We start from the raw sequence: 57,671 nt of genomic DNA on the forward strand, positions 1-57,671 counted from the left end.
TTCGCCACAACCTTGGTCTCGACGCGAGGGGGGTCGACGCGAAGGGGTCGACGCGAGGGGGCGACGCGAAGGGGGCGGCGGGGCGGCGCGAAGGGGGTCGGGGCGCAGGAGCGCTCTAGCGCGCGTCTGCTAACACTTCCAGCGCGGCGTTGTATCCGGGAATGAAGGAAATCGCCGGTCCTCCATGACATCCCGCACTCCCGAGATACAGGCCTTCGACGGGTAAGGGATCGCCCCGGTATCCGCGTGGCCCCGGTCTGTTGACGCCGATCTGGTCCGCGTGCACCAGCCCGAAGCAGTAGTCGCCGCCCGGCGCCCCGAACATGGTGCCCATGTGGCGGGGCGTGAATGTGGTGTGCCGCAGCACCGTGTCCTTGAAATCCGGTGCCAGCCGGGAGATCTTGTCCATCACCCGCTCCCCCATCTCTACCTTCATCTCGCCATACCGGGCATGCCCCGTCTCCACGGGGAACCACAAGGCGAACGCCGAGGCCGCGTGCTTACCCTCGGGCGCCAGCTGCGGGTCATGCAGGGACGGAATCTGGAACACCACCGCGGGATCGGCGGGCACCACACCCCGGCGACAGTCTTCCCACTGCGCCTGCAACTCCTCGGGCGTGCTGTACATCCCGACCGTCGATTGCATCTCCGGATCGTTCAGGTCCTGGTACGGCGCCGCGAACTCCGGCAGCGCGTCGAGAGCGAAGTGCATCTGCAGGTAGCTGCCGCGGTGATCGACCCGCGCGAATCGGTCCCGCTGATCGGGTGGAACAACCGATGAGTCCAACATCTCGACCATGGTGATATCCGGTGCGACGCACGAAATAACGACGGGTGCGGTGATTGTCGAGCCATCTTCCAAACCGACGCCGCTCACCCGGCCGTCGGATGTCAGGATTTGAGTCACCTTGCTGCGCAGCCGCACTTCACCGCCATGCCGAATCAAGAGCTCATGCAGATGCGACGTCAGCGCACCGATACCGCCTCGGAGCTTCTTCATCTGCAAGGCGGTCGCATCCGGCATCGCCAACCCGAAGGCCAGCGCGGCAGCGCTACCGGGGGTTTCCGGACCGCGGTAGGTCATGTTGAGCGCCAAAAACGCCAGCATTCCGCGCAGCACGCCATGTTTTTCTTTATCAGGAAAGTAGCGGTCCAGCACATCGGTGACCGATCCGAAAAGCATGTCGTTGATGCTTGCCCTCTCGAATTCGTTTGTCGCACAGGCGTACATCTCATCGAATGTTTTCGGCGGCTGCCCCACCTCAAATCGCCCCAACGCCCTCGTGGGCGCCTGGCTCCACGCCATGATCCCCGCCATGCCGTTGACCGCCTCGGCTCCGTGTACCTCGTTGAGATGGGTCAACAGCTTCATCGGATCGCTGTAGTAGACAAGCGGCTCGTCGCCAATCCCCCTGAGCGCCACGGACACAACATCGAGGTCGACGGTCGGCAGCGTGTCCAGCCCGAGATCGCGACTCAAGACGGCAGATGTCGGAAACTGGACGGATCCGGCGATCTCGAATCGGTAGCCGTCGAACAGCTCCACCGTCGACGCCATACCGCCGGCGTACAACTTCGCGTCGAGGCACAGGGTGTGCAGTCCCGACTGTTGCAGCTTCGCCGCTGCGGTGAGTCCGTTGTGCCCCGCGCCGATCACGATCGCCTCGAAGTCCGCCATGCCTCACGCTGACATGGCGCCAAAGTTTTGTCAATAGTGACAAAACTTAGTTTCAGGAAGCGTCGCCGATTCCCGCCTTCAGGAAGTCCAGCGCGGTACGACTGAGCCGCGCAAGCTCCTCGGGCGAGCGATTCTCGCCCAGCATCCACGCGTCCATGGCGCCGAAGACTGCCGCCGCAATGCTGCGCGCCGTCACGGTATTACGCAGGCGCACATCAGGATTGGTGTCGCCGTCACCGTCGCGAACGAGATGCTCCTCGATCGCCTCGGCGAACTCGGCCTCAACCTGCCGGATATGCCGCACGATGCGCGCGCGGTCGAGCTCCTGGTTACGCAGCGTCGCGATCTTGATCACCGCGTCGACGTCATAGGGCGCACTGAAGATCGCCGACTCCACCGATTCGAGGATGGGCTCGCCGGGAATCCTGGCGTCCAGCGCGCTGCGAAACCATTCCAAACCGAGGTCATAATCCGGGAAGAGCAGGTCATGCTTGGACTCGAAGTGACGATAGAAGGTACGTAACGAGACTCCGGCATCCGCGGCGATCTGCTCGACCGAGGTGTCCTCCACGCCCTGACCGAGAAAGCGCACGATCGCCGCCTGCCGAAGGGCAGCACGGGTCCGCTCACTGCGGACGGTCTGGGCCGGTCTGACCATGCTCGAAAGGTACCGCAAGGATCAATCAAGGCAAGTTATGTCACTATTGACAAAACTTCAGAGCGCTGTCAGGCTCCGGACATGGTGTCGCTCATCGTGCACGCGATCCTCGGAATCGCCGTCATCGCGCTCATCGTCGCCTCGAATCGACCGATATTCGCCCGAACCGCAACGGGTCCCGCGTTATCGCTGCTCGAAATCGTGTACTACGCCGTCGGCATTGCCTCGATCGCACTGGGCTGGTACTTCAACATCCGGTACGTCGCCGAGTACCACGTGTCCAACCCCATCACCGGGTGGATCGACTACATCAAGCTGATGTTCGTCAATCCCGCGGCGGGCTCGGCCAGCCAGGACTACACGATCGGCAATGTCATTCTGCTACCGCTGATGACGATCATCGACGGGTACCGCCGCGGCATCCGGCGCCCATGGCTTTACTTCGTCTCGAGCCTCTTCACAAGTTTTGCGTTCGCATGGGCCTTTTACCTGGTAACCGTCGAGCGCCAGCGCAGACACGAGAAGGCCTTGGCGGTGGCCGCGTAACCCGTTCGGGTTACATGCCTTTGGCGCGCCGCCCCAATTCGCGTGTGATCTCGCGGGTGGCGTCCCGCTTGGCCAGATCCTGACGCTTGTCGTGCGCCTGCTTACCGCGCGCCAACGCCAGCTCCACCTTGACCTTGCCGTCCAGGAAGTACAGCGACAACGGCACCAGTGTCAGGTTGCCATCGCGAACCTTGCCGACCAGCTGATCAATCTGCGCTCTGTGCAGCAACAGCTTCCGGTTCCGCAGCGGTGCGTGGTTGGTCCAGGTTCCGTGGTCGTACTGCGGGATATGCAACGCGCGCAGCCAGACCTCGCCGTCATCGATGGTGGCGAAGGCGTCTACCAGAGAGGCCTTGCCCTCGCGAAGGGTCTTGACCTCGGTGCCCACCAGCTGCACCCCGGCCTCGTAGACGTCGAGGATCGAATAGTTGTGCCGCGCCTTGCGATTGGACGCGATGATCTGGCGCCCGTCGGTCGGTTTCTTACTCATCGCCAGGACCTATCTACGCACGTACAGACGCAAGGTCACATAGGCGGTCACTCCGGCCAGCAGAATGCCCAGCGCCGCCATCTGAATCGACGCGAGGAACACATCTCCATAGGTGATCGGGGCAATCAGGTTGGCCTGAATGAACTGTTCCAACGCGCCGTTGAGGATGGTCACCCGCGCCACGATCAGACCGATCACCGCCAGCGCGACACCGGCAAGCGCCGCGATCACCGCCTCCAACAGGAACGGCAGTTGCGTGTACCAACGGGTGGCACCCACCAGACGCATGATGCCCACCTCGGTGCGCCGGGTGTATGCGGCGACCTGAACCATGTTGGCGATCAACAGAACCGCACCGACAGCCTGGACCAACGCGATCATGAACGCCGCGTCACGCAGGCTGTTCAGCACCGCGAACAAGCGGTCGATCAGATCTTTCTGGTTGAGCACACCCTTCACACCGGGCTTGCCGACGAAAGACTCGTCGAAATCTGCGTGCGTCTCCGGGTTCTTGAGCTTGACGATGAACGAGGCCGGGAACGCATCCTTGCTCACGTCCTTCATCAGGTCCCGGAACTGCGGCAGCCGCTTCTCCGCGTCCGCGTACGCGTCCTCGCGATTCACGAAGCGCACCGACTTGATATCGGAACGCTTCTCGATCTCATCGCGCAGACCCTTGCAGATATCGCTGCTGCAGTCGGGGTCGCTGGCCGACAGGTCCTCGGTGAGGAAGATCTGCGTCTCCACGCGGTCCAGGTAGATGGCCTTAGAGTTCTTGGCCAGCGATATCACCAGCAGACCACCACCGAACAATCCGATCGCGATCGCGGTGGTGATGATCATCGCCACCGTCATGGTCACATTGCGACGCAGGCCGGTGAGGACCTCGTTGAACAGGAATCCAAATCGCATGTTCTATTCCACTTACCTATCTACCCCGTAGACACCGCGCTGCTCGTCGCGGATCAGCTTGCCGAGCTCCAACTCGATGACGCGCTGGCGCATCGAGTCGACGATGTGATGGTCATGTGTCGCCATCAACACGGTGGTGCCGGTGCGGTTGATCCGCTCCAACAGCGCCATGATGTCCTCACTGGTCTCGGGGTCCAGGTTTCCGGTCGGCTCATCAGCCAGCAGCACCAGCGGACGGTTGACGAACGCGCGCGCGATACCGACACGCTGCTGTTCGCCACCGGACAACTCCGAGGGCAGCCGGCTGGCCTTACCGGTCAGGTTCACCATCTCCAGTACCTCGGGCACGATGCGGTTGATGATGTCGGTCTGCTTGCCGATCACCTCAAGCGCGAAGGCCACGTTCTCGTAGACCGTCTTCTGCTGTAACAGCCGGAAGTCCTGGAAAACACAGCCAATCGTCTGCCGAAGGTGCGGGATTTCGCGGCCGCGCAGCTTGTTGACGTGGAACTTGGAAACCTGGATGTCGCCCTTGGTGGGCAGCTCCTCGCCCAGCAGCAGCCGCATGAATGTCGACTTGCCCGAACCCGAAGGTCCGATGAGGAACACAAACTCACCCTTGTCGATCTCGAGGCTCACGTTGTCCAATGCGGGCCGAGCTGACGATTTGTAGAGCTTGGTTACCTTTTCGAGGCTGATCACGGCACGCCAGTCTAGCCGGGAAACCCGTGATGACCGTGAGGGCGCACTACGGCGCGGGGCTTGGAGGCGTCGCGGGAGGTGCACCCGGCGGCGGCGGAAGCTGCGGCGGGACCAGCCAGGGGGGCAACCATCCGGGTGGCGGAGGTGGGGTTGTCGTCGGGGGTGTCGGCGGCGTTCCGCTGGGTGTCAGCGTCGGAAATGTCGTGACGATGGTGTTCGTGGGCTCCGTCGTCGTGGTCGTGGTGGGCGCCGTAGTGGTCGTCGGACGCCTCGTGGTGCTAGGTACCGGTCGCGGCGTGGTCGTCGTGACGCTGGGCTTGGGCACCCAGGTGTATCCCGGCGGCGGCTGCGGAGGCGCCGGCTCGGGCTTGTTGATCTCGTAGAGCCAGCTCGCCGCGACGAACGCAAGAATGAGCATGGCGGTCGAGGTGCGGATCCTGACCTTTGCCCGAATCTTGGCCGCCGAGGACAGAAGCTTCTCCCAGAGCGGTTCCTGGCGAGGTTCACTCATTTGAGATCCTCGTCCTTCACGATCGGTTGGGGTTTGGTGTCAACGCCCTCGTCGCGGCCCTCCTCGCGCTTGGTGTCACGTTTGAGCTCTCCGGAGCTCGAGGACGACATGGTGCGCACCACCGGGCGGCTGTCTCCCACCAACGCCACTCCGGCCTTGGCCAGCGCCGCGATGACCTTGGCGCGCAGCCGCCGGCCCACCTCGAACTGCTTACCGGGCAGCGACCGCGCCACCATGCGCACGTTGACCCGGTCCACCTCGATGCTCTCCACACCCATCAGCGACGGGGCGTCGAGCAGCAGCTGCGACAGATCACGGTCCACCAGCGCCTGCTGGCAGACGTCGTACAACACATCGTTGACCCGGGCCAGGTCCACACTCGTGGGCACCGGGATATCGACGACCGCGCGGGCCCAGTCCTTCGACAAGTTGACCGCCTTGACGATCAACCCATTCGGAATGGTGATGACCTCGCCCTCACTGGAACGCAACTTGGTCACCCGCAGGGTGACCTCCTCGACGGTCCCCCGGGATTCGGTGGTCTGTCCCTGCACGTAGAGCTCCACCAGATCACCGAAGCCGTACTGCTTTTCGGTGATGAGAAAGAAACCACTCAACAGGTCCTGGACGACGCGCTGGGCGCCGAAACCGAGCGCGCCACCGAGCACCGCGGCGGGACCTGCGAGCCCGCCTATCGAAATGCCCAACACCCCAACGACGTGCACGGTGGTGACGACAACGACCAGCACCACGACGATCCAGGAGACGACGGAGGCGAGTGCCTGGCGATGCTTACTGGCCTCGGAGCGCACCAGCGCATCGCTCTGCGTAAACGAACGGTCCAGCCGGCGAGTGATCTTGTGCGCGCCCCAGTTGATGAAGCGCACGAGGATCATCGCACCCAGGACGGCGATGACGATCTGCAGACCGCTGTCGAGTAGCCAGCGACCAACCTCGCTGGACCACAGGGTGTTCCAGCGCTCGTGAAGGCGAAGGCTCGCCGCGTTGAACTCGGTGGCGCTAGTCATCGCGCCTATTGCGCCACCGAATTCCCGCCTCGATGAATCCGTCGATGTCCCCGTCCAGTACCGCCGCGGGATTACCTACCTCGTACTCGGTACGGAGGTCCTTGACCATCTGATACGGCTGCAGCACGTAGGAGCGCATCTGGGTGCCCCATGAACTGCCGCCATCACCCTTGAGCGCATCCATCTCGGCGCGCTCCTCCTGCCGCTTACGCTCCAGCAGCCTGGCCTGCAGCACGCGCATCGCCGCGACCTTGTTCTGCAGCTGCGACTTCTCGTTCTGGCAGGTGACGACGATCCCCGTCGGGATGTGAGTCAAACGCACCGCCGAGTCGGTGGTGTTCACCGACTGACCACCCGGGCCGCTCGATCGGTACACGTCGACGCGCAGATCGCCTTCGGGAATGTCGATGTGATCGGTCGTCTCCACCACCGGCAGCACCTCGACATCAGCGAACGAAGTCTGCCGCCGGCTCTGGTTGTCGAACGGGCTGATTCGCACCAACCGGTGCGTGCCCTGCTCGACCGACAGCGTGCCGTAGGCGAAGGGTGCGTGCACTGCGAAGGTCGCGCTCTTGATACCCGCCTCTTCGGCGTAGGAGGTGTCGAAAACCTCGACGGGATATTTGTGCGCCTCGGCCCAGCGGATGTACATGCGCATCAGCATTTCGGCCCAGTCCGCGGCGTCCACACCGCCGGCACCGGACCGGATGGTGACCACGGCTTCGCGTTCGTCGTACTCGCCCGACAACAGCGTCCGGACCTCCATGGCCTCGATGTCCTCGCGCAATTTGGCACGGTCGGCGTCGGCCTCTGCCACCACCGAGGGGTCATCGCCTTCCTCGGCGAGCTCGTAGAGCACCGGCAGATCGTCGAGACGCTGCCGCAGTGCTTCCACACGACGCAGCTCACCTTGTGCGTGCGAGAGCTGGCTGGTCACCTGCTGGGCGCGCGCCTGGTCATCCCACAGGTTGGGGTCGGCGGCGGCTTCTTCGAGTGTCTTGATCCGGGCACGCAGACCGTCGACGTCGAGCACCCGCTCCACCGTGGTGAGGGTCGTGTCGAGGTCAGCGATGTCGGCTTGGCAGTCCAGATCCACAACTGTTCAGGCTACCGGGCTGACGGAGCGCAATATTCCGACCCGATGTCTAGGTGCTGGCGCCCTGCCTGCCGTGGGTGACCGACGTGATGTGGTCGGCGCTGTAGCGCAGACGATTGCCCGCGTCGATGACCTCGGCTTCGGTGAGGCTGTCGGGTGTTCCCAGCACGCTGAGCATCACGGCAACCTCTCCCTCGGCGTTGAACACAGGCGCCCCCAGGAACCCGATCCGGCGTGGCTCACTGAAGTCGATCGGCTCGCCCATGCGGGCCAACAGAGCAGCGAGCACCGACTGAATGATGTCGCGCTTCTCGCCAACGGTGCCGTGGCGAGCTGCCTCGCCGAACTGCATGTAGAACTTGTCGACACGATCGCTGTGCACGGACGCGAAATATCCCTGCGCACGAATGCCGGCCAGCATGGCCTGCATCCCGTCCCAGAGTTCATCGGTAATCACCGGAGTAGCGCGAAGCAGCCATTGCCGCACGTCCGCATCGCACGCCCACGCCATGAACACCAGGCCCGCCGGCGCGCTGAGCCGAATGCGTTGCCCCACCTGGTAGCTGCCACCGCTGGGTGAGCGACCGTACGACGCGATCACCGCGACGTCCTCCCCCGCGATCATCGACCCCGTACATGCCGTGCCGAAAGCGGTGGCGAGTTGTTTCACCTCGGCGTCCACGACGTCGGCGATCTCAAATCGCATCCGGGCGGCATGACCGGTAATCAGTAGGGAGGGACCGATCGAATACGTCTTGTGGCGGGGATGGCGAACGATGTATCCGGCCTCGGTGAGCGCCTGAAGTATCGCGAGCGTCGATGCCGGGTTGACGCCTATTGCCTCGGCGATCTCGGTCATCGACAGCGGCTGAACGGGCCGCGCTGCCAGGTAATCGAGAACCTGGGTTGCGCGCACGACCGCGGGTGCGGACTTCGTCATTTCCACCCCGATCCGACTATCCGGCTGTTACTATTCCGTCGAATTTGATATATCGAATTTCAACAAGAAATGCAATACTCAACTACTTAGCTACCCGGGGGACTCGAACGACATGTACTCCTTCGGGCGGCAGCTGGCCGCGCTACCAAGATCACGGTACGGGCCATGGGCCGTTATCGCGGCCGGAGAGACCGAAACGGCGACCGCATTCGCGCGCCATATCGCCGCGAACGGCATCAACGTGGTGCTCGCGGCGCACAGCGGACGGGCCGACGCCTACACACTGGCCGTGACCTCGGGCGTGAGCGTGCGAACCGCATCGCCCGACGTCTTCACCGGCGAGCTCGCCGCGGCGACCGACGATATCGACGTAGGCCTGCTGGTATGCATCACCGACGAAGACAGCGGCAGCAGCCGCTTCGGCGAACCGGTACTGAACCGAATGCGCACGCTCTACCTCACCCATCGATTTGGCCACCGCATCGCCGATCGCAGCCGGGGCGGTATCATCATGGTGAGATCGCTGGCAACACAAAGGGTTTCACACCACACTCAACCCCGCAGCGCCGATTCGATGTTCACGGCGGGCATTCGCGATGACCTGGACAAGCAGGGCGTCGAGGTGGCCCTACTTGATGATTACGTGCCACACCGGCCCGCGATGGATGCCGACGACCTGGCGCTGATGGCATTGGCCCGCCTAGGACGGCGGCGCCACCGGCACTGCACCCACCAACGTGACCAGACCGACCGGCGCACGGCACGCGACGCCAACTGACCCACCGACGGTTGTGCACGTGCTGTTCAAATCCCCGTCCCTCCCTATCCAAACTGACGCACTGGTAAGTTCCTGACCGTGAGTCAGGATACGAACATCGCCCCCAAGACCGAGCTGCTTCACCCCACCCAGGACGACTTCGCCGAATTCGACGGTGAAACACGCCGGCTCCTGAAGGCCACCGTCGACTGGTTCGAGAATCGCGGCAAGACGCGCCTGCTCAAGGACTATGTCGACAAGGTCTTCTACCAGGACTTCCTGGACTTCGCGGCGAGCGAGAAGCTGTTCGCAACCTTCCTCACCCCGGCCGCCGACGGCGCCGGGAACGCCGACAAGCGCTGGGACACCGCCCGGGTGGCCAAGCTGTCGGAGATCCTCGGCTTCTACGGCCTGAACTACTGGTACCCGTGGCAGGTGACCGTGCTCGGGCTCGGGCCGGTGTGGCAGAGCACCAACACCGACCCGCGCAAGCGCGCTGCCGACCTGCTCGACGGTGGGGCCGTCGCGGCCTTCGGCCTGTCCGAGCAGGCCCACGGCGCCGATATCTACTCCACCGACCTGGTGCTCACTCCGGTCGAAGGTGGCGGATACAAGGCATCGGGCCGCAAGTACTACATCGGCAATGGCAACTGCGCCCGCATCGTGTCAGTGTTCGGCCGGGTCGAAGGCCGCGACGGACTGGACCAGTACGTCTTCTTCCTCGCCGACAGCGAGCACCCCAACTACACGGTGATCAAGAACGTCGTGCCGTCGCAGATGTACGTCGCAGAGTTCGAACTCGACGAGTACCCGGTCAGCGAGGACGACATCCTGCACGTCGGCGCCGACGCCTTCAGCGCCGCGCTCAACACCGTCAACATCGGCAAGTTCAACTTGTGCTTCGGCGGCATCGGCCTGTCGACTCACGCCCTGTACGAGTCGGTCACCCACGCACACAACCGCATTCTGTACGGCAGCCCGGTCACCAAGTTCGACCACGTGCGCCGCGAGTTCGTCGACGCCTACGCCCGGTTGATGGGTATGAAGCTGTTCAGCGAGCGCGCCGTGGATTACTTCCGCACCGCCAGCCCCGAGGACCGGCGCTACCTGCTGTTCAACCCGGTCACCAAGATGAAGGCCACCACCGAGGCCGAGAAGGTGCTGGCGTTGCTGGGGGATGTCATGTCGGCCAAGGCATTCGAGGCAGAGACCTACACCACCGCGGCACGTATCGACGTGGCCGGCCTGCCCAAGCTCGAGGGCACGGTGGCCGTCAACCTGGCTCTGATCCTCAAGTTCATGCCCGCCTACCTGCACCATTCCCAGGATCTCGCGGTTCCCGGAGTGCAGCTGGAAGCCCGCGACGACGAGTTCCTGTTCAACCAGGGCCCGGCCAGTGGCCTGGGCAAGGTCCAGTTCCACGATTGGCGCAAGCCGTTCGCGGAGAACGCCGGCATCCCGAATGTCGCGGCCTTCACCGAGCGCGCCGAGGCGCTGGCCACCTTGGTGGCCGCGGAGAAGGACGCCATCAAGAGCGCCGGACTGGATCTGCAGCTCAGCATCGGCGAGCTGTTCACCCTGGTGGTCTACGGCGGTCTGATCCTGGAACAGGCCAAGCTGCGAGGTGCCGACGAGCAGCTCATCGACCAGATCTTCGAGATCCTCAACCGGGATTTCTCGCAGTACGCGGTCGATCTGATCGGCAAGCGCGAGGCCACCGCGTCCCAACGGCAGTGGGCCAAGGACGTGATTTCAGAACCGGTATTCAATTCCGAACGCTTCGACGCGATCTGGAATCGGGTCGAGGCGCTGTCCGGCGTGTACGAAATGCGGGCCTAGTCCGCAGGTCTACCCGCGCACCCTCGTAACCGTCGCTAGCATCGGTGGGGTAACCCGTCCGCACAGGACCGCGGCCAGCCCCCCTGTCGGCCAGCCCATAGCCGACGACAGCCGCTGCCCCCTGGCGGGCAGATAAGGATGGACGAGGGTGCGCGCCGTTCACGTCGCCATCGTCGGTGCGGGGCCCTCGGGCTTCTTTGCCGCCGGATCGCTGCTCAAACACCCCGATTTCGACGTGCATGTTGACATGCTCGAAATGCTGCCCACCCCTTGGGGTTTGGTCCGGTCTGGGGTTGCACCGGATCACCCCAAGATCAAATCGGTCAGTGCGGTATTCGAGAAGACGGCAACGCACCCGCGCTTCCGGTTCTTCGGCAATATCGAAGTGGGAGAACAGATCACCGCCGAGGAGCTGGCGTCGCGCTATGACGCGGTGATCTACGCGGTGGGAGCCCAGTCCGACAAGCCCCTGGGCATCCCGGGCGATCAACTGCCGGGCTGCATCGCGGCCGTCGACGTGGTGGGTTGGTACAACGCCAACCCCACGTACCAGAAGGTGTCGGTCGACCTGTCGGGCGCACGCGCAGTGGTCGTCGGCAATGGCAACGTGGCGCTCGACGTCGCACGCATTCTGGGCATGGATCCGGAGTCGCTGCACACCACGGACATCGCCGATCGCGCCCTGGATTCGTTGGACCACAACGCGATCCGTGAGGTTGTGATCATCGGCCGGCGCGGGCCGCTGCAGGCCACCTTCACCCCACTGGAGCTGCGCGAGATGGGCGATCTGCCCGGTGTCGACGTCGTGGTGGACCCTGACGACCTGGCCGACATCACCGACGAGCAGTTGGCAGCCGCACCCAAGCCCACCCGCACCAACATCGACACCTTGCGCAAGTTCTCGGAACGACCGCACACCGAAGGCCATCGCAGAGTGGTGTTCCGGTTTCGCACCTCCCCCATCGAGCTGCACGGCGATACCGAGGTCGAATCAATCACTGTGGGCCACAACGAATTAGTAGATGAAGACGGGTACGTCGCGGCCCGCGACACGGGCGAACGCGAGACGCTGCCCACCCACCTGGTGGTGCGTGCCATCGGGTATCGCGGAGTTCCGGTGCCGGGATTGCCCTTCGATTCCCGGCGTGGGGTCATCCTCAACAACGCGGGACGCATCGAGGGCCGCGAGAACGAGTATGTGGTCGGCTGGATCAAACGCGGCCCGGTCGGCGTCATCGGAACCAACAAGAGCGACTCACAGGAGACGGTCGACACGCTGCTCGCGGATCTGACGACCGCCGACCTGGGCGCCGCACCCGATACCAAAGCCCTGGAGGAATGGCTTTTGGGGCACGAACCACACATCGTGTCCCAGTCTGATTGGCTGACCATCGATTCGCATGAGCGCGCAACCGGCGAGCCACAGGGCCGCCCCCGGGTGAAGCTCGAGACGGTGCCCGATCTGCTCGCCGCAACCGGACGACACGGCGAGCCATGACAGTGGTCTTCGCCCAAGAGGCTCATCCGTGACCGTCCACATCGTGGTGTCACAGGTCATGCCCGCCAGCTGCGAGCGGACGTTCGACCTGCTCCACGATTACGGCCGGCGACTGGAATGGGACACCCTGCTACGCCGCGCGTCGGTGGAGGGCGGCAAGGCCGATGTCGGCAAGGTGGCTGTCTGTACCGCGCGCTGGATCCTGGGCGGCTACTCGTTTCGCACCCGATACGTCACGTTCAAACCACCGCATCTGGCGGCCATCAAGCTCGAATCCACGCCGCCCTTCTTCAGCAAGTGGGCCGCCTCGCTCCGTCATGAACCAATCGAGAGCGACGATACCGATCTCGCCGCCGAGCACCGCGAGGATATGTCGCTGGCGACATACACCATGACCTTCACCTGCAGACCGGCGATCATCGAGCCCATCGCGGAGCGAATGTTCAAGCGTGAGACCGAGAATCGCCTCGCCGCGTTGGCGAACTTCTTGCAGCAGACCGCGTAGCTACAGCGGCGGAGGCTCGTAGTAGCGCGGCGGCGGTTCATGCTTCTTGGCCGGATCCTCCGTTGACGACGGACCCCCGAAAGCTGCCGGAGGTGGCGGCGGCGTTGCAGGCGGCGGTGGAGGGGGTACCTGATCGATGTTTTCGATCGATGGCGGGCCGCTCGGGTATTGCTGCGCAGTGGTGGCCCCCGGCGGCGGCGCTAACAACACATCCCAACGCTCGGGATTCTTCGGTGAGTACAGCACCGGAATCAGATCGCCGATGCGCGGCCAATCGTTGACGTCACGCACGATCTGCCGATAGGTGATGTATTCGGCGACCGTCGGACCATTGAGCGCACCGGTGATCGTAACCAGCTGCTCACCCGTCACTCCCTCGGGACGAGGGCTCACACCCGTCACCAACAGCGTCCCTTGCGCCGCGTTCGTACCGGATTGCGCCTGCCTGCCGCGCCGCATCTGCATGATGACGAAAGCCAGCGAGCCGCCGATGAGCAGTAGCACCACGAATTCCCACACACGTCCATGGTAGGACTGCAGGCATGACGCCCACCGTCTCCTTGCGCGAAGATCGTCGGCTGGCACTCGAATTGGCCGATGCTGCCGATGAAATCACCACGTCGCGGTTCGGTGCGCTCGATCTTCGGGTGGACACCAAGCCCGACCTGACGCCGGTAACCGACGCAGACACCTCGGTGGAGTCCGTCCTGCGCTCTCTGCTGCATCGATCACGTCCAGCGGACTCGGTGCTGGGCGAGGAATACGGCGGAGAGGCCGCCTTCAGCGGTCGGCAGTGGGTCATCGATCCCATCGACGGCACCAAGAACTTCGCACGTGGCGTCCCCATCTGGGCCACGCTCATCGCGTTGCTTGAAGACGGCGTCCCCGTCGTCGGAGTGATCAGTGCCCCGGCGCTGTCCCGCCGGTGGTGGGCGGCCGCCGGGCTCGGCGCGCACCGCCGGGTCGGCTCCGGCGAGGACGAGCTGATCCATGTTTCCGGGGTCGACCAGCTGGCGTCTGCCAGTCTGTCGTTCTCCAGCCTGTCGGGCTGGGCCGACCGCGGTACGCGCGATCGATTCATCGACTTCACCGACGCGGTGTGGCGGGTCCGGGGATACGGCGACTTCTTCTCGTACTGCCTGGTGGCCGAGGGAGCGGTCGACATCGCGGCCGAACCCGAGGTCTCGTTGTGGGACCTGGCCGCGCTGGACATCCTGGTGCGCGAGGCCGGCGGCACCTTCACGAATCTGGCCGGCGAGCCTGGCCCACATGGCGGTAGTGCCGTCGCAAGCAACGCATTGCTGCACGAGGAAGTACTGCGCGCCCTGTCCTAAGGGCCCAGCTTCTCGCACTCCCAGCGCCGCTTGAGAGCGGCAGAGCCCGCGTGCCGCGGGGTCCATCGGTGTGACATGCACCTCGTTTTGTGCGGACCTTACCGCTTAGTAAGATACGGTTCTTACTTCGGAGTAAGGTAACGATCAGTTACTCCGGCAGAACCCCACTTTGACCCCAGAAACGGCTGGTGACATGACCAACACGTTGACCCCGCGCGACGAGAAGAAGGCCGCCAAGAGCAAGAGCCTGGCGAAACACGAGACCGGCGTCGGCCTCCAGAAGCACAAGCGCGGCGCGATCGACATCCTCATCGCGGTGCTGACCCCGATCGCGGGTTCGGAGCTGCTGGACAAGTACAACCTGCGCGGAGCCTTCAACAAGGGCATCTTCGAGACCACGAAGGGCTTGTTCACCACGCTCGGCGTTGCCAACCGCACCTTCAAGAAGGTGACCGGCAGCAAGGGCGCCCCCAAGCGCCTCGACAAGGCGAACGCCGACTACTTCGACCTCACTCCCGAGGACGAGCAGAAGATGATCGCCGACACGGTGAAGGAATTCGCCGTCGAGGTCATCCGCCCGGCCGCCTACGAGTCGGACAAGAACAAGACCTACCCCGCCGATCTGCTGAGCAAGGTCGCCGAGCTGGGCGTCACCGCCATCAACATCCCCGAGGATTTCGACGGCATCGCCTCGCAGCGCTCGACCGTCACCAACTCCCTTGTCGCCGAAGCTCTCTCATACGGTGACCTGGGCCTGGCACTGCCGATCCTGGCGCCGTCAGGTGTGGCTTCCGCACTGACCAACTGGGGCAGCGCCGACCAGCAGGCCACCTACCTCAAGGAGTTCGCGGGCGAGAACGTGCCGCAGGCCTCTGTCGTCATCGCCGAGCCGCAGGCACTGTTCGATCCGTTCAGCCTGAAGACCACGGCCACCCGCACCCCCAGCGGTTTCCGCCTCAACGGCGTCAAGTCGCTGGTTCCCGCTGCCGCACAGGCCGAGCTGTTCATCGTGGCCGCCAACTACAACGGCCGCCCGTCGCTGTTCATCGTCGAGTCCGGCACCGAGGGCATCACGGTCGAGGAAGACCCGAGCATGGGTATCCGCGGCGCGGCCCTGGGCCGGCTGAACCTGAACAACGTCGCGGTTCCCGCCGCCGGCCTGCTGGGCGAGGACGGAGCCGGAGAGTCCGACTACTCGGAGGCCGTCGCACTGGCCCGTCTCGGCTGGGCATCCCTGGCGGTCGGCACCGGCCAGGCCGTGCTCGACTACGTGATCCCCTACGTCAAGCAGCGCGAGGCATTCGGCGAGCCCATCGCCCGCCGCCAGGCCGTTGCCTTCATGTGCGCCAACATCGCCATCGAGCTCGACGGTCTTCGTCTGGTAACGCTGCGCGGTGCCTCGCGCGCCGAGCAGGGCCTGCCGTTCATCCGCGAGGCCGCCCTGGCCCGCAAGCTGGCCACCGACAAGGGCATGCAGATCGGCCTCGACGGCGTGCAGCTGCTCGGCGGCCACGGCTTCACCAAGGAGCACCCGGTGGAGCGCTGGTACCGCAACCTGCGTGCCATCGGTGTCGCCGAAGGCGTCGTAGTCCTCTAAGCCCCGAACCTCTACTAAACGAAAGTCTTTCCATGGCAATCAATTTGGAACTCCCCAAGAAGTTGCAGGCGGTTCAGGAGAAGGGGCACCAGGGCGCTGCCGAGCTGGTACGGCCGATCTCCCGCAAGTACGACCTGGCCGAGCACACCTACCCCGTCGAGCTGGACACCCTGGAGACGCTGTTCGCCGGCGTCACCGCTGCGGGCACGTTCGCCTTCGCCGGTGCCGAGGCCTTCCGCGCCGAGGAGAACACCGAGAAGCAGAACGTCAACGGCGCCAACATGTCCGCGCTGCTGAATGCCCTCGAGATGAGCTGGGGCGACTGCGGTCTGCTGCTGACCATCCCCTTCCAGGGGCTGGGCAACGCCGCGGTGTCGAGCGTGACGACCAAGGAAGACGCCGACAAGTTCGGCAAGGTGTGGGCCGCCATGGCCATCACCGAGCCCGGCTTCGGTTCGGACTCTGCCGCGGTCACCACCACCGCCAAGCTCGATGGTGACGAGTACGTCATCAACGGCGAGAAGATCTTCGTCACCGCCGGTTCGCGTGCCACCCACATCGTGGTGTGGGCCACCCTGGACAAGACCAAGGGCCGTCCGGCCATCAAGTCTTTCCTGGTTCCGCGTGAGCACCCGGGCGTGACGATCGAGCGTCTCGAGGAGAAGCTCGGTATCAAGGCATCCGACACCGCGGTCATCCGCTTCGACAATGCACGGATCCCCAAGGACTACATCCTGTCCGATCCGGAGATCAACACCGAAAAGGGTTTCGGCGGTGTGATGAGCACCTTCGACAACACCCGCCCGATCGTCGCGGCCATGGCCGTCGGAGTCTCGCGGGCCTCGCTCGAGGAACTGCGCAAGATTCTTGAAGACGCCGGCATCGAGATCTCCTACGACCGGCCTGCTCACGCTCAGCACGCGGCCGCGGCCGAGTTCCTGCGCATGGAAGCCGACTGGGAGTCGTCGTACCTGCTGACCCTGCGTAGCGCATGGCAGGCCGACAACAACATCCCCAACTCGATGGAAGCGTCGATGGCCAAGGCCAAGGCCGGTCGGGTCGGTAGCGATGTGACCCTCAAGGCTGTCGAAATGGCTGGCACCACTGGCTATTCCGAGCGCACCCTGTTGGAGAAGTGGGGCCGCGACTCGAAGATCCTGGACATCTTCGAGGGCACCCAGCAGATCCAGCAGCTGGTGGTGGCCCGCCGCCTGCTGGGGCTGAGCTCCGCAGAACTCAAGTGATGCACTGATCAAGATCCATTGCGGCCCTTTCGGGAATCCCCCGGAGGGGCCGCAGTGGTTCCCGACGAGCGTTCTGTGAGCCAGCTGAGCGAAGTCTGGCAAAGACAGCTAAGCTCCCGTTTTTATCGGCGCGATACATCATCTTGTGGAGGACATATGTGGGTTCGGTCAGGTCTGCTTGCCCTGGTGAGCTGTTCCATCATTCCGTTCGGCGCGGGCCTCCCGGTGGCCAGCGCGGACGAATCGACCTGCGCCGCGATCAACCAGATGTCCAAGGCCGTCGATGACCCGGCCAACAACGGCCCGATCGTCACCGAGGCCCTGATGTACCTGCGCGGCGACAACCCCGCCTACTCCGGCCTGGACCGTCAGGTCGATGCCATTGGGCAGGCCCGCGACATGTGGGGACGGGTCAACGACGGCGTGCGCGCCAACCTGGACGGCATCACCGAACCCGGGCCCCGCCAGCAGCTCACCGCCTACGCCGACGGCCTGAGCGGCGCCTACGACCTCTCCGGAACGTGGCTGGTGGCCGCCCCCGAGGTGCGCTCCTCCCCCGAGATCATCGACCGTGGCGCTGCGGTGGGGGGCCTACTGTTCGACGGCGTCAACAACTTCCACGTGCTGTCCAACATCTGCAACGGGGGCGCGCACTAGGCGTGCGACTCGACCCAGCCGACGCACGGAGCCGTTTCCGGACGGCGACGGTGGCGAGGCTGGCGACGGTGCACGCATCGACTGTGCCGCACCTGGTTCCGGTGACCTTCGCGGTCGCCGATGATGTCATCTGCTGGGCGGTTGATCACAAGCCGAAGTCACGCAACGATTTACAGCGACTGCGCAACATCGCCGCGAATCCAGCCGCCAGCTTCCTGGTGGACCACTACGACGAGGATTGGTCGGCGTTGTGGTGGGCGCGCGCCGATGGCATAGCCCGGACACTCGACAAGCCCGATCCGGCCTGGATCAGCCTGCTGGCGAACAAGTATCGGCAGTATCGAGAAACTCCGCCAGCCGGCCCCATGGTGCTGACCGAAGTTTCCCGGTGGAGCGGGTGGACCGCCTCCCCCGTTCAGGCGTGACTACTCCGGCCTGATCCCATCGCGCGCGCAGTCCGCGAGCAACAGTCTCTTGATGACCTTGCCGGTGGACGTACGCGGCAGTGCGTTGACGAAGTACACGTCGCGGGGCACATGGAACTTGCTGAGCCGATTCTTGATGAAGGCGCGCACCATGTCCCCGTCGAGACCGGCGTCCTTGTGTAGCACGACGAACGCCGACAGCCGCTGACCGAAGCTGTCATCGGAGGTCCCGACAACGGCAACATCGGCAACCTGCGGCAAGAAGGCCAACGCGTCTTCCACCGGCCGGGGAAACACGTTTTCACCGCCGGAGATGATCATCTCGTCGTCGCGCCCATCGATGTACAGACGACCATCGGCATCCAGGTGACCCAGATCGCCGGTGTCCAGCAGACCGTTGACCGAGGCCGGAGACGGATCGGCGACGTACCCGTCGAACAACATCTCATTGCCGACGAAGATTCGTCCCGTCACGCCGCGCGGCACCGGGCGCCGGTCGGCATCGAGAATCGCGATGGTGGTGCCCAACGGCGGCCGCCCCACGGTGGTGGGAGCGATCGCAAGATCCGCGGGGTCGGCAATGGTGGCCCAGGACACTTCGGTGGACCCATAGAAGTTGTAGAGCACTTCACCAAACGCCTCGGTAAACCGTTGCACCAGTGAGGCATTCAGAGGCGACCCGCTGCAGGCAACCAATCGCAGGCTCGAAGTGTCGTACTTCTGGCGCACCGTGGCGGGCAGATCGACGATGCGCTGCAACATCACGGGGACGGCAATCAGCGTGGTCACCTTACGGGTGGCGATGGCCCGCAGGCATTCTTCCGGATCGAACTTCTCCTGCAGGATCACCGTCGCCCGCAGCGGGGTGCTGATCTGCAGGCAGCCCAGTCCCCAGGCATGGAAGACAGGCGCCGAGATGAGCATGGTCTCGTTCATCTTCATCGGCATCCGCGAAAGCATCGCGGCAATGACGGCGAACCCACGCGGCGTCGGCCGCAACGCTCCCTTGGGGGTTCCCGACGTTCCGGAGGTTTGCACCACCTGGTGGCCGGGACGGGTGGGCGGCAACACTCCCGGCTTGTCGGCGACAACGAAGTCATCGAGCCCGCGGCGGCCATTGATGGCACTGCGCCGGCCCGTGCTGACGAGCTCGACCTCCCAGGGCACGTACCTGACGAGTTCATCCAGATCGTCGTCGACGAACACCTTGGTGAGATTGTTCCGCGCCACAGCAATCTGGATCTGGGTTGCTGCCAATGCGTTGTTGAGAAGCATCACGTCCACACCGAGCATGCCGAAGGCAATGAGGCACTCGACCATGGCAATGTTGTTGCGAGCCAGCAGGCCAATCTTGGACGTTTCATTGATACCGTCGCGCATCAGACCGGTGGCCATCGCCTCGGCGCGCCGGTCGAGTTGCTCAAAGGTCAGCTGTCCGGCGTCATCGGCGATCGCGAGCTGCTTGGGGGCACGGGCCGCCGCGGCCGCGTATCCGCCCTGAAGAGTGAATCCCCACCGCGCCAGTGAACCCAACTGGCGAAGTCCGCGGTCGGGGCGCGGGATACGCACCACGCCGACCCCCACCATCAGCCGGGCGATGCTGAGTTGAATATTTCCGTTATCACCCATGTTGGACACGGTGGAAGTCGACGCGCCGGACAGATAGTCGTCGATTTTGTCCAGCCCATCCATCAACCACTGGTTTACCGCCACGCTCGGCTTCTTGATGCCGGGTGGTAAGACGGAGGCCGCCCGCAACACCGTGATGCGTACCCGGGTCTGCGCCGAACGTTCCTCGAACAACCGGACCGAGATCAGTCCGTCGTTATCGACTCCCTCGATAGCCAGGCTTTCCTTGGTGTTGCTGAGAATCAGCCGAACGCGCGCCGTGGTCTTGGCCGACAGCACCAGGTATTCGGGATCGGGCCCTGTTTCGGTGTTCTCGATCAAGGTCTCGCAGGAACCGACGCCGGTAAAGAACATCGGGTACATGTCGGGTGAGCTGATCAGTTCCCACACCAGCCCGCGCGGGTGACTGAGCAACTTGTCGCAACTAATTACATCAGCGACCATAATAGTAGTCCTACCTGGGGTTTTCGGTCATGCACCGCGCGAGCGTACCCGATGACGCGGATCACTGCCCAGGAACAGATGTGGTTCCTGTCACTGCCGTGACCAGATTGCCCAGTGCAGCGCGGGGCGATTGCCCGCAACCCCAGCCGGACATATCCGCGGCCAGGCAAACACTGCGTGAAGGCCCTACCTAGATGTGGGGAGCCTCGCGGATCTTGCTGCTGTCGTTCCCCAGCGTCTTGCAGTACATCGTGACCGAGGTACGTGTCGCGGAGATCTCCAGATTCGAGGCATCACGCCCACGCTGATCCTTGAGCATCTTGCTCACCGCGTCGTTCTGCTTCTGCTCCTCGGCGGCGATGAAGTCCTTGCATGGGGTATCCCCACCCTGATTGATGACACCCGAGCATCCCGCGAGCAGCGCGACTGCCACGAAACCGGTTCCAGCCAAGACCTTCACAGCGCTCATGCCGTGACAGTAACTCATCACCGAACCCAGCTCCGGCAAGATGTACCTTGAGCCGGAGATAGGGAGGGTCATGTTCCATCTGTTCAACGAGCGCTCGCGACAGGTCATCGTGATCGCACAGGAGGAAGCACGCGAACGCCAGCACAACTATCTCGGAGCAGAACACCTCCTGCTGGGTCTACTCGGCGAAGGCACCGGCCTGGGCGCCCGGCTGCTCGCTACCGCCGGAGTCCGTTTTGAGAACGGGTCACGGGTCATTCAGCAGCTCGTGCCGTTGGGCCAGGAGCCGCCAACCGAGAAGATGGCGTTTACTCCGGGCGCCCAGCAGACACTTGAGCTGGCGATGACCGCGTCCACAAGCAGGCGGCACACGGAAATCTGCACGGGGCACCTACTTTTGGGGCTCGTGGACGCGGCCGACCCCCTCATCATCCAAATCTGGGAGAAGCTCAACGTGGACGTTCTGGACCTCTGGGATAACGTCCGGGCCCATCTGGACGAGAACCTCGGCGACTAGGACGCGGTTAGGCGTACGCAGGTCGTGACTGCGCGGCGATGCTCTTCTCCCCCGCGCTCGCGGCCCGCCGCAGAGCCCCGTACTCGCCGAAATATCCGGCCACACTGCCCACCGCCGGCAGCATTCCCAGATAACGGAAAATCGGCTTGGGCTGCGGCCGTTTTTCCAGCTCATCGCCGATGGCCCGCAGGATGCCCGCGAGGTGCCACAGGGTGCGGGCCAGGGCGAACGGCGACCAGCTCCGCGGCGTCTCCGGGTCCTGATCGTCGGCGCCGGCCAGCGCCGCATCGCTGAGGGTGCGATTGCACAGCACCTTCGCCAGCAGCCGGACTTGCTCCTGGTGATCACCGATACCAAGCTCGCGGGCGATGGCCACCAGGACAATGGCCTGGTTGGAGAATCCCAGCAGGTCCTGTACGGGCAGCCGTGCCGCGAGTGCACCGAAAATCCCTGGGAACGCGACAAATACGGTATTGACGGCGCCCACGCGCTGCACCCACCAGTGCACCTTTCCGCGCGTGTCCAGCTGCTCCCAGGCGCGGGTGCCCGGGGTTGTGGCCGTGTTCAGAGCGCAGGCCAGGGCATCAAGCGCCTTGTCGACGACTCCGTCGCCTTCGCCCAGCTCGTAGGTGCGTTCCTTGAGTCCAAAGGGATCGGACTGCGCCAGCACGGTCAGGACGGGGTTGATCACCCGGACAGCGCGGCTCAATGCGTCGGCGATATCGGCATCGGAGAGCACGGCATTTGGTAACGCGATGAGACCCATATGCCCATCATCTCGCGGCCGGAGTCCAGGCGCGCGACGGGGATCGATTCCTCTGAATTCAGACCGTCAAATCGCCACGGCGTGAACGTGATCGGGCGTACTGTGCCCTCAGCACAACAAGATAAGGACGGGCAATGAAGCTCATGGTCTCGACCCCAGAGAGCGACGAGGGCTGATCCGTGGCACTCGCAGCAACTCTGATCACCGTCTGCACCACTGCGGTCGGTGCGACAGCATTCGGCGCTTCGCTCGCCATCACTCCGCAGCCCCCGGACACTGTTCTCTACGTCATCAGTTCAGATCGCCCGTTAACGGCGATTACCTGGCGAGACAGCCTCGGGCATATGCGTGAGCAGCCCGTCGACGGCTCTCAGCGCACCTGGACCTGGACCTTTACCAGCGATATCACCGATCCCCCGTACTTCGTCAGCGCCCAGTCCGCAGGGGCCGAAGCGACATGCCGCTTGATCGTCAACGGCAAGGTCAAGGTCGAAAACACCGCCGCGGCGCAGGACTCAACCGCCACCTGCCACGGATAGCGCTCGCCACGGGGTCAGCGATGCTTCGCGACCGTCAGCAACACCGCCGAGTCCACGGCGTTCCATGTCTCGGCGGGTCGGCCCGTCAACCCTCCCTCAACCCTTCTTCAGCTCCTCGGCGAACATCACGAGGATGCCGCTGGGACCGCGAAGGTACGTGAGCTTGTAGACGTCCTCGTAGGTGGCGACACCGCGTAACGGATGGCAGCCGTGCCTGGCGGCTATCTCGATGGCCTCATCGATGTCGTCGACCGAGAACGCGACGCGATGCATGCCAATGTCATTGGGACGAGTGGGGTTCGACGCTATTGCTTCGGGGTGGATGTACTCGAAGAGTTCGATCCGACCATGGCCGTCTGGCGTCTGAAGCATCGCGATGTTCGCGTGATTGCCGTCCAGACCGACGGCCGTGTCAGTCCACTCGCCGCTGACGGTGGCGCGACCGAGGACTGTGAGACCGAGGTCGGTGAAAAACGCGATAGCGGCTTCGAGATCCTCAACGGCGATGCCGACGTTTTCGAGCTTGATGGCCATCGCAGGGATGCTACCGAGCCGGGCAGCGAGAGTGGCCGAACATCTCGGAGTAAAAATGACGCAGGCCAGAGACTGAGTCTCTGGCCTGCGTACCTAGTAGCGGGGACAGGATTTGAACCTGCGACCTCTGGGTTATGAGCCCAGCGAGCTACCGAGCTGCTCCACCCCGCGGTGGTGAACACAAGGTTACCGGGCGCAGTGCGTGGCACCAAATCGTTTACCTGGCCTGCAGTTACGCACCCACGAACGCCTCGGCCGAGTGTCGACTTTCCGGACTTCTATCTCGGACTTTGGCCCGAAAAGTCGACATTCGACGGAAATTACTTGGCCTGTGTGAACTTCGTCATCGCATCGTCAAGGCTCTTCAGCGCCTGCCCATACCGGGCGAAGTCGCCACTCTTCTGGGCATCCTTCACCTCGCCGATGGCCCGCTGAACCTCCTGCAGCGCGGCGGTCTTCGCCGAGGACAGTTCCGAGGACCCCGCCGGCGGCACGGCAGCCGGGGGAACGATCGGAACGTTCTGACCGCTGGGCGGCGGCGGGTTCACATTTCCGGGTTCGGCCGCCGGGGCGGTTGCCGTCGCACCGGCACCGGGCCCGAACACCATGTCCAGAGCATCCCTGACCGTGGTCGCGTAGCCGACCTTGCCGTTGTAGAACATGCCCACACGGATCAGGCGCGGATACGAGGACTGATCACCCTGGCCCGGCGAGGCATACAGCGGCTCGACGAACAACAATCCGCCGTTGGCCACCGGCAGTGTCAGCAGGTTGCCCCACCGCAGGATGTTCTGGTTCTTGATGATGCCGACATGCGAAGACACCTGGTTGTCGGTGGTGATCGCATTGTTCACCAGCTTGGGGCCCTGCACCGTTCCGGGAACCGTCAGAACGGTGATCTTCCCGTAGGTTTCGGGATCGGAGCTGGCACTGACATAGGCGGCCAGGAAGTCACGCTGGAAACGATTCAGCGCACTGGTCAATTGGAATGACGCCGAATTGTCGTTCTTCGTAATATCTTTCGCGACGATGTAATACGGCGGCTGCGAACCGGTGGACGCGTTCGGGTCATCGGGCACCTGCCAGAAATCACTGGTGGAGAAGAAGGTCACCGGATCGTTGACGTGGTAACGCGCCAACAGCGTCCGCTGCACCTTGAAAAGATCCTCCGGGTAGCGCAGGTGGCGCGCGAGGTCCGGCGAGATGTCGCTCTTCGGCTTAACCGTTCCGGGGAAGATCTTCATCCATGCCTTGAGCACGGGATCCTTCTCGTCCTGCTGATACAGGGTGACGGTGCCGTCGTACGCATCCACCGTCGCCTTGACCGAGTTCCGGATGTACGACACCTGCTGGTTGGGCAGCGCTCCCCCGGTCTTGCCGACCTGGCTGTCAAAGGTGGCCTCCGACAACGACGTCTGCTGCGAGTACGGGTAGTTGTCCAGCGTGGTGTAGCCGTCGACGATCCAGACCATGCGCTTGTCGACGATCGCCGGGTAGGTCCCGCTGTCGACCGTCAGCCACGGCGCCACCGCTTCCACCCGCCGGCTTGGGTCCCGATTGAACAGGATCTTGCTGTTGTCCCCGATCACGTTGGAGAACAGGAAGTTCCGTTCGGCGTACTTCAGGCCAAAGACCGTCCGCGCCAGCGCACCGCCAACCGGCACGCCGCCGGTACCGGTGTAGGTGCTGTTCTTGGTTCCGGAGTTGTTCTCGTAGTCGTACTCACGATCGTCACCGTTCTTGCCGACGATCGCATAGTCGTTGGTGTCGCTGGCGATAATCGGGCCGTAGTAGACGCGCGGCTGAGCCAGCGCCGCCGGGCCGTCGGAAAGGACCTTGCCGTTGTCATCGACGGCATTCACCAGGAATTCCGGGTACCCGCCGTTCTCGTCCGGCTTATCGGCCACTCCGCGCACGGTGTTGGCCGGTGCGGCGATGAATCCGTTGCCGTGGGTGTAGACGGTGTGCCGGTTGATCCAGTCGCGCTGGTTATCACGAAGCTTGGCCGGATCGAGCTCACGTGCGGCAACGACATAGTCGCGCAGCGAGCCGCTCCTGTCCTGATACCGATCGATCGACAACGAATCGGGGAAGGCGTAGAAGTTCTTGCCCTGCTGCAATTGAGTGAAGGCCGGGCTCACGATGTTGGGATCCAAAACGCGGATATTGGCGATCGTGGAACGATCGGCCGCAACCTGTTTGGCCAGTTGCTCACTGCCGGTGGGCGCCGATGCGGTACCGCTGTAGTCCCGGTAGGTCACGACGTCGTCGGTCAGTCCGTAGGCGTCGCGCGTCGCCTTGATACTGCGCGCGATGTACTCGCTTTCCTTCTGCGCGGCATTGGGTTTGACGCTGAACTGCTCCACGATGAGCGGCCAGCCGGCGCCGACCACCAACGAGGACAGCAGCAGCAGCGCCAGGCCGATCGCGGGAATCCGCAGATCCTTGAGCACCAGCGCCGAGAACACCGCGACCGCGCAGATCACCGCGATGGCCAGCAGGATGAGCTTGGCCGGCAGCACCGCGTTGATATCGGTGTAACCGGCGCCGGTGAACGGCTTACCGGCCCGCGTGTGCGAAAGCAGTTCGTACCGATCGAGCCAGTAGGCGGCAACCTTGAGCAGCACCAGAATTCCGGCAAGAGTCACCAGCTGGATGCGTGCCGGGCGCGACAGCGTGCCCGAACGACCGGACAGCCGAATGCCACCAAAGATGTAGTGCACCAAGGCGTTGACGATGAGCGCGACGAAGACCGCGATGAACAGGTACGTCAGCACGAATCGATAGAACGGCAGCTCGAAGGCAAAAAACCCGAGATCCAGGCCGAACTGTGGATCCTTGATACCGAAGTCCCCGCCCTCCAGGAACAGCTGCACGGGCATCCAATAGCTTTGGGCCACAATGCCGGCCAGCACGCCGATAAGCACCGGAACACCGATGACGAAAAGCCGCACCCGCGACAGGATCAGAGCACGGTACTGCGCCAGCGCGTCACCCGGCCCCTTGGTGGGCACGAACACGGGCCGCGCCCGGTATGCCAATCCGAAGCCCGCGAAAACCACAGCACCGACCAAGATTCCGACGATCAGGAACAAGGCCAGCCGGGTCAGCAGCACGGTCGTGAATACGCCACGGAATCCGAGCTCACCGAACCACAGCCAATTGATGTAGGTGTCGACCAGGCGTGGGCCGATCAACAACAACACCACGATCACCAACGCCGCGGCGACCAGTCGCCGGCTCCGTCGGGTCAATCGTGGCAGAGCCCCATTCGGCCGCATTCCCACGTCGCTACGCTCCTCGTCGAGTGTTCAAGCACGGCTCAATTTTCGCGCTTCGATTCTCAGCCCCACTGTAGCCGCAGAACAGCGGGCATCGGCCAGCATCGAGGGTGGTGAGGCTCGCTAACAACTAGGCGCTTGACCACCGCGATCAAGGGCGTTGAGCCCGTCAACCGCTTCGGCCAAGGTGCCGACCTTGACCATGGTGAGCCCCTGGCCACCGTCCGTCTTGGCCTCGGCGCAGTTGGCCGCCGGCACCAAGAACACCGTTGCTCCAGCGTCTTTGGCTGCCTGCATCTTGTGCGTGATTCCACCGATGGGCCCCACCTTGCCCTCGGCGTCGATGGTTCCCGTTCCGGCAACGAACTTTCCACCGTCGAGTTCACCGGGCGTCAGCTTGTCGATCACCGCGAGGCTGAACATCAGCCCGGCCGACGGCCCACCGATATTGGCCAGGTTGAAATCAATGGTGAACGGCGCCCACGGTGCCTGCACAACTCCGACCCCCAGGAACCCGTAGTCACGATCCGCGTTCTTGCCGAGCGTGATCTTCACCGATTCGGTCTTACTGCTGCCCTCGGGGTTCTTGCGCTTGTAGTCCAGCGTCACCACCTCACCGGGCTTGGTCGCCTTGAGCGCTCCGGTGAACTCCTCCAGGTTGGCGACCGGTCGCCCGTTCACCGCGGTGATCGCGTCGTTCTCCTGCAGCTTGCCCTTGGACGGTCCGTCATCGCTGATGGTCAGGACGGTGACCGCCGTCGGGTACTTGAGATATCCGAGCGCCGCGAATTCAGCACTTTCTTCGGACTTCTTGAACTCGAGGTCGTTTTCCTTGTCCACCTGGTCCTTGGACCGATTAGGCGGGTACACCGCGTCCCGCGGAACTAGCTGCTCGCGCCCGCTCGCCCACAACCGCAGCGCGTCGGCCAATGTCAGTCCGTCGCGCTGGGAGACCGTCGTCATGTTGAGGTGGCCCGACACCGGGTCGACCTTGGTGCCCTTGATGTCGACGACCTCCTTGCCCTCGACCTGACCGAGGGTGTTGAAGGTCGGGCCCGGTCCCAGGGAGACGAACGGCACGGTGATCACCGACATCAACAACGCGAAGGCGATGATCGGGACCAGCGCGACCAGCAGCGTCGCTACGCGGCGATTCATGCCTGCACCCTATGGCAAGCCCTGCTCGGGACCCCGTCGGTAGTCTCACGGTGGAGGTCCGATGAACGATCATGCCCCCGTCCTGCTGTATGACGGCGTATGCGCACTGTGCAACGGGGCGGTGAAGAAGATCCTGCGGGACGACAAGGTCGGAACGATGCGCTTCGCGGCGCTCGACAGTGAATACGGCAAGCAGGTGGTCGCGCGGCACCCCGAACTCGTCGGTGTCGACTCCTTCGTGATCGTCGACAACCCGGGCGATCCTGCCGAACGAATTCATATCCGGTCCGACGGAGTGGTGCGCATCATCGACTATCTCGGCGGCACCCGACGAGCCTCCCTCATCGCACTGGTTCCGCGCCCCATCCGCGATGCGCTCTACCGGCTGGTCGCCCGAACCCGATACCGGGTGTTCGGGAGGTACGACACCTGCCCGGTGCCGCCTCCGGAGGTCCGGGCGCGCTTCCTGGCCTGATCCCATGCCAAAACGGGTGCGTTCACTGACAGCGTGATCCGGCCATGTCTACCAGCGGTACCGTGGAGATATGGCCGACCTCCCCTTTGGATTCGCTGCTGGCGACGACCCCGACCGTGAGCCGGGCGACGGCGCGCGGCCGGGCCCTGGCTCGGGACCGTCGGGCGCGGACCCGTTCGGCTTCGGATCTGGTGGATTCAATCCCGCCGACCTCGGGCAGATCTTCACCCAGCTGGGCCAGATGTTCAGCGGGGCTGCCGCCGGTGCGGCCAGTGGTCAGTCCGCGGGCGCGGTCAACTACGACATCGCCCGGCAACTCGCTTCAAGCTCAATCGGTTTCGTCGCGCCTATCACCGAGGGCACCCAATCGGCGATCACCGATGCGGTGCATCTGGCCGACACCTGGCTCGACGGAGCCACCGCCCTACCCGCCGGGGCCACCCGAACCGCAGCCTGGACCGCGACCGACTGGGTGGACAACACCCTGGAAAACTGGAAGCGGCTCGTCGACCCTGTCGCCGAACAGATTTCAGGCATGTGGGCGGCGAACCTGCCCGAAGAGGCCCAGGGCATGGCCGGGCCGCTGCTGGGCATGATGACCCAGATGGGCGGCATGGCCTTCGGATCGCAGCTGGGCCAGGCGCTCGGACAGCTGTCCCGAGAGGTGCTGACCTCCACCGATATCGGATTGCCGTTGGGCCCCAAGGGCACCGCGGCTCTGCTTCCGGTCGCCATCGAGGCGTTCTCCGAGGGCCTTGAACAGTCCAAGAGCGAGATCATGACCTTCCTGGCCGCCCGGGAAGCCGCGCACCACCGGTTGTTCAGCGGCGTGGGCTGGCTGACCATCCGGCTGATGGACACCCTCGAGCAGTACGCCAAGGGCATCTCGATCGACATGAGCGCCATCGAAGAAGCCGCACGCGGCTTCAACCCCGCTTCGCTGGGCGATCCGTCCGATATGGAACAGATTCTGTCCCAAGGCATTTTCGAGCCGAAGACCACGCCGCAACAGGAGCAGGCCCTGGAACGCCTGGAAACCCTGCTGGCGCTGATCGAGGGATGGGTGCAGACCGTGGTGACCGACGCGCTCGGCGAGCGCATCCCCGCGACCGCGGCCCTCAGCGAGACCTTGCGGCGCCGCCGCGCCACGGGCGGCCCGGCCGAGCAGACCTTCGGCACCCTGGTGGGCCTGGAGCTGCGGCCGCGCAAGCTGCGCGAAGCCGCAGATCTGTGGCGCAGGCTCACCGACGCCGTGGGCGTGGACAAGCGCGACGCGATCTGGGCACACCCCGATCTGATTCCCGATGCCAGCGATCTGGACAACCCAGCCGCCTTTATCGATCGCATCGTCGGCGGAGACACCGACGCCATCGACGACCCGATCGCGCAGATCGAGAAGCTCGATCCGGGCACATCCGAATAAAACCGGAGAAATCTGCGGCTCACACATTCGGCGCTGGTCAGGGGTCGAATAAGGCTGTGGATAAACGGCTTTCAGCCGCCCGGCGCGCACCCCGGATATGCCACAGTGGGCCATGTCCAGCGAGCCGACCTTCACCCTCGATCCGGCACGCCCGGTGCTGCCGAGGCCGGATGACGGAGTTCAGATCGGGTGGATGCCGCGTCATGCGGTGATCGTGCGCCCCTCATCCACCGCGCCGGCCGCGGCGGTACGCCAGCTGCTGCACTCCCTGAACGACGAACTCACCTGGAGTCAGATCCTTGGCCTTCAGTGCGTCAAGGACTTTCATGACGCTGAGGACATTCGGGCGCTGCTCGAGGAATTGGTCGACACCGGCGCCGTCATCCGGCGCACCCGATCCGTCACGGCCGCTTCGCCGGTGATCCGGCTCGTGGGCCGCGGCCCGCTGTCCGACACCCTCGCCGAGGCGCTCCGGCACACCTCGGCGCGTATCCAGCGCGCAACCCAGTCGGCACACGGAAAGTCTTGGCAACACGTAGATTTGGCGATACTCGCCGATGACCTGATTGCCGACACCCGGCTACTTCGGGCACTGGCCGATGCCGAGGTGCCGCATCTGTCCGTCCGGGCGCGCGACGGCACCGGTCTGATTGGGCCCATGGTTTTACCTGGTATCACCAGTTGCCTGCAATGCGCCGACCGCCATCGGCGTGATCGCGACGAACAGTGGCCCGCGGTGGCCGCTCAACTCACCGGAACCGTGGGTGTCGCCGCGCCGGCCACGGTGCTGGGCACCGCGGCGGTGGCGCTGGCGCAGATAGACAGAGTGCTGTCGGCGATTCGCGGACAGGCGCCGGGACCACTGGTGACGCTCAACGCGACACTCGAGCTCGACCTGGCCACTCACGCGTTGACGGCCCGGCATTGGACCGCACATCCGTTGTGCCCGTGCGGCGCCTATTTCGCTGGAAATTGACGAAGACCCACTTTTTGTTAACTTCATCACGACCGGGCATGATGTGCACATGGCAGAGATCCGTCGTGGCCGCGCCGCACGCGCCGCAAAACTCGCATCGCTTCCGGCCGGAATCGCGGGCCGTGCCGCGCTCGGTGTGGGTAAACGGATCGCCGGGAAATCCAAAGACGAAGTGAATGCCGAACTCGTCGAGAAGGCTGCCGAGCAGCTGTTCCAGGTTCTCGGCGAGCTCAAGGGCGCGGCCATGAAGATCGGCCAGATGCTCTCGGTGATGGAGGCCGCGATTCCCCCCGAATTCGGGGAGCCGTACCGCGAGGCGCTGACCAAGCTGCAAAGCGATGCGCCGCCGCTGCCCGCCGATAAGGTCCACCGCGTCCTGGACGCACAGCTGGGCACCAAGTGGCGCGAACGTTTCCAATCCTTCGACGACAAGCCCGTCGCCTCGGCCAGCATCGGCCAGGTACACAAGGCCGTCTGGAAGGACGGCCGGACCGTCGCGGTCAAAGTGCAGTACCCGGGCGCCGACGAGGCTGTCCGCTCGGACCTGAAAACCATTCAGCGTCTGTCTTCGTTGTTCAAGCAGGTGGCTCCGGGCGCCGATATCAAGGCCATCGTCGACGAACTCATCGAGCGCACCGAGGAAGAACTCGACTACCGCATCGAGGCCACCAACCAGCGCACCTTCGTCAAGGCTTTCAAGGACGACCCCGAGTTCTACGTCCCCTCGGTCGTGGCCTCGTCCCCCAAGGTGATCATCACCGAGTGGATGCAGGGCCGGAAGCTCTCCGAAATCATCGCCAAGGGCACCGAAGAGGAACGCAGCAAGTGCGCGCATTTCCTCCTCGAATTCAGCATCAGCTCGCCGTATCGGTGTGGCCTGCTGCACGCAGACACCCACCCCGGGAACTTCATGCTGCTCGAAGACGGCCGGTTCGGAATCATGGACTTCGGCGCCTGCGCCGCGCACGAGGGTGGTCTGCCCGCGGGCTTCGGTCCAATCCTGCGCCTGGCCCGAGACGAGAAGTGGGAAGAGCTCACCGAGGTACTCCGTTCGGAGGGGTTCATTCCGCCGAGCGCAACCTCCGTGTCTCACGAAGAGGTCAACTCCTACCTTGAGCCGTACATCGAACCGCTCAACCACGAGACCTTCCACTTCAGCCGCAAGTGGCTGCAGCGGCTCACCGCCAAGGCCACCGATTTCCGCAGCCAGGAGTTCCTCGAGTCGTTCAAGACCAGCCGGCAGATGAACTTGCCGCCGAATTACCTGATGTTCTTCCGGGTTCTCGGCGGTCTGATCGGTATCGCCGCACAGCTCGATGCCCCGGTCGACTACGCCGCCATCATCGACAAGTGGGTTCCAGGGTTCCACGAGGACAGCAAGGCTCCGGCCGCCACGTAAGTGACACGGAAAACCTGCGTTGTCAGACTCTCGCCGCCCCCGGCATGATGTAACGCATGGCTGAGATCCGTCGTGGCCGCGCCGCGCGCGCTGCAAAACTGGCATCCCTACCGGCAGGCATCGCCGGTCGAGCCGCGCTGGGCGTCGGAAAACGTTTGACCGGCAAGTCCAAGGACGAAGTCAACGCCGAGATGATGGAGAAGGCGGCCGAACAGCTGTTCCAGGTTCTCGGCGAGCTCAAGGGCGCGGCCATGAAACTCGGGCAGGCCCTTTCCGTTTTCGAGGCCGCCATCCCGCCGGCCTTTGCCGAACCCTTCCGCGAGGCGCTGACCAAGCTGCAAAGCGATGCCCCGCCGCTGCCCGCCGACAAGGTCCACCGGGTCCTAGACGCACAGCTGGGCACCAAGTGGCGTGAACGTTTCCAGTCCTTCGACGACAAGCCCGTCGCCTCGGCCAGCATCGGCCAGGTACACAAGGCTGTCTGGAGCGACGGGCGCGTTGTCGCGGTGAAGGTGCAGTACCCCGGTGCCGACGAGGCCGTGCGCTCAGATCTGAAAACCATGCAACGGTTGTCCTCGCTGTTCAAACAGATCGTGCCCGGAGCAGACGTCAAAAGCATCATCGACGAACTGATCGAGCGCACCGAGGAAGAACTCGACTACCGCATCGAGGCCACCAATCAGCGGGCCTTCGCGAAGGCCTTCAAAGGCGACCCCGAGTTCTATGTGTCACCGGTCGTGGCCTCGGCACCCAAGGTCGTTATCAGCGAATGGATGCAGGGCCGCAAGCTCTCCGAAATCATCAGCAGCGGAACCGAAGACGAACGCAACGAGTGCGGCCGCCTGCTGCTGAAATTCACAGTCAGCTCCCCGTACCGATGTGGACTGCTGCACGCTGACACCCATCCCGGAAACTTCATGCTGCTGCCCGACGGGCGCCTCGGCGTCATGGACTTCGGCGCCGTCGCCACCCATGAGGGCGGGTTCCCTCCGAACCTGGGCCCCATCTGGCGTCTGGAGCGCGACGGGATCTGGGATGAGCTCATCCCTCTCATGCGCGCGGAGGGATTCATTCCGCCGCGCACCGAGGTCTCGCCGGAGGAGATCGACGAGTATCTCAAGCCGTTCATCGATCCGCTCAAGTCCGACGAGTTCCACTTCAGCCGCAAGTGGATGCAGCGGGTCGCCGCCAAATCCAGTGACCTGCGTGGGGCACAGTTCCAGACCGGCCGGCATCTGGATCTGCCGCCCGTCTATCTCATGATGTTCCGCGTTCTCGGCAGTCTGTCGGGCATTTTGGCCCAGCTCGACGCGACGGTCCCGTACGCGCAGATCATCGGCGACTGGGTTCCCGGATTCCGCGAGGATGAGCCCGTTGCTGCCAGCTAGGCAGCAGCGGCGGCGCGTGCTAACGCCGCATCCTGCTCGGGTGATCCACCCGAAGCCCCGAGCCCGCCGATCAACACGCCGTTCTCATCGAACAGGGGCAACCCGCCACCGACAAGGAGCAACCCACCAGTGTGGATGTGATCGAAGTGCAGTGTTGGCTGGCCGAGTTGCAGTGGTGCAGCCAGACCCTCGGTAGGCGCTTGGAACATCACAGACGTGCGGGCCTTGGCGATGGCCAGCTCGTTAGAAGCTAACCAGGCACCATCCATGCGAACGAAGGCGACCAGATTCGCACCCCTATCCAGCACCGCGAAAACCGCTTTCATACCGGCATTCTCGGCTGCATCAAGGCCCCGGGATATCAGCCGGTTTGCGTGCTCCAGAGTGATGTCAGGCATTCTGCGTCCACTCCGTGTTCTGCCACCCCTTGGCGACTTCGACCGTGGCCAAAGGGCGCATCGTGCGGTAGAGGTGCTCATCGGCCGGGATGATCTCGACCATCGCATCGATCATTTCCTGCGGATCAAACTGATCATCGAGGGTTGAACCGAAGTCGGGCATGGGGACCACGGCGCGATCAGCGTCATACCACTGCACGTGGCTCTCGGCGCCAGTGTCATTGAAACCCGTACCGAACAATCCGGGGTTCACGGTGGCGACCTTGACGCCATGCGGCTCCAGCTCTGCCTTCATGGAACCGGCAATCGCCTCAATGGCGTGCTTAGTGGCGCAGTACACCCCCACGAACGGGATGACCAAGATTCCGCCCATCGATGACGTCCACACCACCTTGCCTGACTTACGCGCGACCATCTTCGGCACGATCCCCTGCGCCAGCTGCAGATGCCCGAAGACGTTGATATCGAACGATTCACGAACTCGCGCCAACGGGATATCGATGACCGAGCCGCTCTCCATCACCCCGGCATTGAGTACCAAGACATCGGGGTCATAGCTGGCGGCGTGCTCGATATCGATCTCGTCGAGGAGGTTGAGCTTGATGACCTCCACATCGACGCCTGCCTCGACGGCATCGGCGCGCAGACTGCGTACCTGCGGCCAGGTCTCCGCCGTAGCCACCACGTCGTGTCCAAGACGTGCGAGTTCGATAGCGGCCCCTCGACCGAAGCCGGAACTCGCACCGGTAATCAGGATCTTCTTCGGCATGCATTTCCCTTCAGAGGTATCGGAAGTGCCACATGGGCAACGCCGAGCCTGCCCGCCCATTTCCCGTTTGTCAATAACCGGTTAGTTACATACGAGCCAAGTATTCTCCCCGCGTGCCTCCCGACTCAACCGAGACGAAGCGCCGAATCCTCGCCGCAGCACGTCAGGAGTTTGCCGAGTTCGGCCTCGCGGGAGCGCGCATAGACCGGGTCGCCGAGCATGCCGCGGCTAACAAACGCTCGATCTACGCGCATTTCGGCCCCAAGGAACACCTCTTCGATCTCGTGGTGGCCGACGCCCTTACGACCATGGCCGGCGACGTGCAATTCAATCCCGACGACCTGGCGGACTACGCCGGGCGACTCTTCGACTACCTGCTTGCTCATCCGGCAACCCTTCGCCTGACCGTCTGGGCCAACCTGGAACGACCGACAACCACCACCCAAGAGGCCCAGACATACCGCACCAAGACCGATGCCCTGCGCGGACAGTACGGCGATCACGCGGTGGATGTCCTGGTGCTGGTTCTGGGCCTGGTCACCGCATGGTTCAGCGCCTCGCCCGCGTTGACTTCGGATTCGTCCATAACGGCAACCAATAGCCAGACGATGACGAGCCGACGAACCCTGATGGTCCAGAGCGTCGCCGCCATGACGGCGCCACTACGCCGGCAGTCCTGATCGGCGGCGGCCGCACAACGCAGGAGCCACACGGCTACTCTTCCGTGAGGACGTCACGGCAACGATGCCGGACCGGAAGGGTATGGGGCTGACATGGCAGATATTCGTCGCGGCGGGCTCAGCCGAATGACCAAACTGGCAAGCCTGCCCGCGGGGATGGCCGGTCGCGCGGTCATCGGAGTGGGCAAACGGCTGACCGGGACCTCGGCCGATGAGGTCAACGCCGAACTCCTGGAGAAGGCCGCCGACGAACTGTTCAACGTGCTCGGTGAGCTCAAGGGCGGCGCCATGAAGGTCGGCCAGGCCCTGTCGGTGATGGAGGCGGCGATACCGCCGCAGTTCGCCGATCCGTTCCGTGAGGCTCTGGTCAAACTGCAGAGCGAGGCACCGCCCCTGCCCGCGGCCAAGGTGCATCGGGTGCTCGACGCACAGCTCGGCACCAAGTGGCGCGACCGATTCCAGTCCTTCGACGACACGCCCGTCGCCTCGGCCAGCATCGGCCAGGTGCACAAGGGGATTTGGAAGGACGGCCGCGAGGTGGCCGTCAAGATCCAGTACCCGGGCGCCGACGATGCGCTGCGCGCCGATCTCAAGCTGATCCAGCGGATGACGCCGCTGGCCAAACAGATTGCGCCCAAAGCAGATATCGACAGGCTGGTGGCCGAGATCAGCGACCGCATCGAGGCCGAACTGGACTACCGCCAGGAGGCGTCCAACCAGCGTGCATTCGCGAAGGCCTTCACCGAAGATCCGGAGTTCTTCGTCCCGGCGGTGGTCGCGAGCGCACCCAAGGTGATCATCGCCGAGTGGATGGAGGGGCGGCGGCTCTCGAAGATCATCTCCGAGGGCACCCGCGAGGAACGGGACTCCGCCGGCGCCTTGATGCTCGAATTCACGGTCAAGTCACCGGAAAAGGTGGGCTTGGTGCACGCCGACCCGCATCCGGGCAACTTCATGCTGTTACCCGATGGGCGTTTCGGCATCATCGATTTCGGCGCGGTCTCCGAGCACCCCGGCGGCATTCCGCCCGAATTCGGCGAGGTGCTGTGCTGGGCCCGAGATGAGCAGTGGGAGCAGGTGATCCGGCTCATCAAGCAGCTCGGATTCATGCCACCGGAGGTCCAGCTGTCCGGGGATCAGGTGATGGACTACATCCGGCCGCTGTGGCCCTATGTCGATCCGCTGCGCTCCGGTGAATTCCATTTCACGCGTGAATGGTTCCAGCAAGCCGCGGTGGCATCGACGGACCTCCTGGACGAGGGATTCACCGAACGATTCAAGCTGGCACGTCAGATGACGGTGCCGCCGGGTTACGTCATGCTGCTGCGCACGCTCGGCGGAATGATCGGGGTTCTGGTGCAGCTCGGCGCGCACGTGAACTACGCGGCGATCGCCGAGGAATGGATGCCGGGGTTCTTCGAACCGAACGCGAAAACGCCCTGATGACAATGCTCCCCACCGCCACATGGCGATGGGGAGCATTGGTTGTCGAGGCCCACAACATGCCGGGTCATGCCGCGGCGGGATCTGCGGCCGGCAGCGAGTTCTTGCGCGGGCGTCCACGCGGACGCTTACGCGCCACGATGGCACCCTGCTCCAGGATCTCGCCACCCCACACGCCCCAGGGCTCCGCGCGATCCAGCGCCGCAGCCAGGCACTGCGTCCGGATCGGGCAGTCCGCGCACAGCGTCTTAGCCCGTTCCAGGTCCGCCGGGCTTTCCGCGAACCACAGGTCCGCATCCGCGACGTGGCACGGTAGCGCGAGTCTTCGGGCCTCCACTTCGACGGTCATCATGTGTCCGTTCACCTGCTTCCTCTTCGGTTCCTCGTAAAACTGCTGGTCTCGTATCGGTGTCTTATCGATCGAGATCCGGAACCACGTCTGAGGTTTTGGGGCTCAAACAAAAGTGGCCACGGATCCCGGTGGTGTCGGGTCCGTGGCCTGGGAGGCGGTTGAGGGGCTACCTAGATGTATCCCCTATTCACGGACGCGACATTCGCGGCGGCGACGGCGGCGCGGTGCTTAATGCCGACGGCCGACATGCTCTGAGCCGCCGGCTTGGCAGCGGCGGCATGCGTCAGGAGCGACGGCGGAGCGAGCGGCGATACGACAAAGGCACCATGGGCATCACGCCACAAGGTGTCGCCGTAATTGGTGGGTGTGTTCATCGCTCCTCCTTCCGTCTACTCACTCGTGAACAGGTCTGGTCTGGAATCCTCGCGAATTCCTGAAGCCCAGAGTAAAAGGTCATCTATTGGTTGACAAGTTATTTTTGACCTGCGGCGATACTTCAAAACCAGTTTTTCCGAACTGGCATCTTTTCCGGATCTCCGGTTACACAGATGTCAGTAGTCGGGAACGGAACAGATCCAATACCTGATCCAGGGCCGCGCGCGTGGGCTGTCCCGGCTCGTCGATGAGATGTTCGGTGACCACCGAATGCGCCGGCATCGGCGAATGGGGGTTGGCCACGTCGCCGGGCAATTCGATGGCGACAAACGCATCCCCCAGCTCATCTCTGAGGAACTGGAATCGCTCGGCAGGCACCAGCTTGTCGGAGGTGAAGCGCATACCGAGCACCGTGAGCCCGTCGTGCTGACAGCGATGCTTGACCTTCTGCAGGTCCTCCGGAGAAATATCGATGTTGTAGCGATGCGACTTGGTGAGCCCGAACGGCAGCGATGGCTGCGACAGCACGGGCGCCAACAGCCTGTCATCGGCCGCCATGGCCAGCGCGTATCCCCCGGTGAAACACATACCGATGGCACCCACCCCGGGACCGCCGTTGCGCTCGTGCTCGTTCTGAGCGAGTGCCCGCAACCACGCCACCACCGGGGAGCTCTTTCCGGTGGCCAGGACCGTGAATTCGCGGCTCACGCAGCCGCGGAACATCGAGGACGCCATATAGGTCGCGGTACGCAACCACCCCTCTTCCCGGGGGTCCGTGTTCTGTCCGGGATTCCCAAACAGGTGCGGCATGACGGCGGTGCAGCCGATGTCGGCCACCTTGCGTGCGAAGTTGGCGACCTTCGGGGTGATTCCCGGCATCTCGGCGATGACGATCACCGCCGGTCCACTGCCCTTTCTCAACACGATCTTGGTTTCACCCTCGTGCGTGAAGGTGCCTGCTTCGAAATCGCGGAGGTCATCGTCGGCCATGGGGCGAGCCTAGGACGAGATTGCGCTGCGCGCTAGACACGTGTTGAACAAGGAACTACGAGGCTCTGGCACGGACCAAACGCAGTACATCGGGTCCGTACTGCTCCAGCTTGCGCGCGCCTATTCCGGGAATGGCCACTAGGGCGGCGTCATCCCCCGGAAGAAGCTCGGCGATGGCGATCAAGGTGTTGTCGGTGAACACCACGAACGCGGGCACCTTCATCTCCTTGGCCGTCTTGAGCCGCCAATCCTTGAGCGCGACAAGGAGTTCCTCATCGATATCGGATGGGCAGCTCTCGCAACGCCGAAGCATTACCGCCGCCGGAGTGCTGAGCGCGGCATTGCAGATTCGGCAGCGCGCACCGCTGCCCCGACGTCTTGGCGTAGCAGCGGCCGGGAGTTGCGCGGTGGGGGCGATTCCGTTGAGAAACCGCGAATGCTTGCGGGACTTGCGGCCACCGGCCGCGCGCGCGAGCGCCCAACTCAGGTTCAGATGCACACGCGCACGGGTGATCCCGACGTACAGCAGCCGCCGCTCCTCTTCGACCGGTTCGATATCGCCGGCACGCGACAGGGCATGCGAGATGGGCAGGGTGCCGTCGGCCAGCCCCACCAGGAACACCGCATCCCATTCCAGGCCCTTGGCCGCATGCAACGAGGCAAGCGTCACGCCTTGCACGGTCGGTGGGTGACGCGCCTCGGCCCGCACCCGCAGTTCGCGCACGAGCCCCGACAGATCCAGCTCCGGCAGACGGACACATTCTTCCTCGGCGAGTTCCACGAGCGCGCGCAGTGATTCCCACCGCTCACGCGCCTGGGCGCCGTGCGGCTCCTCGGTCGACAAACCCAGCGGCTCCAGAATCTCCCGAACCTGTTGCGGCACAGGAGTATCTGCATGATCTCGCTCTGCGGCACGCTGCAGCGCCACCAGCGCCTGCCGCACCTCCTGGCGTGTGAAGAACCCTTCACCACCACGCACCTGGAACGGTATGCCCGCCTCGGTGAGCGCCTCCTCGTATACCTCTGACTGCGCGTTGATCCGGTACAGCACCGCGATTTCCGATGCCGGGGTTCCGGATTCCAACAGTGTCGCAATCGATTTCGCCACGGACTTCGCCTCGGCGGCCTCGTCGTCGTGTTCGGAGAATCTGGGGGTAGGCCCTTCGGCCCGTTGACCGATAAGTTGCAGCTTGCTGCCCGCCACCCGTCCTTGCGCCGCGGCGATCAGCCGGTTGGCCAGCGAAACCACTTGCGGGGTCGAGCGATAGTCACGCTCAAGACGGACCACTGTCGCTTCGGGAAATCTGCGGGAAAAGCCCAGCAGATACTGCGGGGTGGCGCCGGTGAACGAATAGATGGTCTGGTTGGCGTCACCCACAACGGTCAGGTCGTCGCGGGGGCCCAGCCACGCGTCGAGCACCCGCTGCTGCAGTGGGGTGACGTCCTGGTATTCATCGACTACGAAACAGCGATAGCGATCCCGGAACTCGTCGGCCACCGATGCGGAGTTCTCGATGGCTGCCGCGGTGTGCAGCAGCAGGTCATCGAAATCAAGCAGGGTTGATCCGTCCGGCCGGGCCTTGAGCTTCTCGTAACCGGCGTAGACCTTCGCGACCTGCTCGGCGGGCACCGGCGTATCCCGCGCGAACTTGGCCGCGGCCGCCGGATAGGCCTCGGGGCTGATCAAAGAGGCCTTGGCCCACTCGATTTCACCGGCTAGGTCGCGCACGGTGTCGGTGCTGGTGCTCAGCTTGGCGCGGTTGGCGGCCTGGGCCACGATGGTGAACTTGCTGTCGATGAGCTCCCAGCGTGTATCGCCGACCAGCTGCGGCCAGAAGTAGCGAAGCTGCCGCAGACCGGCGGCGTGGAACGTGACGGCCTGAGCCGATCCCACGCCCAAGTCGCGTAACCGCCCGCGCATCTCCCCTGCCGCCCGTTGGGTGAAGGTGACCGCGAGGATCTGACCGGGAGCGACATGCCCGGATTCGACCAGGTGAGCGATGCGATGGGTGATGGTGCGGGTCTTACCGGTGCCCGCTCCGGCGAGCACGCAGACGGGACCGCGCGGCGCGGTGACGGCGGCACGCTGCTCATCGTCGAGACCATCGAGGAGAGAACGCGCCACCCCGCCATCTTCGCAGCAACCGCCGACAACACCGGTCGCTGACCCCGTTCTCGGCGTTGAGACATCTCACATACCCCCGGAGGAACACCCACCAGGGGTATGACGTTGAATGCCGGTGTGACTACAGCGAGCGACTCCAGCCTCATCATGTACAGCACCACCTGGTGCGGATATTGCCGTCGGCTCGAGACGCAGCTGAAGGCCGCGGGCATCGACTACACCAAGATCGATATCGAGCAGGACCCGGCCGCGGCCGACTATGTCGCCAACGTCAACGGCGGAAACCAGACCGTGCCGACCGTGAAGTTCCCTGATGGCAGCGCGTTGACCAATCCGTCGCTGTCCCAGGTGAAGGCCAAGCTCGGCGTCTAAACCCAGGGCCCGGTTGATTTAGGCGTAAGCCCAGGATTCGACGATCTCCCGGGCGATGGAAATCGACCCGGGCAACATCAGGCGCGAGTCGGACGCGGTGGTCCAATCCCCTGCTTCCAGTGCAGCGCGCACCTCATCGCGTGTAAACCACTCTGCTTCGGCGATTTCACCGTCGTTGAACGAGAACGGCTGCGATGGATCGCCCACGGCATGGAAGCCCAGCATGATCGATCGTGGAAAGGGCCACGGCTGGCTGCCCAGGTACTGCACATCCGTGACGGTCAGACCCACTTCCTCGGCGATCTCGCGGGCCACACACGCCTCCAGCGATTCGCCCGCCTCGACGAAACCCGCCAGCAGCGAGAACATCCGCTCCGGCCAGAACTTTTGACGACCAAGTACCGCGCGGTCACCGCCGTCGTGCACCAGGCAGATGACAGCAGGGTCGGTGCGCGGAAATTCTTCCTGGCCGGTCGACGAATTCACCCGGACCCAACCGCCCTTGGCCGGAGTGGTCGGCGATCCATCAACGGGGCTGTAACCGGCACTGTCGTGCCAGGCCAGCATCGCCATCGCGGTGGCCAGCAGGGCCGCACTGGTGTCGTCGAACAATTGTCCGGAGCGGCGCAAATCCAGCAGGGGCGCACTGTCGTCGAGTTCGGCGCGCACCGCCCACACATGGCGGCCGCCCGGGATGCGCCCGAGGAACACCGCATGCTCCGGCGGCACATCGCCGATGCGTGCGGCGTCTTCGAGAACCACCCGCCCGTCGACAATGTTCACCCGGCCCCGCACGTCCAGCGTGATCAGTCCCGCCTCGGCCCAACCCTTCGCCAATTCCTCAGGGTTGGAACGCAGTTCGTCGGCCCGATCGAGCCCGACGCGTGACAGCAGCGGAATGTTGCGAAGACGGAAAGTCATGTCATGCTCCGGCGTTGCGGACGTAGAGCAGGCGGTCGGAGGCCTCGATGGAATCGACCTCTGGCGCATCCACCCGGTGCAGGGTGCCGTCGCGCACCACACCCAAGACGATGTCCGAGAGATGACGCGGCGAACCGCCTACCTCGCTGCGCTCCACCTCGCGTTCGGCGATCGCGAACCCTGCCTCCGGGGTCAGCAGGTCCTCGATCATCTCGACGACGCGCGGTGTCGAGGTGGCGATGCCGAGCAGCCGTCCCGCCGTTTCCGAGGAGACCACCACCGAGTCGGCACCCGACTGGCGCAGCAGGTGTACGTTCTCTGCCTCGCGGATCGCGGCGACGATCTTGGCGTTGGGCGCCAACTCACGTGCGGTGAGCGTGACCAGCACCGAGGTATCGTCCCGGTTGGCGGCCACGATGATCGACTTGGCGTTTTGCACACCGGCGAGCCGCAACACGTCCGATTTGGTAGCGCTGCCACGCACCGTCACCAGGTCTGCGGCAGCCGCCGAATCCAGGGCCATCTGGTCTTCGTCAACGACCACGATCTCGGCCGGGGTAGCGCCATCGGAGAGCATCGCCTGGACGGCGGTCTTTCCCTTGGTGCCGTATCCGACGACAACGGTGTGGTTGCGCACGCGGGACCTCCATCGCTGGATCTTGAGTGCTTGACGCGAACGTTCGGTGAGCGCTTCCACCGTGGTGCCGACCAGAACGATCAGGAACAGCAGCCGCAGCGGCGTGATCACGAGAATGTTCACCAGCCGCGCGCCCTCGGTGTACGGGGTGATGTCGCCGTAGCCGGTGGTGGAGAGCGAGACGGTCGCGTAATAGAAGCAATCGAGGAAGCTGAGCGGATCGCTTTCCTCCGGGGTGGATGCAACATCGCGGTAGCCGCTGCGATCGGCGTACACCACGAGCACCGCGGCGAAGAGCGTGCCGACCGCGATGAGGATTCGTTTTCCGATGGCGAGCCATGGGCTGGCGGCGTTCTGCGGGATACGCAGGACGCCGACAAGAGCATGGTCTGGCTGTGCGGTCAGCGCCTGGTCGATGCCACGGAACCGCTGGCGAAACTTACCGGCCATATGCCGATCGCGTCCGAGTCACCGGTTGCACGGGTGTCAATCTACTCACATGGCGCCCGTCATTCGCGTTGGCTAGCGACTTGGCGCCGAAGTTGCCTCCGAAGTCAGCTTCGCGAGTTCGGTTGCCTGGGGCAGCTCGGGCAGTTCGGCAGGCGCCACCGTGCGCCCCGTCCGCACGTAGTGGAACACCGCGCGCACCCGCGCCGGATCGATGTTCTGCAACGCCGCCCAGGCGTGCCGGTACGCGGCCAGCTGCAGGGCTGCGGCTTCCATCTCGGTACCTGACGGCTCATGCCCGGTCTTCCAGTCCACCACTGTCCAGATTCCCTCTGTGCTGTTGTCGGGTCCGAACACCGCGTCGATCCGGCCGCGGACGGCGGTCCCGGCGACAGAGATCTCGAACGGCACCTCGATATCGACGGGCGTGCGATCCGCCCATTCCGAGGCGAGGAAGGCCGACTGCAGGGCCGCGAGATCCTCGGCGTCTTCGAACTCCCCGTAGCCGTCGCCCGGCAGATCTTCGAAATCGATGAGACGCACCGCTCCGTAGTGGCGCTGCACCCAGGAGTGGAAGGCGGTGCCGCGCCGGGCTTCGAGGTCCGGACGTGTGGGGCGCGGGCGGGCAAGCCTGCGCGCGAGCGCCTGCGGATCCTGACGCAGCTCGACCAGGCTGGTCACCGAAAGATGCTGAGGAAGAGTCCGTTCCGGACGACGATGGGCCTGCTCTCGTTCGCGCAATAGAGCGTCGACATCGGCGGCCCAGCCGTCGGGATCCTCATCCTCGGCCGGCGCGGCGGTATCGGCGAGCGCCTCGCGCACCAGCTGCGCCCCTGCTTCGATATCGCCGCGCCTGCCCGCCAGCGGGTCGGCGGGCCATTGCGCCTCAACGGTCTGATCGAGCATGGGGTTGCGCTCGCCGGCCGCAGGCGCGGGGGCCCATTCCTCGACAATTCCGCACGGGATGCCCTGGGTGATCGCGTCTTCGATGACATCGCGCAGCTCGACCAGAAAATCGGACGGCCCCTTGGGTTTGAGTCCGGTCTGGCCCCAGTGGTGTCCGGAGACGAAGAGATGCTCGGCCGACCTGGTGACCGCCACGTACAGCAGTCGGCGTTCCTCGTCGATCCGGCGAGTGGCCAGGCTGTCCTTGTGTCGCGCGATGGCGTCGGAGAGTTGTTTGCGGTTCGTGATGCCCTCGGTGTCCAGCTGCGGAACCCCGAAACGATCTCCGAGGGTGGCGCGGTCACCGCGCACCAATGGCGGCAGCTCGGTGGCACTTGTCAGCCAGGTCGGCGCGGCCACACCCGAGGGAAACACCCCGGCACTCAGATGCGGAACCGCCACCACATCCCATTCCAAACCCTTGGCCGAATGCACGGTCAGAATCTGTACCCTGCCCGGGCTACTCGCGACTTCCACCGGCGCGAAGCCTTTTTCGACCTCCCATGCCGCATCCAGGTATTGCAGGAACGCGGCGATCACGCTCACCGGGTCGCTCTGGTCGGCAGCCTCGGCGAATCCGGCGGCCACATCGGTGAATGCGCGCAGCTGGTCCAGGCCGCTGCTGCGTTGCCCCGCGATGAGTTCGACATCCAGCGCCAACACTCGCTGCACCTCGCAGATCAGGTCGGTGAGCGGCATACCGAGCCGGGTGCGCAATGCGGTCAGTTCCCGCCGCAAGGCCGTCAGGCGCGTCCAGCCCTCCACCGAATACTGTTCGGGTGCACCGGGATCGCTGATGGCATCGGCCAGACACGGTATGTCGGCATTCTCCCCTGCCATGTCGGAGCCGGCGCGACCAAACCCCATCGCCCGCCGCCACAACACGGCCAGGTCGTGAGCGCCAAGGCGCCATCGCGGGCCGGTCAACACCCGCAGGGCAGCCGGACCCGCGGTCGGGTCCGCGACAAGACGAAGCATCGCCACGGTGTCGGCGACCTCAGGAAGACCGAGCAGACCCGTCAAGCCGACCACTTCGACCGGAACACCGTGCGCAGCAAGGACCTCAGCCATGGGGGCGGCATCACTGTTGCGGCGGACCAGCACCGCCGACGACGGCGGACGGTTCCCGCCGCGACGTGCCCCCTCGTACACAGAGGCCAGTTTCGTTGCGACCCATTCGCGTTCGGCGACGATATCGCCGAAGAGCGCGCAGGCGATGTTGCCGGAGGTAGCGTCCGGGCGGGGGCGCAGCGGCCGCACCGCCACCGAGCGCCGTCGCGCTTCCTCGGACACGGCGTTGGCCAAGTGCAGAGCCTCCGGCGGGTTACGCCAACTGGTGCGCAACTCCCGTGTGGGCGCCGGTGAACCGTCCGGCAGCGGGAAATCGGTGGTGAATCGGGGCAGGTTCGTCGCCGAGGCGCCCCGCCAGCCATAGATGGACTGGATGGGATCACCCACCGCCGTCAACGCCAGCTCGGGATCGACGCCGCGCCCGAACAACGACGACAACAGGATGCGCTGAGCATGCCCGGTGTCCTGGTACTCGTCGAGAAGCACTACCCGATAACGATCTCGCTGGGTCTGTCCGACGATGGGGTGTTCGGCGGCCAGACGGGCCGACAGCGACATCTGTGCTCCGAAATCGAGGACACCGCGGGCACGCATCTGCTCCATCAGCTGGGCGACGATCGCGACGAGCTGCGTTCGTTCATGCTGTGTCTCGATCAGACGCAGCAGCCAGGCGCTTGGGCGGCCCTCCCGCTGGTACGGGCCCGGGGGCAGAGTGTGAATCAGCTGTTCCAGCTCATCGTGCGAGGAGAGCAGATCGGTGGTGTCCACCAGATGTTCGGACAGCTGACCGGCCAGCGCGAGCACCTGAGCGGTGACCGCGCCGGGCGTCTTCTCCGTGTCCAAATCCCCATCGAAGTCACAGACCATCCGGAACGCCAGCTGCCACAACTGCGTTTCCGTCAGCAGCCGCGCGTTGGGCTCCATGGGCAACAGCAATCCATGCTCGCGCAGCAGGTTTCCCGCATAGGCGTGGTACGTGGCGATCACCGGATCGGGCTCGTCGGCCCTGACGGGAGCCATGATCCCGCTTCCCGCCAGCCGGGCCAGTCGCGATCTGACCCGGCGCAACAACTGGCCCGCCGCCTTGCGTGTGAAGGTCAACCCGAGCACTTGGCCAGGGGTGGCATAGCCGTTGGCCACCAACCACACCACCCGCGCGGCCATCGTCTCGGTCTTACCCGCCCCAGCACCCGCGATGACCACCATCGGGCCAGGTGGCGCGCCGATGACGGCGGCCTGCTCGTCGGTGGGCTCGAAAAGCCCTAAAGCCCTGGATAGTTCGGAAGGAGAGTAGGTGCTCACGACTGGCACACCGCCTGCCCTTCTGCCTGTGCGGGGCAGCATACGCGTAGCGGGCAGTGCCCGCATCCATCATTGACCCGGGCGATGAACAGCGGCCCCTTCGTGTTGGCCGCCGCAGTGTGGATGGTGTCACGCCAGGCCTGCTGAGCGGCAGGCGTCAACGGATCCTGATGGCGTTGAGTGGCCCCGTCATCGAGGTTCGGTTTCGCGACGTACACCAATCGGCCACCACCGGGCTCACCCGCGGGTTGTCCGGCGATGAGACCTTCGGCAGCGGCGACCTGGTAGGTGGCGAGCTGAGCGTGTTGTTGCGCGTCGTCCTTGGTGGCGGGGCTCTTGCCGGTCTTGATATCGATGACGACGGCGCGTCCCTCGGCGTCACGTTCCAACCGGTCGATGCGACCGACCAGCCGCACCTGCGGGTGATCGGCGTGCGTGAGCACTCCGTCGACGCCGATCTCTCGACCAACTTCGGTGAGTTCACCGCGCGTCGCCATACGCCACGCGGAAAAGGCCTCCAGCAGTTCATGATGCCTGCGTAGCTCGTTACGCGCATACCACTGTGACTCGAATGACATTGATTCCCAAGCCTTGTCGAGCTCGCGGTACATGGCCTCGTTATCCGCGGGATGCTCACCGACGAGCGCATGCACCAATGTTCCGAGCGCACGGCGCGGATCGGTCAGATCCGTGCCGCCATGCCGTTCCAGCAGCCAGCGCAGCGGGCAGGCCATCAGCGTCTCGACATTGGACGGCGACAAGCGGACCGGGCCGTCCTCAGCGTGCCATAGGGGATCCTCGCTACTGACATCGGCGAGCCCGTACCAAGACCCGGGGTCTGCGCCGGAAACACCGGCCTCCGCGAGGCGAGCCAGCTGACGCGCCGCCGCGCGACGACGGGCATCGCTCACGGTACCCGCGGATGCGGTCACGACGGCCCGCAGTTCGCCGACGAGACTGGCGGTGGTCAAGGTCCGGGACTCCGGCACTCCCGCGCGATATTCCGGCATCACCCATTGCGGATGCGCGACCATGAGCTCGGTGAGAAAACGGGAGGCCATCGCGGAGCCGCCGCCCACATCGGCATTCTCGTTGTCGACGGCCGAGACAAGAACGAGGCGAGCCGCCCTGCCCACTGCCAGCAGCAGCAGCCGACGCTCCTCAGCGAGTGCCACCGCCGCCCCGTCGACATACGCGGCGTGGTCAATGCCCGCCAGCACATCCATCAGCTCCTGGGTGCGCAGCACCCCGCCCCGTGGCGCCGTGTTCGGCCACAGCCCTTCTTGCACACCGGGGATCGCGACCACATCCCACTGCCGGCCCACGGCAGCGTGCGCACTGACGATGGAGACCGCGTCGGGCTCACCCGCCGCGCGCTGACCCGCGAGCGCCAACGACCGGATGTGGTCGATCAATCCCGTCACTCCGATGCCTGGTGTGCGCGCCACATGTTCGGATGCCAGGTCGAACAGTGCGGACACCGCATCGAGGTCCCGGTCTGCTTGCGCGCCCAGTGGACCCCCACGTTGCGACAGCCCGTCCCAACGGCGTTGCAGACCCGATCGGATCCAGGCTGCCCACAGCACATCGAGGACGCCTGCATCAGACGTGATGGCCTCGCGCGCAGCGGCGATCACCGCACGCACGCGCCGCAGTGGTGCGGCCTGGATATCGGTGAGCGCCCTGAGGCGCGTGTCTTCGGCGTCCACCAGAACCGAACGCAACAGCGCAGCGCTGTTCGCATCCCCTCCCGCAGCTTCCTCGGCCCGCAACAGTTGGCGACGTAACCGCCTGAGCGCTACCGGATCCACGCGCCCGATCGGGCCGGTCACCAATGTCACCGCATCCTCGTCGTTCAGACTGCCTTGCGCACAGGACACCGCCAGCAGCAGCGCATGTACGGCTGGAACAGCGGCCACCGGACCGTCGTAGGACTCCGCGTGCACCGGGACACCGGCCGACTGCAGAGCGCGGCGCAGAGCCGCGCCACTGCGCGGCACCGACCTGACGACGACTGCCATCTGAGACCACGGCACCCCATCGATCAAGTGGGAGCGTCGCAGCAGGTCGACAACCAGAGATGCCTCCGCGGTTTCGGTGGGCACGGCGGCAAGACGCACGGCAGCCCCCGGAGCACTCTCCGCCCCCTCGATCACGCGGGCGGGCGAGCTTCCCGGCAGCCGTCTCGCCACCGTGTTCGCAAGTTCGGCGACCGGTGCCGCGCAGCGATATGAACTGTGAAGTTCGATGGTCGTGGCCCCGTCGTCGGCGCCGGTCTGCAACAGCCGGGCGTCGGCCCCGCGGAATCCGAACACGGTTTGATTGGGGTCACCGGTGCACACCGACAGCGAGGCGCCCCCCGCCAGCAGTCGCACCAACAGCGCCCCCTGCGGATCAAGATGCTGGGAATCGTCAACGAGAAGAAGGCCGATCCGATCGCGTTCGGCGGCAAGGATTCCCGGATCGACAGCGAAGATTTCCAGTGCCGATCCCACCAACTCGGCTGCGCCGAGTGCGGGCACCGTGGCCTGTGGAGCCGCCATCCCCACCGAGGACCGCAGCAGCATGACCTCCTCATACTGTCGCGCAAGGTCGGCAACCGCGACCCACTCCGGTCGGTTGTGCCGCCGCCCGATAGCGCGAAGGTCTCTGGCGTCCACACCGCGCTCGGTGCACCGCGCCATGAAATCTCGAACACCGGTCGCAAACCCGGCCGTCGTCAGCGCGGGCCGCAGCGAGGCGGGCCAGGAGCCGCCATTGTCTTCAGCGTTGCCGCACAATAAGTCCCGCACAATGCTGTCCTGTTCGGCAGCGGTGATCAAACGCGGCGGCGGATTGCCCTGACGGGCCGCGTGGGCGGCAAGCATGGCGAAGGCATACGAGTGCACGGTGCGGACCATGGGTTCACGGATGGCGATGGTTCCGCGGCGCTCGAACACCGCCGCAGAGATCCGGCTGCGCAGCTCGATGCTGGCCCGGGTGGAACCGGTGAGCACGAGAATGGATTCCGGGCTCACACCCGCGGCGGTCCGCGCCGCCACGATGTCTACCAGCAGGCTCGTCTTGCCGGTTCCGCTACCGCCGACCACGACGAACCGGCCTTGCCGGGCCGGGTCCAGCAGATCTGCCGCCGCGCCATCCCACGATCGGGGGGAGGTGGTCGGCGCCGGCATGTGCAGATCACAGCACGAGGGTCTGACAACCGGACCTGACCTGGGTGTCCCGCGCGGAGATCACCCGCGGATCGTGGCAGGATTCCGCGGGTGACACCGACGTTGAAGACCCATCGGTACGGCCCCGACGAACCCGCGCGTCTGGTGGCGTTGCACGGGCTCACCGGGCACGGCAAGCGCTGGGCGCCGCTTCTCGACGAGCACCTCCCCGATGTGCCCACCCTGACACTGGATCTACTGGGCCACGGGCGCTCCCCCGCACCCGCGCCATGGTCGCTGGAAGCGCATGCCGATGCGGTTGCCGCGGTGCTCGACGAAACGCAATCAGGGCCCATTGTGGTGGTGGCGCACTCATTCGGCGGCGCCACCGCGTTGCATCTGGCCGCACGCAGACCCGACCTCGTGAACTCGCTCGTGCTGCTGGACCCGGCGATCGGACTGGACGGTGACTGGATGCGTCAGATCGCCGAGCAGATGGTGGCCTATCCGGATTACACCGACCGCGCCGAAGCAAAGTCGGACAAGGTCGCCGGAGCATGGTCGGACGTACCGGACCACGTCATCGAGGCAGAACTGGATGAACACCTGATCCAACTGCCGAACGACCGGTGGGGCTGGCGCATGCACCTGCCTGCCGTGGTCACCGCGTGGAGCGAGCTGGCACGCGATATCGCCCTGCCGAACAACATCATTCGCGTTACCCTGTTGCGCGCCACCCGCACCTCGCCGCCCTATGTCACCACCGGACTGCTGGATGCTCTTGCCGCCAAGCTTGGCGACCGGTTCGAGCTGGTAGACGTCGACTGCGACCATATGGTGTCCCAATCACGACCCACCGAAACCGCCGCCGCGATACGGTCACACCTGGAGTAAGCATGGCGGCCGTCACCGAAGAACAAGTAGAGCTGGTGCGCTCGCTGGTCGCGTCGATACCGGCCGGTCGGGTGGCCACGTACGGCGATATCGCCGACGCGGCAGGCCTTTCCAGTGCACGAATCGTCGGATGGATCATGCGAACCGACTCGGCCGACCTGCCCTGGCATCGTGTCATCGGGGCAAGCGGTCGCCCCGCACCTCATATCCGCACCCGACAGCTCGAACTGTTGAGGGCCGAGGGCGTGCTGGCGGTGGACGGACGAATCGCGTTACGCGACGTCCGCCACGGCTTCTAGCGCACCCGGCACCGCCGCCGAAGTAAATCGGCGCACCAGGAGATTCACAATCTCGGGATGCACACCCAACGGCTGTGCGACACCATCGGCGCCGCACGCGGCCAGGCGCTCCTGAAACAGACCTTGCGCCAATAGATACGACGCGATGAAGACGCGCCGACCGGTCGCACGCGCTGCTGCGACCATGTCGGGCACCCGCGGTTCGCCCGTGGCGACATAGCCCACTCTGACGGGGCCGGTGTGATGCGCCAGCATGTTCGCCGCGGTGTGCACCTCATGACGAGCCCGGGGATCGGAAGACCCTGCCGCCGCGAGCACCACCGCATCACCATGACGCCACCCGGCCTCGCGCAGCCGCTCGGCCATCACACTGGCCAGCACCGGATCGGGCCCCAATGTTTGGGTCACCACGACGTTGGGATGTCCACTCAGCTCGACATGCTGCGGAATATCCTGGTGCACATGGTATCCCGATGCGAGAAAGGCCGGAACCAAGACCGCGGGACCTTCGATCGTCGACAGCACCTCTGACGGGGTAGGACCCAGCACGTCGACGAATGCGGTGCGCACCGCACCTATGCGCAGCGACACCGCCTCGGCGAGCGCCGCAATGTTCTCCACGCCGGCAGCCGAACGCGTTCCATGCGCGACCAAGACGTATTCGACAGCGGACGAGCCGCATGTGCGAAGACCGTCATCCATGGCATTCCCCAATCATGGTCGGATCGATCGCCAGCCGGTAACCGCGCTTGACCACTGTTTGAATCACTTTCGGCGCACCGAGCGCAGACCGCAGGCGCGTCATCGCCGTCTCCACCGCATGGGTGTCGTCTCCGCCACCGGGCAGGACACCCAACAGATCTTCGCGCGACACCACCTGACCGGGACGCACCATCAGCCGTTTCATCAACGCCATTCCCGCCGGAGAGATCTGACGCGTCTCGCCGTCAACCGCAATCCCGCAGCTGCGCACACTCACAACATGCCCACCGGCATGGAAACGTGGTGCACGCCTAGGCAATTCATCAGCAACGTGCCGGGCCAACGCCCCCAGCCGCGCTCGTTCGGGTTGCGTTGTCTGCACACCCAGTACTTCCAGCGGCGCCGCGGTCACCGGGCCGACACACAGCGGCGCCACTCTGCCCCGCAGCGCGGACAGTAGCTCATCCAATCGCCCGGTTGCCTTGGCGCGACCGAGCATTGATGCCACGGCGGGGGCGCTTGTGAAACTGATCCCGTCCAGCTCGGCATTGATGGCCATGGAGATCATGCGGTCCATCGGCCGCTGATCCTCCGGAGGTTCCCAGCGGTACACCGGCACCCGAATAACTTGCGCACCAGCGATTGTCAGCGCTTCACAGAGATCGGCGATGGGCTCCCATTCGGTGGCGGCACCATGAAGCTGCACGGCGATACGCCGACCCTCGACACCCTCTTCCAGCAGCCGGTCCAGCACCTCCGCTGACGACTCGGACGCGGGTGACCACTCTTCGCGCAGCCCCGCTTGGCGAATCGCCCCAGTGGCTTTGGGGCCGCGAGCGACCAAACGCCCGGACTCCAACGCCGACTTGAGACCTTCAGCCACACCCCATTCGTCAGCGGCTTCGATCCAGCCACGGAACCCGATTCCGGTGGTGGCCACCGTGACGTCGGGCGGGTCGGCGATGACGAGCTCGGTGGCCTCACGCAACTCGGCGTCATCCGCGAGCGGGATGATCCGGATGGCTGCGGCGTACACCACTGCAGCACCCCGGCGTTCCAGGAGCGCGATCAGTTCCTCCGACCGGCGCGCAGCAGTGACACCGATAGTGAATCCGTCGAGCCGACGCTCTTGTTCGTTACGCGGCAACCGCGTTCCGGTGTCGGCTCCTGAGCATTCCGATTTCGACATTTCCATTGCTCACCCGCACCTCGAAGACTGGCAACCGGCGCGACGCATCATCGAGACAACGCCCGTCTATTAGCGAGAAGACCTGCTTGAGCAGCGGTGATGCCACCGTAGGCTCACCGCCACGGTCACCGGTCAAACCGCGCGACATGACCGCGGCCTGGCCGTATGGATCGATGTTACCGACCGCGTACAGCTCTCCATTGGACAGCAGAAAAAGTGCGGCCTGTACATCGTCCGGAAGGAGTACCGCAGCACCACGGCCCGGGGTGAGTGAATCCACCGCACAAACCGTCGACCACACGTACTGGTATCGCTTCAGACGGGGGCGCGCGTCCAGAATTGTCATCTCCGGCCCTCCTTCTCGTTGTGTATGTCATGTCTACCCGAGTTGTGTTACCCGAGTATTACCCCCACCGGCCCGCTACGTTGCGGACTCGGCGGCAGACCTGAATCCCGGAGTACCCAACAGCACCGGTACCTTCCGCGGACCGCTGTCGTCGAATGCGATGGTGGAATCGAGTTCCTCGGGCGCGTTCACGAACGACACGAATCGGCGCAGCTTGCTCTCGTCGGCCAGGACGGCCGCCCATTCATCGGAATAGCCCTCAACGTGGCGGGCCATGGCGGCCTCCAGGTCATCGGCGATACCAAGCGAGTCCTCGCACACCACGGCCCGGATGTGATCGAGGCCACCCTCGATTGCCTCCTGCCACGGCGCCGTGCGCTGCAGCCGGTCCGCGGTGCGGATGTAGAACATCAGGTAGCGGTCGATGTATTTGATCAGCGTCTCCGAATCCAGATCTCCGGCGAGCAGTTTGGCATGCGCCGGGGTGGCGCCACCGTTACCTCCGACATAGAGGTTCCAACCGTTCTCGGTGGCAATGACGCCAACGTCCTTGCCCCGGGCCTCGGCGCATTCGCGGGCACATCCAGACACGCCCATCTTGAGCTTGTGCGGGGAACGCAGTCCGCGATAGCGCAATTCGAGTTCGACGGCCATGCCCACCGAATCCTGAACCCCGTACCGGCACCACGTCGAACCCACGCAACTCTTCACGGTGCGCAGGGACTTGCCGTAAGCCTGCCCGGATTCCATACCGGCGTCGATGAGCCGCTTCCAGATCAGCGGGAGCTGTTCGACGCGAGCACCAAAGAGATCGATGCGCTGACCACCGGTGATCTTGGTGTACAACCCGAATTCCTTTGCTACTTCGCCGATGACGATGAGCTTCTCCGGAGTCACTTCGCCGCCCGGCAGACGCGGCACCACTGAATAGGTGCCGTTCTTCTGCATATTGGCCAGGAAGTGGTCGTTGGTGTCTTGCAGCGCGGCCTGCTCCCCTTCCAGAATGTGATCGCTGGACGTGGAGGCCAAGATGGACGCGACCGTGGGCTTGCAGATGTCGCAGCCGGTTCCCGTGCCGTGCTTGGCAATCAGCTCCGAGAAGGTCCGGATCCCCGTCACCTGCACCACCTGGAACAGCTCGGCGCGCGACTGTGCGAAATGCTCGCACAGCGCCTTGGACTGCTCGACACCCTGAGCGGCCAGGATCTGCTTGAGCATCGGAATGCAGCTACCGCAGGATGTTCCGGCGCAGGTGGCCGCCTTGAGAGCCGGCACATCGGTGGCGCCCTCACAGATAGCACTGCAGATCGCACCCTTGGTCACCGCGTTGCACGAGCAGATCTGCGCGTCATCGGGCAGTGCGCCGACGCCGATCTCCGCACCCGAGGGCGCGATCAGTGCGGCCGGGTCTGCCGGCAATTCCCGGCCCAGCATGGGCCGCAGGGTGCCGTAGGCGCTGGCATCACCGACGAGGATGCCGCCCAACAGGGTTCGCGCATCATCGGAGACCACAAGCTTGGCATAGGTGCCCTTGGTTGCGTCATTGAAGACGACCTCCAGGGCACCGTCGGAGGTACCGTGGGCATCGCCGAAACTGGCAACATCCACCCCGAGCAACTTGAGCTTGGTGGACAGATCGGCGCCCGGAAACTCGGAAGTGCCGCCGAGTAGCCGGTCCGCGACAATCTCGGCGGTGGTGTACCCGGGCGCGACGAGCCCATAGCAACGACCTTCGATGGCGGCTACTTCACCGATCGCATAGATGTGCAGATCGCTTGTCTGGCAACCGGCATCGGTGAAGATGCCTCCGCGTTCGGCCAACTCAAGCCCGCATTCCCTGGCCAGCTCATCACGCGGCCGGATGCCCGCCGAAAACACCAGCACCGAGGCGTCGATCGTGGACCCGTCCGACAGCTGTACGGACAGCGTTCCGTCTTCTGCCTTCTCGATGGCCGCCGTGGACACACTGGTGTGCACCGTCAGTCCGAGGTCGGTGACCAGCCGGGTGAGCAGGGCACCGCCACCCTCGTCGACCTGCAGGTGCATGAGGCGAGGATTGAGCTCCACGACATGCGGGGCCAACCCCATGAGGCGCAACGCATTCGCAGCCTCCAAGCCGAGCAGGCCACCGCCGATGACGACACCCGCAGCACCCGGCGACTTGTCGGCGACGGCCTTGATGGCATCCAGATCATCCATGGTGCGGTAGACGAAGCAACCGTCGGCGTCGCCACCGGGCACCGGGGGCACAAACGGGTATGAACCGGTGGCCATCACCAGTGCGTCATAGTCCAGGACGGTGCCGGCTTCGGTGGTGACCGTCTGCCCAGCCCGGTCGATGCCGACCACCCGGTCGCCGAGATGAAGAGTCACCATGGGGTCATCGGTATAGCTGTTTCCGGTGAGCGCCAGCGAGTCCCGGTCCCAGCTCTCGATGTACGAGGACAGCGCCACGCGGTCGTACGCGGCGTCGGATTCCTCGCCGAGGACGGTGACCTGCCACTGATCGGTGGCGTCACGCTCGCGAAGCACCTGGACAAATCGGTGGCCGACCATTCCGTGGCCGATGACGACGACTTTCTTGTTCATGACTTTCACACCGCCACTTCGTCTTTGGAATCGAGAACTACCGGCACCGGAACTCCCACCGGGCGCCGCACGTAGGCGTACCAGGTGACCGCCGCGCAGACCACATAGAAGGCGAGGAACACCCAGAACGCCATGGTGGCCGACTTTGCGGCGCTGAGGTAGGAGGCACGCAGCACCAGGTTGATGGCCACACCACCGAGGGCGCCGATGGCTCCGGCCACACCGATCAAGGCACCGGACATGGTTCGCGACCAGGTTTCATCGAGCCCGGCGCTATGCGCCTTGGCGGCGAAGATCGACGGAATCATCTTGTACACCGAGCCATTACCGATTCCGGAGACGACGAACAGGACGATAAAGCCCACGACGTAGGCGGTCATGATGGCTCCGGAGGGCGCGCCGGCCGTGCGGTCGTCGATGGTTCCGGCGGACACCAGGATGCCCGCGCCGAAGATCATCGCGACAAAGGCGTACAGCGAGATCTTGCCGCCACCCGTGCGGTCCGAAAGCCAGCCGCCGAACGGTCGGGCCAGCGAGCCGAGCAGCGGCCCGATGAACGCGATCTGCGCGGCGTGCAGCGATGCCTGCGCCGCCGCCTGCGCCGGCGTCAGGCCGCTGTGAGCGAGCCCGGCAAGGAAGTTCAGCTGCAGCACCTGCCCGAACGCGAAGCTGAACCCGATGAAGGACCCGAAGGTGCCGATGTACAGGAAGGCGATGATCCACGAATCCCGGTACTTCATCACGTTGATGAGCGAGCGGCCGTCGGTCTTCTGGTTCGCCAGGTTGTCCATGAACAGCGCCGCACCCACGGCGGCGAAGGCGATCAGCACGAGGTAGATACCCGCCACCCAGTGCGGTGAACGGTTCCCGGCGGTGGCGATGACGAGCAGGCCGAGCACCTGAATCACCGGGACGCCGATGTTCCCGCCACCCGCGTTGAGGCCCAGCGCCCAGCCCTTGAACCGTTGCGGGTAAAAGGCATTGATGTTGGTCATCGAGGAGGCGAAGTTTCCACCACCGAATCCCGCGACCGCCGCCACGATCATGAAGGTGGTGTACGACGTTTCCGGGTGCGCCATGAAGTACAAGGTGAGTGAGGTCGGCACCGCCAGCACCAGGGCACTGAAGATGGTCCAGTTACGCCCGCCGAACCATGCGGTGGCGAAGGTGTACGGCAGCCGCAGCACGGCACCAACCAGGGTGGGCATGGCCACCAGGAAGAACTTTCCGGCCGCGTCGATGTGATAGACGTTCTGCGGCATGAACAGAACCATCACCGACCAGATGGACCAAACTGAGAATCCGACGTGTTCGGCGACCACCGACCAGATCAGGTTGCGCCGCGCCACTTTCGCACCGCCGTTTTCCCAGGCGGCGACATCCTCCGGATCCCAGTTCTCAATCCAGCGTCCGCGCCGTGCAATTGGGGCTGCTGCCGTGTTGTTCGCCATGCAAGCAAGGTAGAAAAATCTTGTTGCAGCGGCGCTGCTGGCGATGACCGAGCCATCACATCTCGCTCACATGAGTCTGTCATGTCACGGTGAGGGTCCCCGAACGCGTCACATCCAGGCTCGAAAGTGATGCGCGTTACAGCGTGAGCCGCACCAGAGCCGCGGTGCGCGCCAGCCCCGGGAAGGACTGTGCCGACGAACGGGGGTGCAGTGCGTGCACGGCCAGCCGGAAGATCAAGGCCCGCAACAGCATCTGCGGCCACTCCGGCAAGGTCGCCCAGCGTTCGATAAGACCGTCGTCCGCGTCGCCCCAGGACAGTGCGTCCACCACCGCGACACCTGCCGCCCAGGACGCGGGACGCCAGTAGGGGGTGATGTCGGTGATACCGGGCGCGGCCGCGCCCGCGAAAAGCACGGTGCCATACAAGTCGCCGTGGACCAGCTGCGGTGGACTCTTGGTGGGCCGCCGCAGACTCGCCAATTGGTTGATCAGATCGATGGATCTCTGGCCATCGGGCGAGCCGGGCGACACCCGGGCAGCAGAGGGCCAGGATTGCAGCGGCCGGTCTTCCCAGGCCGCACGATCGGCCGCGATGAACACATCGACATCGGCCCAGGGCGCCACGGGAGGCTGGGTCAAGAATCGGGGACGTTCCAGCTTGGAAGTGGCCTCATGGAGGCGCACCGACAGCGACACGACCTCGTCGTGCCGGGGCTCGGGCGCACCCGCAACGAATGTGTCCGCACGCCAACCCGATACGACATAGCGTCCGTCGGTGGAGCGAACCGGCCGGGCCAACCGCACCC

The 57,671-nt window shown here is 64.6% G+C and carries 54 protein-coding genes and 1 tRNA gene (1 of these 55 running past the window's edge); 22 read left to right on the forward strand and 33 right to left on the reverse strand.

What is annotated here, in order from left to right; all coding sequences use genetic code 11:
* Nucleotides 1–115 precede the first annotated feature (115 nt).
* Entirely contained in the window at nt 116–1,678 is a 1,563-nt protein-coding gene (locus tag AOT87_RS20100) for an NAD(P)/FAD-dependent oxidoreductase (RefSeq protein WP_057966970.1), read from the reverse strand.
* A gap of 52 nt (nt 1,679–1,730) precedes the next feature.
* The gene (locus AOT87_RS20105) at nt 1,731–2,336 is read right to left on the reverse strand and encodes a TetR/AcrR family transcriptional regulator (RefSeq protein ID WP_057966971.1); all 606 of its coding nucleotides are present in this window, start codon (nt 2,334–2,336) and stop codon (nt 1,731–1,733) included.
* A gap of 81 nt (nt 2,337–2,417) precedes the next feature.
* Here AOT87_RS20105 and AOT87_RS20110 point away from each other — a divergent pair, with 81 nt between their 5' ends.
* On the forward strand, nt 2,418–2,882 hold the full coding sequence (locus AOT87_RS20110; protein WP_057964390.1) for a DUF2834 domain-containing protein: 465 nt from the start codon (nt 2,418–2,420) through the stop codon (nt 2,880–2,882).
* A 10-nt stretch (nt 2,883–2,892) separates the two neighbouring features.
* Here the strand turns inward: AOT87_RS20110 and smpB are convergent, their stop codons facing one another.
* The 7 genes from smpB to AOT87_RS20145 are packed head-to-tail and all read right to left on the reverse strand — an operon-like array spanning nt 2,893 to nt 8,561.
* Nucleotides 2,893–3,372, reverse strand: coding sequence for an SsrA-binding protein SmpB (gene smpB / locus AOT87_RS20115; RefSeq protein WP_030096994.1), 480 nt, complete (start codon nt 3,370–3,372; stop codon nt 2,893–2,895).
* 9 nt (nt 3,373–3,381) lie between these two features.
* Entirely contained in the window at nt 3,382–4,284 is a 903-nt protein-coding gene (ftsX, locus tag AOT87_RS20120) for a permease-like cell division protein FtsX (RefSeq protein ID WP_057966972.1), read from the reverse strand.
* 12 nt (nt 4,285–4,296) lie between these two features.
* Complete coding sequence (ftsE, locus tag AOT87_RS20125; protein ID WP_057966973.1) at nt 4,297–4,986, reverse strand: cell division ATP-binding protein FtsE; 690 nt, start codon at nt 4,984–4,986, stop codon at nt 4,297–4,299.
* 46 nt (nt 4,987–5,032) lie between these two features.
* A complete protein-coding gene (locus tag AOT87_RS29425) occupies nt 5,033–5,497 on the reverse strand; it encodes a hypothetical protein (RefSeq protein ID WP_109398796.1) in 465 nt (154 codons plus the stop codon).
* A complete protein-coding gene (locus tag AOT87_RS20135; RefSeq protein ID WP_046254401.1) occupies nt 5,494–6,525 on the reverse strand; it encodes a mechanosensitive ion channel family protein in 1,032 nt (343 codons plus the stop codon). Before AOT87_RS20135 ends, AOT87_RS29425 begins: the two co-directional genes overlap by 4 nt.
* Entirely contained in the window at nt 6,518–7,621 is a 1,104-nt protein-coding gene (gene prfB, locus AOT87_RS20140; RefSeq protein ID WP_030096989.1) for a peptide chain release factor 2, read from the reverse strand. The genes AOT87_RS20135 and prfB overlap by 8 nt, the downstream gene beginning before the upstream one ends.
* A gap of 49 nt (nt 7,622–7,670) precedes the next feature.
* Nucleotides 7,671–8,561 carry a helix-turn-helix domain-containing protein gene (locus AOT87_RS20145; protein WP_057966989.1) on the reverse strand — a complete coding sequence of 297 codons (891 nt, stop codon included), beginning with the start codon at nt 8,559–8,561 and terminating at the stop codon, nt 7,671–7,673.
* Nucleotides 8,562–8,673: 112 nt separating this feature from the next.
* Between AOT87_RS20145 and AOT87_RS20150 the strand changes: the two genes are divergently transcribed.
* The 4 genes from AOT87_RS20150 to AOT87_RS20165 all read left to right on the forward strand — a co-directional run bounded on the left by AOT87_RS20150 (nt 8,674) and on the right by AOT87_RS20165 (nt 13,160).
* Entirely contained in the window at nt 8,674–9,339 is a 666-nt protein-coding gene (locus tag AOT87_RS20150) for a hypothetical protein (RefSeq protein ID WP_057966974.1), read from the forward strand.
* A gap of 78 nt (nt 9,340–9,417) precedes the next feature.
* Entirely contained in the window at nt 9,418–11,157 is a 1,740-nt protein-coding gene (locus AOT87_RS20155) for an acyl-CoA dehydrogenase (protein ID WP_030096986.1), read from the forward strand.
* Between the two features lie 148 nt (nt 11,158–11,305).
* A complete protein-coding gene (locus AOT87_RS20160) occupies nt 11,306–12,655 on the forward strand; it encodes an FAD-dependent oxidoreductase (RefSeq protein ID WP_057966975.1) in 1,350 nt (449 codons plus the stop codon).
* Nucleotides 12,656–12,683: 28 nt separating this feature from the next.
* Entirely contained in the window at nt 12,684–13,160 is a 477-nt protein-coding gene (locus AOT87_RS20165; RefSeq protein ID WP_057966976.1) for an SRPBCC family protein, read from the forward strand.
* On the opposite strand, the gene AOT87_RS20170 is transcribed toward AOT87_RS20165, so the two are convergent.
* The gene (locus AOT87_RS20170) at nt 13,161–13,679 is read right to left on the reverse strand and encodes a hypothetical protein (RefSeq protein ID WP_109398795.1); all 519 of its coding nucleotides are present in this window, start codon (nt 13,677–13,679) and stop codon (nt 13,161–13,163) included. It abuts the gene before it with no gap.
* A 23-nt stretch (nt 13,680–13,702) separates the two neighbouring features.
* Between AOT87_RS20170 and hisN the strand changes: the two genes are divergently transcribed.
* The 5 genes from hisN (at nt 13,703) to AOT87_RS20195 (ending at nt 18,417) form a co-directional block, all read left to right on the forward strand.
* Nucleotides 13,703–14,494, forward strand: a complete 792-nt coding sequence (gene hisN / locus AOT87_RS20175; protein ID WP_057966977.1) for a histidinol-phosphatase — start codon at nt 13,703–13,705, stop codon at nt 14,492–14,494.
* Nucleotides 14,495–14,687: 193 nt separating this feature from the next.
* Entirely contained in the window at nt 14,688–16,091 is a 1,404-nt protein-coding gene (locus tag AOT87_RS20180; RefSeq protein ID WP_057964393.1) for an acyl-CoA dehydrogenase family protein, read from the forward strand.
* Nucleotides 16,092–16,123: 32 nt separating this feature from the next.
* Nucleotides 16,124–17,335 (forward strand): acyl-CoA dehydrogenase family protein, encoded by a 1,212-nt coding sequence (locus AOT87_RS20185; RefSeq protein WP_030096980.1) that lies wholly within the window; start codon nt 16,124–16,126, stop codon nt 17,333–17,335.
* Between the two features lie 156 nt (nt 17,336–17,491).
* Nucleotides 17,492–17,992, forward strand: a complete 501-nt coding sequence (locus AOT87_RS20190) for a hypothetical protein (RefSeq protein ID WP_030096979.1) — start codon at nt 17,492–17,494, stop codon at nt 17,990–17,992.
* A 2-nt stretch (nt 17,993–17,994) separates the two neighbouring features.
* Nucleotides 17,995–18,417 carry a TIGR03668 family PPOX class F420-dependent oxidoreductase gene (locus tag AOT87_RS20195; RefSeq protein WP_057966978.1) on the forward strand — a complete coding sequence of 141 codons (423 nt, stop codon included), beginning with the start codon at nt 17,995–17,997 and terminating at the stop codon, nt 18,415–18,417.
* Here AOT87_RS20195 and AOT87_RS20200 read toward each other — a convergent pair whose 3' ends face one another.
* Nucleotides 18,418–20,490, reverse strand: a complete 2,073-nt coding sequence (locus AOT87_RS20200) for an AMP-binding protein (protein ID WP_057966979.1) — start codon at nt 20,488–20,490, stop codon at nt 18,418–18,420.
* Between the two features lie 190 nt (nt 20,491–20,680).
* Nucleotides 20,681–20,977, reverse strand: a complete 297-nt coding sequence (locus tag AOT87_RS20205) for a hypothetical protein (RefSeq protein ID WP_075908196.1) — start codon at nt 20,975–20,977, stop codon at nt 20,681–20,683.
* 52 nt (nt 20,978–21,029) lie between these two features.
* Between AOT87_RS20205 and AOT87_RS20210 the strand changes: the two genes are divergently transcribed.
* Complete coding sequence (locus AOT87_RS20210) at nt 21,030–21,476, forward strand: Clp protease N-terminal domain-containing protein (protein WP_109398799.1); 447 nt, start codon at nt 21,030–21,032, stop codon at nt 21,474–21,476.
* A gap of 7 nt (nt 21,477–21,483) precedes the next feature.
* Here the strand turns inward: AOT87_RS20210 and AOT87_RS20215 are convergent, their stop codons facing one another.
* Nucleotides 21,484–22,242: a hypothetical protein gene (locus tag AOT87_RS20215; RefSeq protein WP_057966982.1), complete on the reverse strand. Its 759-nt coding sequence runs from the start codon at nt 22,240–22,242 to the stop codon at nt 21,484–21,486.
* A gap of 179 nt (nt 22,243–22,421) precedes the next feature.
* Between AOT87_RS20215 and AOT87_RS20220 the strand changes: the two genes are divergently transcribed.
* Nucleotides 22,422–22,781: an MmpS family transport accessory protein gene (locus tag AOT87_RS20220; protein ID WP_057966983.1), complete on the forward strand. Its 360-nt coding sequence runs from the start codon at nt 22,422–22,424 to the stop codon at nt 22,779–22,781.
* A 96-nt stretch (nt 22,782–22,877) separates the two neighbouring features.
* Here the strand turns inward: AOT87_RS20220 and AOT87_RS20225 are convergent, their stop codons facing one another.
* The 4 genes from AOT87_RS20225 to AOT87_RS20240 form a co-directional block, all read right to left on the reverse strand.
* Nucleotides 22,878–23,315 (reverse strand): VOC family protein, encoded by a 438-nt coding sequence (locus AOT87_RS20225; RefSeq protein WP_057966984.1) that lies wholly within the window; start codon nt 23,313–23,315, stop codon nt 22,878–22,880.
* 97 nt (nt 23,316–23,412) lie between these two features.
* Nucleotides 23,413–23,486 (reverse strand) — tRNA-Met (locus tag AOT87_RS20230).
* Nucleotides 23,487–23,635: 149 nt separating this feature from the next.
* Nucleotides 23,636–26,602 (reverse strand): UPF0182 family protein, encoded by a 2,967-nt coding sequence (locus AOT87_RS20235; RefSeq protein WP_030096971.1) that lies wholly within the window; start codon nt 26,600–26,602, stop codon nt 23,636–23,638.
* A gap of 117 nt (nt 26,603–26,719) precedes the next feature.
* Nucleotides 26,720–27,754 (reverse strand): PDZ domain-containing protein, encoded by a 1,035-nt coding sequence (locus AOT87_RS20240; protein ID WP_057966985.1) that lies wholly within the window; start codon nt 27,752–27,754, stop codon nt 26,720–26,722.
* A gap of 61 nt (nt 27,755–27,815) precedes the next feature.
* Here AOT87_RS20240 and AOT87_RS20245 point away from each other — a divergent pair, with 61 nt between their 5' ends.
* The 5 genes from AOT87_RS20245 to AOT87_RS20265 all read left to right on the forward strand — a co-directional run bounded on the left by AOT87_RS20245 (nt 27,816) and on the right by AOT87_RS20265 (nt 33,415).
* The gene (locus tag AOT87_RS20245) at nt 27,816–28,229 is read left to right on the forward strand and encodes a DCC1-like thiol-disulfide oxidoreductase family protein (RefSeq protein ID WP_057966986.1); all 414 of its coding nucleotides are present in this window, start codon (nt 27,816–27,818) and stop codon (nt 28,227–28,229) included.
* Between the two features lie 70 nt (nt 28,230–28,299).
* Entirely contained in the window at nt 28,300–29,652 is a 1,353-nt protein-coding gene (locus tag AOT87_RS20250; protein WP_030096968.1) for a zinc-dependent metalloprotease, read from the forward strand.
* 97 nt (nt 29,653–29,749) lie between these two features.
* Nucleotides 29,750–30,628 carry a hypothetical protein gene (locus AOT87_RS20255; RefSeq protein ID WP_057966987.1) on the forward strand — a complete coding sequence of 293 codons (879 nt, stop codon included), beginning with the start codon at nt 29,750–29,752 and terminating at the stop codon, nt 30,626–30,628.
* Nucleotides 30,629–30,677: 49 nt separating this feature from the next.
* Complete coding sequence (locus tag AOT87_RS20260; RefSeq protein WP_030096966.1) at nt 30,678–32,027, forward strand: AarF/UbiB family protein; 1,350 nt, start codon at nt 30,678–30,680, stop codon at nt 32,025–32,027.
* 56 nt (nt 32,028–32,083) lie between these two features.
* Nucleotides 32,084–33,415 carry an AarF/UbiB family protein gene (locus AOT87_RS20265; RefSeq protein WP_057966988.1) on the forward strand — a complete coding sequence of 444 codons (1,332 nt, stop codon included), beginning with the start codon at nt 32,084–32,086 and terminating at the stop codon, nt 33,413–33,415.
* Here the strand turns inward: AOT87_RS20265 and AOT87_RS20270 are convergent.
* Entirely contained in the window at nt 33,412–33,813 is a 402-nt protein-coding gene (locus AOT87_RS20270) for a heme-binding protein (protein ID WP_057969884.1), read from the reverse strand. The two genes, AOT87_RS20265 and AOT87_RS20270, sit on opposite strands and share 4 nt — an antisense overlap.
* Complete coding sequence (locus AOT87_RS20275; RefSeq protein WP_057969883.1) at nt 33,806–34,582, reverse strand: SDR family oxidoreductase; 777 nt, start codon at nt 34,580–34,582, stop codon at nt 33,806–33,808. The genes AOT87_RS20270 and AOT87_RS20275 overlap by 8 nt, the downstream gene beginning before the upstream one ends.
* A gap of 113 nt (nt 34,583–34,695) precedes the next feature.
* On the opposite strand from AOT87_RS20275, the gene AOT87_RS20280 reads away from it, so the two are divergent.
* Both AOT87_RS20280 and AOT87_RS20285 read left to right on the forward strand, forming a co-directional pair.
* Nucleotides 34,696–35,262, forward strand: a complete 567-nt coding sequence (locus tag AOT87_RS20280) for a TetR family transcriptional regulator (RefSeq protein WP_057969882.1) — start codon at nt 34,696–34,698, stop codon at nt 35,260–35,262.
* A 93-nt stretch (nt 35,263–35,355) separates the two neighbouring features.
* The gene (locus tag AOT87_RS20285; RefSeq protein WP_057966903.1) at nt 35,356–36,705 is read left to right on the forward strand and encodes an AarF/UbiB family protein; all 1,350 of its coding nucleotides are present in this window, start codon (nt 35,356–35,358) and stop codon (nt 36,703–36,705) included.
* 67 nt (nt 36,706–36,772) lie between these two features.
* Here the strand turns inward: AOT87_RS20285 and AOT87_RS20290 are convergent, their stop codons facing one another.
* The 4 genes from AOT87_RS20290 to AOT87_RS20305 form a co-directional block, all read right to left on the reverse strand.
* Nucleotides 36,773–37,057: a WhiB family transcriptional regulator gene (locus tag AOT87_RS20290; protein WP_070940605.1), complete on the reverse strand. Its 285-nt coding sequence runs from the start codon at nt 37,055–37,057 to the stop codon at nt 36,773–36,775.
* Between the two features lie 170 nt (nt 37,058–37,227).
* Nucleotides 37,228–37,431 carry a hypothetical protein gene (locus AOT87_RS20295; protein WP_030096962.1) on the reverse strand — a complete coding sequence of 68 codons (204 nt, stop codon included), beginning with the start codon at nt 37,429–37,431 and terminating at the stop codon, nt 37,228–37,230.
* A gap of 166 nt (nt 37,432–37,597) precedes the next feature.
* Nucleotides 37,598–38,422 (reverse strand): dienelactone hydrolase family protein, encoded by an 825-nt coding sequence (locus AOT87_RS20300; protein ID WP_057966902.1) that lies wholly within the window; start codon nt 38,420–38,422, stop codon nt 37,598–37,600.
* Between the two features lie 55 nt (nt 38,423–38,477).
* The gene (locus AOT87_RS20305; RefSeq protein ID WP_057966901.1) at nt 38,478–40,547 is read right to left on the reverse strand and encodes an ATP-dependent DNA helicase UvrD2; all 2,070 of its coding nucleotides are present in this window, start codon (nt 40,545–40,547) and stop codon (nt 38,478–38,480) included.
* Nucleotides 40,548–40,646: 99 nt separating this feature from the next.
* Between AOT87_RS20305 and AOT87_RS20310 the strand changes: the two genes are divergently transcribed.
* Nucleotides 40,647–40,919 carry a mycoredoxin gene (locus AOT87_RS20310; protein ID WP_057966900.1) on the forward strand — a complete coding sequence of 91 codons (273 nt, stop codon included), beginning with the start codon at nt 40,647–40,649 and terminating at the stop codon, nt 40,917–40,919.
* Nucleotides 40,920–40,937: 18 nt separating this feature from the next.
* Here the strand turns inward: AOT87_RS20310 and nudC are convergent, their stop codons facing one another.
* From nudC to AOT87_RS20330, 4 genes are all read right to left on the reverse strand, one after another.
* Nucleotides 40,938–41,840 carry an NAD(+) diphosphatase gene (gene nudC, locus AOT87_RS20315; RefSeq protein WP_057966899.1) on the reverse strand — a complete coding sequence of 301 codons (903 nt, stop codon included), beginning with the start codon at nt 41,838–41,840 and terminating at the stop codon, nt 40,938–40,940.
* Between the two features lies 1 nt (nt 41,841).
* On the reverse strand, nt 41,842–42,927 hold the full coding sequence (locus AOT87_RS20320; RefSeq protein ID WP_030096957.1) for a potassium channel protein: 1,086 nt from the start codon (nt 42,925–42,927) through the stop codon (nt 41,842–41,844).
* A 72-nt stretch (nt 42,928–42,999) separates the two neighbouring features.
* Nucleotides 43,000–46,242, reverse strand: coding sequence for an ATP-dependent DNA helicase (locus AOT87_RS20325; RefSeq protein WP_057966898.1), 3,243 nt, complete (start codon nt 46,240–46,242; stop codon nt 43,000–43,002).
* A complete protein-coding gene (locus AOT87_RS20330; protein WP_057966897.1) occupies nt 46,239–49,415 on the reverse strand; it encodes an ATP-dependent DNA helicase in 3,177 nt (1,058 codons plus the stop codon). The genes AOT87_RS20325 and AOT87_RS20330 overlap by 4 nt, the downstream gene beginning before the upstream one ends.
* A 90-nt stretch (nt 49,416–49,505) precedes the next feature.
* On the opposite strand from AOT87_RS20330, the gene AOT87_RS20335 reads away from it, so the two are divergent.
* Both AOT87_RS20335 and AOT87_RS20340 read left to right on the forward strand, forming a co-directional pair.
* Nucleotides 49,506–50,288: an alpha/beta hydrolase gene (locus AOT87_RS20335; protein WP_057966896.1), complete on the forward strand. Its 783-nt coding sequence runs from the start codon at nt 49,506–49,508 to the stop codon at nt 50,286–50,288.
* Nucleotides 50,289–50,290: 2 nt separating this feature from the next.
* Entirely contained in the window at nt 50,291–50,587 is a 297-nt protein-coding gene (locus tag AOT87_RS20340; RefSeq protein WP_005056371.1) for an MGMT family protein, read from the forward strand.
* Here the strand turns inward: AOT87_RS20340 and AOT87_RS20345 are convergent.
* The 6 genes from AOT87_RS20345 to AOT87_RS20370 form a co-directional block, all read right to left on the reverse strand.
* Complete coding sequence (locus AOT87_RS20345; protein WP_057966895.1) at nt 50,561–51,289, reverse strand: sirohydrochlorin chelatase; 729 nt, start codon at nt 51,287–51,289, stop codon at nt 50,561–50,563. The genes AOT87_RS20340 and AOT87_RS20345 overlap by 27 nt on opposite strands.
* Nucleotides 51,282–52,436, reverse strand: a complete 1,155-nt coding sequence (locus AOT87_RS20350) for a uroporphyrinogen-III synthase (RefSeq protein WP_030096952.1) — start codon at nt 52,434–52,436, stop codon at nt 51,282–51,284. The genes AOT87_RS20345 and AOT87_RS20350 overlap by 8 nt, the downstream gene beginning before the upstream one ends.
* Nucleotides 52,426–52,779, reverse strand: a complete 354-nt coding sequence (gene nirD / locus AOT87_RS20355; RefSeq protein WP_057966910.1) for a nitrite reductase small subunit NirD — start codon at nt 52,777–52,779, stop codon at nt 52,426–52,428. The genes AOT87_RS20350 and nirD overlap by 11 nt, the downstream gene beginning before the upstream one ends.
* 120 nt (nt 52,780–52,899) lie before the next feature.
* Nucleotides 52,900–55,413: a nitrite reductase large subunit NirB gene (nirB, locus tag AOT87_RS20360; RefSeq protein ID WP_057966894.1), complete on the reverse strand. Its 2,514-nt coding sequence runs from the start codon at nt 55,411–55,413 to the stop codon at nt 52,900–52,902.
* A 5-nt stretch (nt 55,414–55,418) separates the two neighbouring features.
* The gene (locus tag AOT87_RS20365) at nt 55,419–56,864 is read right to left on the reverse strand and encodes a nitrate/nitrite transporter (protein ID WP_030096949.1); all 1,446 of its coding nucleotides are present in this window, start codon (nt 56,862–56,864) and stop codon (nt 55,419–55,421) included.
* Nucleotides 56,865–57,000: 136 nt separating this feature from the next.
* Nucleotides 57,001–57,671: the 3' portion of a TIGR02569 family protein gene (locus AOT87_RS20370; protein WP_030096948.1), read on the reverse strand. 184 nt of this gene lie beyond the right edge of the window; the window shows 671 of its 855 coding nt (coding positions 185–855); the start codon falls outside the window, past its right edge; it ends in the stop codon at nt 57,001–57,003.

Source organism: Mycobacteroides sp. H003 (assembly GCF_001440135.1).
GTDB classification, from domain to species: domain Bacteria; phylum Actinomycetota; class Actinomycetes; order Mycobacteriales; family Mycobacteriaceae; genus Mycobacterium; species Mycobacterium gwanakae.

Bases quoted from the DNA above. Each gene is read 5' to 3' on its own strand.
- AOT87_RS20205 (WP_075908196.1), bottom strand. From the start codon at position 20,977: ATGAGTTACTGTCACGGCATGAGCGCTGTGAAGGTCTTGGCTGGAACC.
- AOT87_RS20365 (WP_030096949.1), bottom strand. From the start codon at position 56,864: ATGGCGAACAACACGGCAGCAGCCCCAATTGCACGGCGCGGACGCTGG.
- AOT87_RS20135 (WP_046254401.1), bottom strand. From the start codon at position 6,525: ATGACTAGCGCCACCGAGTTCAACGCGGCGAGCCTTCGCCTTCACGAG.
- AOT87_RS20295 (WP_030096962.1), bottom strand. From the start codon at position 37,431: ATGAACACACCCACCAATTACGGCGACACCTTGTGGCGTGATGCCCAT.
- AOT87_RS20255 (WP_057966987.1), top strand. From the start codon at position 29,750: ATGCCACAGTGGGCCATGTCCAGCGAGCCGACCTTCACCCTCGATCCG.
- AOT87_RS20275 (WP_057969883.1), bottom strand. From the start codon at position 34,582: ATGCCGAAGAAGATCCTGATTACCGGTGCGAGTTCCGGCTTCGGTCGA.
- AOT87_RS20320 (WP_030096957.1), bottom strand. From the start codon at position 42,927: ATGGCCGGTAAGTTTCGCCAGCGGTTCCGTGGCATCGACCAGGCGCTG.
- AOT87_RS20110 (WP_057964390.1), top strand. From the start codon at position 2,418: ATGGTGTCGCTCATCGTGCACGCGATCCTCGGAATCGCCGTCATCGCG.
- ftsX (WP_057966972.1), bottom strand. From the start codon at position 4,284: ATGCGATTTGGATTCCTGTTCAACGAGGTCCTCACCGGCCTGCGTCGC.
- AOT87_RS20300 (WP_057966902.1), bottom strand. From the start codon at position 38,422: ATGGCCGACGATGACCTCCGCGATTTCGAAGCAGGCACCTTCACGCAC.
- AOT87_RS20310 (WP_057966900.1), top strand. From the start codon at position 40,647: ATGACGTTGAATGCCGGTGTGACTACAGCGAGCGACTCCAGCCTCATC.
- AOT87_RS20245 (WP_057966986.1), top strand. From the start codon at position 27,816: ATGAACGATCATGCCCCCGTCCTGCTGTATGACGGCGTATGCGCACTG.
- AOT87_RS20105 (WP_057966971.1), bottom strand. From the start codon at position 2,336: ATGGTCAGACCGGCCCAGACCGTCCGCAGTGAGCGGACCCGTGCTGCC.
- nudC (WP_057966899.1), bottom strand. From the start codon at position 41,840: ATGACTTTCCGTCTTCGCAACATTCCGCTGCTGTCACGCGTCGGGCTC.
- AOT87_RS20215 (WP_057966982.1), bottom strand. From the start codon at position 22,242: ATGGGTCTCATCGCGTTACCAAATGCCGTGCTCTCCGATGCCGATATC.
- AOT87_RS29425 (WP_109398796.1), bottom strand. From the start codon at position 5,497: ATGAGTGAACCTCGCCAGGAACCGCTCTGGGAGAAGCTTCTGTCCTCG.
- AOT87_RS20150 (WP_057966974.1), top strand. From the start codon at position 8,674: ATGTACTCCTTCGGGCGGCAGCTGGCCGCGCTACCAAGATCACGGTAC.
- AOT87_RS20285 (WP_057966903.1), top strand. From the start codon at position 35,356: ATGGCAGATATTCGTCGCGGCGGGCTCAGCCGAATGACCAAACTGGCA.
- AOT87_RS20185 (WP_030096980.1), top strand. From the start codon at position 16,124: ATGGCAATCAATTTGGAACTCCCCAAGAAGTTGCAGGCGGTTCAGGAG.
- AOT87_RS20180 (WP_057964393.1), top strand. From the start codon at position 14,688: ATGACCAACACGTTGACCCCGCGCGACGAGAAGAAGGCCGCCAAGAGC.
- nirB (WP_057966894.1), bottom strand. From the start codon at position 55,413: ATGAACAAGAAAGTCGTCGTCATCGGCCACGGAATGGTCGGCCACCGA.
- AOT87_RS20190 (WP_030096979.1), top strand. From the start codon at position 17,492: ATGTGGGTTCGGTCAGGTCTGCTTGCCCTGGTGAGCTGTTCCATCATT.
- AOT87_RS20340 (WP_005056371.1), top strand. From the start codon at position 50,291: ATGGCGGCCGTCACCGAAGAACAAGTAGAGCTGGTGCGCTCGCTGGTC.
- AOT87_RS20145 (WP_057966989.1), bottom strand. From the start codon at position 8,561: ATGACGAAGTCCGCACCCGCGGTCGTGCGCGCAACCCAGGTTCTCGAT.
- AOT87_RS20290 (WP_070940605.1), bottom strand. From the start codon at position 37,057: ATGATGACCGTCGAAGTGGAGGCCCGAAGACTCGCGCTACCGTGCCAC.
- AOT87_RS20330 (WP_057966897.1), bottom strand. From the start codon at position 49,415: ATGCCGGCGCCGACCACCTCCCCCCGATCGTGGGATGGCGCGGCGGCA.
- AOT87_RS20225 (WP_057966984.1), bottom strand. From the start codon at position 23,315: ATGGCCATCAAGCTCGAAAACGTCGGCATCGCCGTTGAGGATCTCGAA.
- smpB (WP_030096994.1), bottom strand. From the start codon at position 3,372: ATGAGTAAGAAACCGACCGACGGGCGCCAGATCATCGCGTCCAATCGC.
- AOT87_RS20250 (WP_030096968.1), top strand. From the start codon at position 28,300: ATGGCCGACCTCCCCTTTGGATTCGCTGCTGGCGACGACCCCGACCGT.
- AOT87_RS20345 (WP_057966895.1), bottom strand. From the start codon at position 51,289: ATGGATGACGGTCTTCGCACATGCGGCTCGTCCGCTGTCGAATACGTC.
- AOT87_RS20240 (WP_057966985.1), bottom strand. From the start codon at position 27,754: ATGAATCGCCGCGTAGCGACGCTGCTGGTCGCGCTGGTCCCGATCATC.
- AOT87_RS20260 (WP_030096966.1), top strand. From the start codon at position 30,678: ATGGCAGAGATCCGTCGTGGCCGCGCCGCACGCGCCGCAAAACTCGCA.
- AOT87_RS20100 (WP_057966970.1), bottom strand. From the start codon at position 1,678: ATGGCGGACTTCGAGGCGATCGTGATCGGCGCGGGGCACAACGGACTC.
- AOT87_RS20270 (WP_057969884.1), bottom strand. From the start codon at position 33,813: ATGCCTGACATCACTCTGGAGCACGCAAACCGGCTGATATCCCGGGGC.
- AOT87_RS20265 (WP_057966988.1), top strand. From the start codon at position 32,084: ATGGCTGAGATCCGTCGTGGCCGCGCCGCGCGCGCTGCAAAACTGGCA.
- hisN (WP_057966977.1), top strand. From the start codon at position 13,703: ATGACGCCCACCGTCTCCTTGCGCGAAGATCGTCGGCTGGCACTCGAA.
- AOT87_RS20200 (WP_057966979.1), bottom strand. From the start codon at position 20,490: ATGGTCGCTGATGTAATTAGTTGCGACAAGTTGCTCAGTCACCCGCGC.
- AOT87_RS20210 (WP_109398799.1), top strand. From the start codon at position 21,030: ATGTTCCATCTGTTCAACGAGCGCTCGCGACAGGTCATCGTGATCGCA.